The 57,671-nt window shown below is 44.4% G+C and carries 52 protein-coding genes and 1 tRNA gene (2 of these 53 cut by a window edge); 16 read left to right on the top strand and 37 right to left on the bottom strand.

Translation table 11 applies throughout. The features are described from left to right. Nucleotides 1-141 carry the final stretch of a YcgN family cysteine cluster protein gene (locus R7E78_RS00770; protein ID WP_005384948.1) on the top strand. The gene continues 300 nt to the left of window position 1, outside the view, so 141 of the gene's 441 nt are visible here — the last part of the coding sequence; the start codon falls outside the window, past its left edge; its stop codon occupies nucleotides 139-141. Between the two features lie 191 nt (nucleotides 142-332). Continuing rightward, nucleotides 333-2,012, top strand: coding sequence for a mechanosensitive ion channel family protein (locus R7E78_RS00765; protein WP_005380681.1), 1,680 nt, complete (start codon nucleotides 333-335; stop codon nucleotides 2,010-2,012). Between the two features lie 69 nt (nucleotides 2,013-2,081). Here R7E78_RS00765 and R7E78_RS00760 read toward each other — a convergent pair whose 3' ends face one another. The 10 genes from R7E78_RS00760 to gap form a co-directional block, all read right to left on the bottom strand. Beyond that, complete coding sequence (locus R7E78_RS00760; protein ID WP_258478072.1) at nucleotides 2,082-2,366, bottom strand: putative quinol monooxygenase; 285 nt, start codon at nucleotides 2,364-2,366, stop codon at nucleotides 2,082-2,084. 17 nt (nucleotides 2,367-2,383) lie between these two features. Then, entirely contained in the window at nucleotides 2,384-2,779 is a 396-nt protein-coding gene (locus R7E78_RS00755; protein WP_005380685.1) for a VOC family protein, read from the bottom strand. A 140-nt stretch (nucleotides 2,780-2,919) separates the two neighbouring features. Then, on the bottom strand, nucleotides 2,920-3,219 hold the full coding sequence (locus R7E78_RS00750; protein WP_005384938.1) for a ribbon-helix-helix domain-containing protein: 300 nt from the start codon (nucleotides 3,217-3,219) through the stop codon (nucleotides 2,920-2,922). A 136-nt stretch (nucleotides 3,220-3,355) separates the two neighbouring features. Then, nucleotides 3,356-4,933 carry an alkaline phosphatase gene (locus R7E78_RS00745; RefSeq protein WP_262640485.1) on the bottom strand — a complete coding sequence of 526 codons (1,578 nt, stop codon included), beginning with the start codon at nucleotides 4,931-4,933 and terminating at the stop codon, nucleotides 3,356-3,358. A 398-nt stretch (nucleotides 4,934-5,331) separates the two neighbouring features. Continuing rightward, nucleotides 5,332-5,691 (bottom strand): hypothetical protein, encoded by a 360-nt coding sequence (locus R7E78_RS00740; protein WP_005380688.1) that lies wholly within the window; start codon nucleotides 5,689-5,691, stop codon nucleotides 5,332-5,334. Nucleotides 5,692-5,942: 251 nt separating this feature from the next. After that, nucleotides 5,943-6,890, bottom strand: coding sequence for a ChaN family lipoprotein (locus R7E78_RS00735; RefSeq protein WP_047104404.1), 948 nt, complete (start codon nucleotides 6,888-6,890; stop codon nucleotides 5,943-5,945). Between the two features lie 98 nt (nucleotides 6,891-6,988). Beyond that, nucleotides 6,989-7,816, bottom strand: coding sequence for a 23S rRNA (guanine(745)-N(1))-methyltransferase (rlmA, locus tag R7E78_RS00730; protein ID WP_005380691.1), 828 nt, complete (start codon nucleotides 7,814-7,816; stop codon nucleotides 6,989-6,991). A 96-nt stretch (nucleotides 7,817-7,912) separates the two neighbouring features. Further along, nucleotides 7,913-9,949 (bottom strand): methyl-accepting chemotaxis protein, encoded by a 2,037-nt coding sequence (locus tag R7E78_RS00725; protein WP_086046942.1) that lies wholly within the window; start codon nucleotides 9,947-9,949, stop codon nucleotides 7,913-7,915. A gap of 197 nt (nucleotides 9,950-10,146) precedes the next feature. Beyond that, complete coding sequence (locus tag R7E78_RS00720) at nucleotides 10,147-11,031, bottom strand: D-hexose-6-phosphate mutarotase (RefSeq protein WP_005380695.1); 885 nt, start codon at nucleotides 11,029-11,031, stop codon at nucleotides 10,147-10,149. 155 nt (nucleotides 11,032-11,186) lie between these two features. Continuing rightward, nucleotides 11,187-12,182 (bottom strand): type I glyceraldehyde-3-phosphate dehydrogenase, encoded by a 996-nt coding sequence (gene gap, locus R7E78_RS00715; RefSeq protein ID WP_005380697.1) that lies wholly within the window; start codon nucleotides 12,180-12,182, stop codon nucleotides 11,187-11,189. A 338-nt stretch (nucleotides 12,183-12,520) separates the two neighbouring features. Here gap and msrB point away from each other — a divergent pair, with 338 nt between their 5' ends. Continuing rightward, on the top strand, nucleotides 12,521-12,928 hold the full coding sequence (gene msrB / locus R7E78_RS00710) for a peptide-methionine (R)-S-oxide reductase MsrB (protein ID WP_005380698.1): 408 nt from the start codon (nucleotides 12,521-12,523) through the stop codon (nucleotides 12,926-12,928). A 116-nt stretch (nucleotides 12,929-13,044) separates the two neighbouring features. Here msrB and R7E78_RS00705 read toward each other — a convergent pair whose 3' ends face one another. After that, nucleotides 13,045-13,866: a DUF2989 domain-containing protein gene (locus R7E78_RS00705; RefSeq protein WP_047104411.1), complete on the bottom strand. Its 822-nt coding sequence runs from the start codon at nucleotides 13,864-13,866 to the stop codon at nucleotides 13,045-13,047. Between the two features lie 101 nt (nucleotides 13,867-13,967). Here R7E78_RS00705 and R7E78_RS00700 point away from each other — a divergent pair, with 101 nt between their 5' ends. After that, nucleotides 13,968-14,252 carry a YeaC family protein gene (locus R7E78_RS00700; RefSeq protein WP_005380700.1) on the top strand — a complete coding sequence of 95 codons (285 nt, stop codon included), beginning with the start codon at nucleotides 13,968-13,970 and terminating at the stop codon, nucleotides 14,250-14,252. A 95-nt stretch (nucleotides 14,253-14,347) separates the two neighbouring features. On the opposite strand, the gene ansA is transcribed toward R7E78_RS00700, so the two are convergent. Together ansA and sppA are read right to left on the bottom strand one after the other, a co-directional pair. Further along, nucleotides 14,348-15,361 carry an asparaginase gene (gene ansA, locus R7E78_RS00695; RefSeq protein ID WP_054577621.1) on the bottom strand — a complete coding sequence of 338 codons (1,014 nt, stop codon included), beginning with the start codon at nucleotides 15,359-15,361 and terminating at the stop codon, nucleotides 14,348-14,350. A gap of 164 nt (nucleotides 15,362-15,525) precedes the next feature. Beyond that, a complete protein-coding gene (gene sppA, locus R7E78_RS00690) occupies nucleotides 15,526-17,376 on the bottom strand; it encodes a signal peptide peptidase SppA (protein WP_005380705.1) in 1,851 nt (616 codons plus the stop codon). Nucleotides 17,377-17,600: 224 nt separating this feature from the next. Here sppA and R7E78_RS00685 point away from each other — a divergent pair, with 224 nt between their 5' ends. Then, a complete protein-coding gene (locus tag R7E78_RS00685; protein ID WP_005380708.1) occupies nucleotides 17,601-19,613 on the top strand; it encodes an NADPH-dependent 2,4-dienoyl-CoA reductase in 2,013 nt (670 codons plus the stop codon). A 59-nt stretch (nucleotides 19,614-19,672) separates the two neighbouring features. Here the strand turns inward: R7E78_RS00685 and R7E78_RS00680 are convergent, their stop codons facing one another. Further along, nucleotides 19,673-20,989, bottom strand: a complete 1,317-nt coding sequence (locus R7E78_RS00680; protein WP_025767195.1) for an MFS transporter — start codon at nucleotides 20,987-20,989, stop codon at nucleotides 19,673-19,675. A 173-nt stretch (nucleotides 20,990-21,162) separates the two neighbouring features. Here R7E78_RS00680 and R7E78_RS00675 point away from each other — a divergent pair, with 173 nt between their 5' ends. Both R7E78_RS00675 and R7E78_RS00670 read left to right on the top strand, forming a co-directional pair. Further along, complete coding sequence (locus R7E78_RS00675; RefSeq protein ID WP_005380711.1) at nucleotides 21,163-21,711, top strand: NAD(P)H nitroreductase; 549 nt, start codon at nucleotides 21,163-21,165, stop codon at nucleotides 21,709-21,711. 103 nt (nucleotides 21,712-21,814) lie between these two features. Then, the gene (locus tag R7E78_RS00670; protein WP_158156755.1) at nucleotides 21,815-23,776 is read left to right on the top strand and encodes a DNA topoisomerase III; all 1,962 of its coding nucleotides are present in this window, start codon (nucleotides 21,815-21,817) and stop codon (nucleotides 23,774-23,776) included. A 50-nt stretch (nucleotides 23,777-23,826) separates the two neighbouring features. Here R7E78_RS00670 and R7E78_RS00665 read toward each other — a convergent pair whose 3' ends face one another. Together R7E78_RS00665 and R7E78_RS00660 are read right to left on the bottom strand one after the other, a co-directional pair. Further along, a complete protein-coding gene (locus tag R7E78_RS00665; protein WP_005380717.1) occupies nucleotides 23,827-24,033 on the bottom strand; it encodes a hypothetical protein in 207 nt (68 codons plus the stop codon). Between the two features lie 183 nt (nucleotides 24,034-24,216). Next, nucleotides 24,217-24,906, bottom strand: coding sequence for an SDR family oxidoreductase (locus tag R7E78_RS00660; RefSeq protein WP_206959630.1), 690 nt, complete (start codon nucleotides 24,904-24,906; stop codon nucleotides 24,217-24,219). Between the two features lie 271 nt (nucleotides 24,907-25,177). Between R7E78_RS00660 and R7E78_RS00655 the strand changes: the two genes are divergently transcribed. After that, a complete protein-coding gene (locus R7E78_RS00655; protein ID WP_025767197.1) occupies nucleotides 25,178-26,101 on the top strand; it encodes a histone deacetylase in 924 nt (307 codons plus the stop codon). Between the two features lie 193 nt (nucleotides 26,102-26,294). On the opposite strand, the gene R7E78_RS00650 is transcribed toward R7E78_RS00655, so the two are convergent. The 3 genes from R7E78_RS00650 to R7E78_RS00640 all read right to left on the bottom strand — a co-directional run bounded on the left by R7E78_RS00650 (nucleotide 26,295) and on the right by R7E78_RS00640 (nucleotide 28,598). After that, nucleotides 26,295-26,385, bottom strand: a tRNA-Ser gene (locus tag R7E78_RS00650). 154 nt (nucleotides 26,386-26,539) lie between these two features. Continuing rightward, on the bottom strand, nucleotides 26,540-28,348 hold the full coding sequence (locus R7E78_RS00645; protein WP_005380721.1) for a DUF3413 domain-containing protein: 1,809 nt from the start codon (nucleotides 28,346-28,348) through the stop codon (nucleotides 26,540-26,542). Nucleotides 28,349-28,370: 22 nt separating this feature from the next. Next, nucleotides 28,371-28,598 (bottom strand): YejL family protein, encoded by a 228-nt coding sequence (locus tag R7E78_RS00640; RefSeq protein ID WP_005380722.1) that lies wholly within the window; start codon nucleotides 28,596-28,598, stop codon nucleotides 28,371-28,373. A gap of 85 nt (nucleotides 28,599-28,683) precedes the next feature. Here R7E78_RS00640 and yejK point away from each other — a divergent pair, with 85 nt between their 5' ends. The 3 genes from yejK (at nucleotide 28,684) to R7E78_RS00625 (ending at nucleotide 32,361) form a co-directional block, all read left to right on the top strand. After that, nucleotides 28,684-29,682 (top strand): nucleoid-associated protein YejK, encoded by a 999-nt coding sequence (gene yejK, locus R7E78_RS00635; protein WP_206959633.1) that lies wholly within the window; start codon nucleotides 28,684-28,686, stop codon nucleotides 29,680-29,682. Nucleotides 29,683-29,764: 82 nt separating this feature from the next. Further along, complete coding sequence (locus R7E78_RS00630; protein ID WP_158156753.1) at nucleotides 29,765-31,093, top strand: Hpt domain-containing protein; 1,329 nt, start codon at nucleotides 29,765-29,767, stop codon at nucleotides 31,091-31,093. 104 nt (nucleotides 31,094-31,197) lie between these two features. Continuing rightward, nucleotides 31,198-32,361, top strand: coding sequence for a chemotaxis protein (locus R7E78_RS00625; protein WP_158156751.1), 1,164 nt, complete (start codon nucleotides 31,198-31,200; stop codon nucleotides 32,359-32,361). A gap of 90 nt (nucleotides 32,362-32,451) precedes the next feature. Here R7E78_RS00625 and nhaC read toward each other — a convergent pair whose 3' ends face one another. Then, the gene (gene nhaC, locus R7E78_RS00620) at nucleotides 32,452-33,885 is read right to left on the bottom strand and encodes a Na+/H+ antiporter NhaC (RefSeq protein WP_005380726.1); all 1,434 of its coding nucleotides are present in this window, start codon (nucleotides 33,883-33,885) and stop codon (nucleotides 32,452-32,454) included. 431 nt (nucleotides 33,886-34,316) lie between these two features. Here nhaC and asd point away from each other — a divergent pair, with 431 nt between their 5' ends. Next, nucleotides 34,317-35,432 carry an aspartate-semialdehyde dehydrogenase gene (gene asd, locus R7E78_RS00615; RefSeq protein WP_318057578.1) on the top strand — a complete coding sequence of 372 codons (1,116 nt, stop codon included), beginning with the start codon at nucleotides 34,317-34,319 and terminating at the stop codon, nucleotides 35,430-35,432. A gap of 57 nt (nucleotides 35,433-35,489) precedes the next feature. On the opposite strand, the gene R7E78_RS00610 is transcribed toward asd, so the two are convergent. Together R7E78_RS00610 and R7E78_RS00605 are read right to left on the bottom strand one after the other, a co-directional pair. Beyond that, complete coding sequence (locus R7E78_RS00610; RefSeq protein ID WP_005380728.1) at nucleotides 35,490-36,353, bottom strand: ion transporter; 864 nt, start codon at nucleotides 36,351-36,353, stop codon at nucleotides 35,490-35,492. 35 nt (nucleotides 36,354-36,388) lie between these two features. Then, nucleotides 36,389-37,027: a YchE family NAAT transporter gene (locus R7E78_RS00605; protein ID WP_104975506.1), complete on the bottom strand. Its 639-nt coding sequence runs from the start codon at nucleotides 37,025-37,027 to the stop codon at nucleotides 36,389-36,391. A 650-nt stretch (nucleotides 37,028-37,677) separates the two neighbouring features. Here R7E78_RS00605 and adhE point away from each other — a divergent pair. Beyond that, a complete protein-coding gene (gene adhE / locus R7E78_RS00600; protein WP_005380731.1) occupies nucleotides 37,678-40,380 on the top strand; it encodes a bifunctional acetaldehyde-CoA/alcohol dehydrogenase in 2,703 nt (900 codons plus the stop codon). A 143-nt stretch (nucleotides 40,381-40,523) separates the two neighbouring features. On the opposite strand, the gene R7E78_RS00595 is transcribed toward adhE, so the two are convergent. The 3 genes from R7E78_RS00595 to sodB all read right to left on the bottom strand — a co-directional run bounded on the left by R7E78_RS00595 (nucleotide 40,524) and on the right by sodB (nucleotide 42,644). Next, nucleotides 40,524-41,267: an SDR family oxidoreductase gene (locus tag R7E78_RS00595; RefSeq protein WP_005380732.1), complete on the bottom strand. Its 744-nt coding sequence runs from the start codon at nucleotides 41,265-41,267 to the stop codon at nucleotides 40,524-40,526. A gap of 134 nt (nucleotides 41,268-41,401) precedes the next feature. After that, a complete protein-coding gene (locus tag R7E78_RS00590) occupies nucleotides 41,402-41,905 on the bottom strand; it encodes a VC2046/SO_2500 family protein (protein WP_206959637.1) in 504 nt (167 codons plus the stop codon). A gap of 154 nt (nucleotides 41,906-42,059) precedes the next feature. Next, on the bottom strand, nucleotides 42,060-42,644 hold the full coding sequence (gene sodB / locus R7E78_RS00585) for a superoxide dismutase [Fe] (protein ID WP_005396533.1): 585 nt from the start codon (nucleotides 42,642-42,644) through the stop codon (nucleotides 42,060-42,062). Nucleotides 42,645-42,929: 285 nt separating this feature from the next. Between sodB and R7E78_RS00580 the strand changes: the two genes are divergently transcribed. After that, the gene (locus R7E78_RS00580; protein WP_017635833.1) at nucleotides 42,930-43,265 is read left to right on the top strand and encodes a Grx4 family monothiol glutaredoxin; all 336 of its coding nucleotides are present in this window, start codon (nucleotides 42,930-42,932) and stop codon (nucleotides 43,263-43,265) included. A 74-nt stretch (nucleotides 43,266-43,339) separates the two neighbouring features. Next, the gene (locus R7E78_RS00575; RefSeq protein ID WP_017635834.1) at nucleotides 43,340-43,969 is read left to right on the top strand and encodes a DsbA family protein; all 630 of its coding nucleotides are present in this window, start codon (nucleotides 43,340-43,342) and stop codon (nucleotides 43,967-43,969) included. Nucleotides 43,970-44,046: 77 nt separating this feature from the next. On the opposite strand, the gene R7E78_RS00570 is transcribed toward R7E78_RS00575, so the two are convergent. Next, complete coding sequence (locus R7E78_RS00570) at nucleotides 44,047-45,372, bottom strand: Na+/H+ antiporter family protein (RefSeq protein ID WP_017821192.1); 1,326 nt, start codon at nucleotides 45,370-45,372, stop codon at nucleotides 44,047-44,049. Nucleotides 45,373-45,400: 28 nt separating this feature from the next. After that, nucleotides 45,401-46,045: a ribonuclease T gene (rnt, locus tag R7E78_RS00565; RefSeq protein WP_005384888.1), complete on the bottom strand. Its 645-nt coding sequence runs from the start codon at nucleotides 46,043-46,045 to the stop codon at nucleotides 45,401-45,403. Nucleotides 46,046-46,386: 341 nt separating this feature from the next. Between rnt and motY the strand changes: the two genes are divergently transcribed. Further along, on the top strand, nucleotides 46,387-47,268 hold the full coding sequence (motY, locus tag R7E78_RS00560) for a flagellar protein MotY (protein WP_005384887.1): 882 nt from the start codon (nucleotides 46,387-46,389) through the stop codon (nucleotides 47,266-47,268). A gap of 120 nt (nucleotides 47,269-47,388) precedes the next feature. Here motY and R7E78_RS00555 read toward each other — a convergent pair whose 3' ends face one another. The 10 genes from R7E78_RS00555 to pflB form a co-directional block, all read right to left on the bottom strand. Beyond that, nucleotides 47,389-47,823: a DUF2753 domain-containing protein gene (locus tag R7E78_RS00555; RefSeq protein WP_005384886.1), complete on the bottom strand. Its 435-nt coding sequence runs from the start codon at nucleotides 47,821-47,823 to the stop codon at nucleotides 47,389-47,391. 150 nt (nucleotides 47,824-47,973) lie between these two features. Next, on the bottom strand, nucleotides 47,974-48,390 hold the full coding sequence (gloA, locus tag R7E78_RS00550; protein ID WP_017635317.1) for a lactoylglutathione lyase: 417 nt from the start codon (nucleotides 48,388-48,390) through the stop codon (nucleotides 47,974-47,976). 32 nt (nucleotides 48,391-48,422) lie between these two features. Next, nucleotides 48,423-49,064: an endonuclease III gene (nth, locus tag R7E78_RS00545; RefSeq protein ID WP_005380743.1), complete on the bottom strand. Its 642-nt coding sequence runs from the start codon at nucleotides 49,062-49,064 to the stop codon at nucleotides 48,423-48,425. A 64-nt stretch (nucleotides 49,065-49,128) separates the two neighbouring features. Continuing rightward, nucleotides 49,129-49,821, bottom strand: a complete 693-nt coding sequence (locus tag R7E78_RS00540) for an electron transport complex subunit E (protein ID WP_005380745.1) — start codon at nucleotides 49,819-49,821, stop codon at nucleotides 49,129-49,131. Beyond that, complete coding sequence (gene rsxG, locus R7E78_RS00535; RefSeq protein WP_047103464.1) at nucleotides 49,821-50,453, bottom strand: electron transport complex subunit RsxG; 633 nt, start codon at nucleotides 50,451-50,453, stop codon at nucleotides 49,821-49,823. Before rsxG ends, R7E78_RS00540 begins: the two co-directional genes overlap by 1 nt. A 7-nt stretch (nucleotides 50,454-50,460) precedes the next feature. After that, nucleotides 50,461-51,507: an electron transport complex subunit RsxD gene (rsxD, locus tag R7E78_RS00530; protein ID WP_033907336.1), complete on the bottom strand. Its 1,047-nt coding sequence runs from the start codon at nucleotides 51,505-51,507 to the stop codon at nucleotides 50,461-50,463. Beyond that, entirely contained in the window at nucleotides 51,507-54,143 is a 2,637-nt protein-coding gene (gene rsxC / locus R7E78_RS00525) for an electron transport complex subunit RsxC (protein WP_258484668.1), read from the bottom strand. Before rsxC ends, rsxD begins: the two co-directional genes overlap by 1 nt. An 8-nt stretch (nucleotides 54,144-54,151) precedes the next feature. Continuing rightward, a complete protein-coding gene (gene rsxB / locus R7E78_RS00520) occupies nucleotides 54,152-54,748 on the bottom strand; it encodes an electron transport complex subunit RsxB (RefSeq protein WP_005380760.1) in 597 nt (198 codons plus the stop codon). Nucleotides 54,749-54,751: 3 nt separating this feature from the next. Beyond that, nucleotides 54,752-55,330, bottom strand: a complete 579-nt coding sequence (rsxA, locus tag R7E78_RS00515) for an electron transport complex subunit RsxA (RefSeq protein WP_005380762.1) — start codon at nucleotides 55,328-55,330, stop codon at nucleotides 54,752-54,754. A 305-nt stretch (nucleotides 55,331-55,635) separates the two neighbouring features. Next, nucleotides 55,636-57,671, bottom strand: the 3' portion of a protein-coding gene (gene pflB, locus R7E78_RS00510) for a formate C-acetyltransferase (protein WP_065274718.1). Its footprint extends 262 nt past the window's final position; the window shows 2,036 of its 2,298 coding nt (coding positions 263-2,298); its start codon lies off the right edge, out of view; its stop codon occupies nucleotides 55,636-55,638.

Genomic DNA, 57,671 nt, shown 5'->3' with positions numbered 1-57,671 from the left:
TTACCAGAATGGCATCCGTTGATTACAGGCTCTAAGTCCGCAATGCATGCGGCAGGGGAAAGTGTCCGTAACAAAGTTGTTTACGAGATTGATGTGGTGGATTGGGAAGACCATATTTTAAATCATCCCAACCGTCCTTAGTCGAATACAAACAAGCCTTTCATTGATTAAATGAAAGGCTTGTTTGCTATTGGGGCTCCCAACTTTGACGTCTCGCTAACGAAATGCTGCTCAGTTTATTATTTAGTGTTGTAAACTTAGGAGTATGATTTCAACGCTTTACACTTCTATTCCTGATTGTTTTGATCAGGATTGTTCCCTATGAGGTAAACATGACGTTTCATTTCCCCCAGAAACTGCGCCTGACATCTTGGGTGACATTATTCGCACTTGCCGTCATTATGTTCTCCCCAATGGCTGTTCATGCGACTGCTACTGACGATATCCAAGAGCCTTCTGCTGCCGAAATCTCGATTGACAACTTGAACCGAGAGATTGTGGATTTATCCCAAAGCCTCTCGCAAGCGAGTGGCGACGAGCGTGATGCCCTTCAACTGCAACTATTCCAAAAGAATGAAGAATTAAGAAGCCAGTTAGCGTCAGCGATTGAACGTGAAACTATCTCTCGCGACAAGCTGATCTTGCTAGTTAAAAAACAAGAACAATACTCTGAGGATGCGACGAACTATCTATCGGAAAAAATAAAGAAAGTCGTCGAGGATTTAAATAAGGCTAAGGATGAAGAGAAGCTTGCTCTTGTTAATGATTATCGAGAGCTACAGCGTTATCTTGATGTTAGCTTCGATTCGAGCTGGCAAAATCTCGCTTGGTTGAAGGAGCTAGGGGCCCAAAACGAGCGCGCAGAAGCGGAACTAAAAGATAAAATTGATAAACGTATGCGCTTACTGTCTGCTTCAATTGAGTACTTGAGTCAGCAAAGTGAGATCATTGGCTCCCAACTTTCGTCTAGCCCAGAGTCGGAAAAAGCGTCGTTGCAACTTAGTCAGCTCATTACTAAACAAAGGCTAAATATTGCGACAGAAAGCTTACGCAACCTGATTTCAATTGGTGATAAAGTCGGTTTAGAAACGTCTGAATACAAACGCCAAATTTTTGAAGTGACGGGTAATATCACCCATGATTTACTGAATACCAAAGTTGTGTGGTCAATACTGAGTCACTGGTCCAACTCGGCACTGGATTGGTTTGCCGAGAATGCACCGCAGCATATCTTCCAGTTGTTTGTTTTTGCGCTGATTTTATTGATCGCTCGCGGACTGGCTAAGTTAACTCGCAAAGTCGTCCGTAAAGCAGTTGCATCGAAAAACTTAAAACTTTCCCACTTGATGCAGGACTTCTTTATCTCGATGTCCGGCAAATTCGTGTGGGTGATCGGTATCATGGTGGGCTTATCTCAGCTTGGTTTGAACCTAGCGCCAATCCTAACCGGTTTCGGTATTGCTGGTGTGATTATTGGTTTCGCGTTGCAAGACACGTTATCCAACTTCGCGGCGGGTATGATGCTGCTTATTTATCGCCCATTTGATGTTGGTGATTTTGTGTATGCTGGCGGTGTGGATGGCAAGGTAAGCCATATGAGTTTGGTGAACACCACAATCCGTACGTTTGATAACCAAATTATTATTGTTCCTAACAGCAAAATCTGGGGAGATGTTATTAAGAACGTCACGCATGAACGCATTCGCCGCGTGGATATGGTGTTTGGCATTGGCTATGCGGATGACCTCTTAAAAGCGGAGTCAGTATTGTCTGATATCATTACCTCTCACCCTTCGGTACTTCGCACTCCAGAGCCAATGATCAAAGTTCATACATTAAATACGTCTTCTGTAGATTTTATTGTGCGTCCTTGGGTAAAAACGGATGATTACTGGGATGTATACTGGGATGTGACAAAAGAAGTGAAACTACGCTTCGACCGAGAAGGTATTTCGATTCCTTTCCCACAACAAGATGTGCATTTGCATATGGTGGAGAAGCAAGACGCTTAATCACAGGTCCTAACAAGTGAAAGGCACTCTAGGTAGAGTGCCTTTTTTGATCTTCGGTTAGCGTTATTGTTACAGTTCGTCGAAGAACACCAGTTTCGGCTCGCATTCTAACAAGTTGTCGATCTGGCTAATCAAAAGAGCAAAGTGTTCTGTTTTACCATGAAGCTCAAATGCTTGTTGGTTTTTAAATTGCTCCTGAAAAACGAAGTGGCATGCATTGTCTTTATCTTGGAACAATTGATAACGAACGCAACCTTCTTCATTGCGAGTAGGTTCAAGCGCTTGGGTAAGTACCTCTTTCAACTCTTGTTCTTTTCCCGGTTGTGCATGAAAGGTAGCCGTCAAGTGCATCATAATGTTTACTCTTTTTGTTATAGGTAACGCCCTTGGCGTTGCAGGAACTCAATTTTGTAACCATCAGGGTCGGTTACAAAAAAGAACGTTGCTAAATGCTTTTGTTGATGGTCAAAGGCTTTGATGTCACCAGTTTCAATGCCGAGAGATTTAATGCGTTTGTGGGCTTGTTCAATGTCCTCCACGCTGACGGCAAGGTGGCCGTAGCCTGAGCCGTGAGTGTAGGGCTCACTTTGGTCGTGATTGTGCGTCAGTTCCAATTCAAAGCCAGTTTCTTGGTTGGCTAGATAGGTTAGAGAAAAGCCATCAAAGATGTATTGATCAGCGACTTCTAGTTCAAGTACGTCACAGTAAAATTGTAGAGAGCGGTCCAGATCACTTACTCGGATCATGGTGTGAATCATTTTTGTCATGGGTACTCCTTGATAGTCCGCATAGGTTAGCGATTTCAAAAGGAGTCTGGGTAGTACTCTAGTACGACAAATTAGAAGATGCTCAAGGGGTTATAATACGGATACATAGCTTAGGATGGTTATTGGTCGGTTGGTTGCTATTAACTGTTAAGTTGCGCAAGTGCTTGACGAGTGGTCTCTTGAGGTTGGCGAGCGTACGTGAGGCAGGCGCATCTGAGTAAGGAGGCAAAGTTGTTCACTTCACCATTGTATTCGAGTGCTTCTTGATAAACAGTGCTTATGAATTTAGGAACCGTCATGTTTTGAGCACTAGCGATTTCCTCAAGAATTGTCCAAAAGCTCGCTTCAAGTTTTACACTGGTCGCGTGACCATCAATACGGATAGAGCGGGTGATGAACTGATAGTTGTCTTGGGGTTGCTTAGCAAAGATTTCGCACATTTTCTTTATTCATATAATTAAAGACCCATAATTATTGTGGTGTACGATTTAAAACGTCAACTGTTTTCATGCATAAAAAAACGCTCCCTTGCGAGAGCGTTGAAACATCACGAGTTGTGAAGTAAGTGCAAGTTGATTATTTAATTTGTTGCTTCAAGTACTCGCCTAGTTGCGAGTGGTGCATGATTTTTGATACCGGAAGGATAGTTTCTGCAGGTCCCCAAGCAAATACGTTGACAGGAGTATGCGTATGAGTACCCGTCCCCCATACTGTGTTTTGTTTTGTTGCATGCTCACGCGCTAGCAAGTTGCCACGGTCGTTGTAAGGAAAGAAAGCATCAAAGTCATTGATTGTCGGTACGTTCTCTTCGCTTAAGTATTTGTGTCCAGCGAGTCGGTATGGATTTGGTTTACTTGCTAATACGCGTTCTGCTTGCTCAGGCGTAATCGAAAAATCGCTATTTGCGTTCACGACTTCCGCAAACTTCTCTGGAGTTTGCTCTTTCTTATCAAGCACTTGGAATTCACTGATCATGCCGTAGTAACTTTTCTTTTGGTTGTATAAACCATCGAGGATCTCGAACTGACCAAAGTTGAAGTTTGGCGCGTAATCCTGATTTTTGAATGCTTCGCCGTCGCGTTTTTGTGGTTTAGGCAAGTTTGCTGATGAGTAGCTAAAGCCAAAAGAGCCGGTTTCGTGGTCAGCAGTAACAATGATCAGGGTGTCATCACGGCCTTTTGCCCACTCATAAACTGAGTTTACCGCTTCATCGAATTTAAGCATTTCATGCAGCATCGTACCTGCATCGTTACTGTGGCCAGCCCAGTCAATTTGACCGCCTTCAACCATCAAGAAAAAACCGTCTTTGTCTTTTGAAAGAATGTCGATTGCTTTGGTGGTCATTTCTTTCAGCGATGGCTGCGTGCGTTTTGGATCGTTTTTGCTTTGACTGTAGGCAATACCATCGTTCATGCCCGAGTAAGCAAAAAGTCCAAGTAATTTGTCACCTTTAGCTTGTGTGAGCATATCGCGGCTGAAAGCTAAGCTATAGCCTTGGTCTTGCGCTTCGGCAAGCAAGTTGCGTTCGTCTTTGCGTTTCGATTTTAGGTAGACATTACCTTGAGTGAGCTTTTCAAGTTGCTCGTATGTCTCTCCCTTGTCGTTTGTCGACTTTGGAATCCAATGACGAAGTCCCCCAGACATCATCACGTCTACGCCTGTTTCGAGCATATCCGCCGCAATACTGTTTTCTAGGGAGCGATGTGGTTGATGAGCGGCAAATGCTGCTGGCGTTGCGTGGGTCATACGCGTATCAGAGACGAGCCCAGTTGCTTTACCTTTACTTTTGGCTTTTTCCAAAATAGTTTCGACATGGTTGCCTTGGCTATCAATGCCAATGACTTCAGAAGCGGTAGGGATTCCTGTCGCTAGCATCGTAGCTGAGCACGCAGAGTCGACGACAATTGCGTCTTCTGGATTGGTCAGTGATGATCCAATCACACCTTCTTGAGCGAGTTTGTATAACGCTGTGCTTTCGCCTTTGTAAACCGAGTTAGGTGCGTGTTTTGCGTAGGTCTCGAGTAAACCAACTTGTTGAGGACCCATGCCGTCGCCGATCATCAAAATGACGTTTTTGATTTCAGCTGAGAGTGCGTTGAAAGAGAGGGTAGATGCAGCCACTGCCGTAACGATTGGAGATACTAAGCGCTTCATTATATTTTCCTTGTTTATTGAAAGCGCAGGCATTAAAGCAATGATTTATGAAGGTTTTGTGTCGGTAATAAAAGTTTAACCAAATTGTCGTTTTTGTTTGGTTTTGCAGAAAAAATGAGTCGCTCTCTAACGTTCGTTAGTTTGGAAAGAAGAAAGCCCACAAACGTGGGCTTGGATTACGCTTAGGAGTTGAAAGCATGGACTAAAGTTATCCATTCAGTGCCTTCACAAGAAACCTAGTTTAGGGAGCAATAAACGAGCATGTATTATCGGGCCACAAGAGCGGTCGAATTCACTTACGTTTGCATCATATCGTTCTTTGGCTTATTAAATTATGGGCTGCAGTAAGTGTTTGGTTCAAATAGGATTTGTTGTCGTGACGATTATCAGACTGGTTATCAGACTAATGCCAGTATGATGCCACCAACGGTAAGTGCCGCAGAAAGGTATTGACCCGCAGAATATGAGCCATCCTCTTCTTTCTCGATTTTATCGGGGTGATCCATGCCAAGAGCACCATGCGTGAAAGATTCGACCTTTTCACCAACAGATTTATCTTCTGCTTCTATTTTCTTGCTGTCGTGCTCGATTTGTTGCAGAGCGGCAAGTAGCGCTTTGCCTTCGGTCGAAAGCGTCACCTTATTGTGTTCGACTTTCAGCGGCGAAGCACTAGTTTCTTCTTGTGCAATACTTGCTTGTTTAGAGGCGACAGATTGTTTGGCATAGCTATTAACAGAAGTGCTTCCTACTGGATTCATCGAATACTCCTTGGAACATCGACACTCGGTCACTGAGTGCGGGTAAAAAGCAGTTATATTTTTATCGGCGGCAAAGTTTATTTCTGAAGCTATTTGGATAAAAACAGGTCTGCTTTTGCCGCTTCTAGTTTCTATTGGTGATCTTTAGCAAAAAATAGACCAGCAGGAAGCAGACCGTTGTCACTCTATGAACTCGGAGCGGTGTGATGATGCAACGCAACGACAAGGTAGTAACTTAAATTGAAGACCAGCTACTTACATTGAAGATCGTTATTGCGTTTAGTTAGATGTTGATATGCCGCCATGCGGTGAGCATCTTGTACATACCGTACTGGTGGTGCGAGAACCTCTAACTGATAGTCTGTATTATCAGAAAGCACGTTATCTGTTGGGCTAATTACAACCACTTTTAAGCTCGGGTTGCGGCTTAAGATTGATGCTGCCGTACCCAACCCTTGCTCGGTGTGAAACTTGCCCGCAACATGGACAATCTGAGCGCCTGGGTTGTCGTCTAGGTAGCTAACGATAGATTCCGCCATAGTTTCATCCCAAGTAACTTGAGCTGCAAACTGTTTTTCCGTCTGCTCTGGCTTACCGTGATGCATGGATGCCATGAACTTTTCTTTGTACGGACTACTACCAGTGTTGATGGCTTGTGCAATGAACATTCGCTGATCATCATCGAGCTTGTTAATGTAATCTAGCCCTTGTCGACCAATGCATCGAACAATGCTCTTTGGTGCATTTGCTGCAATGACCGGGAGATTTTTCTGCTTAGCAAACTCCACGAGAGGGCGATAGTCGCTTTCATAATTGGGCCAAGCGTTGGCTTGTTTCATTAAGTACTGTTCGCCGATCTCCCCACGTAGGTAAGCGTCAACAACAGGTTGTTTGTCGCGGGTAAATTGTTCCATAGATAACGCGAGTGAGCGGTCGTAGGACGTAAGTTGTTTGAGCATATCGGTTTGAAAGCGATGAACGCCGGCGTGTGTGTGCCATTCACCAATAAGAATGACATCTGCTTGTTGCAGCTCAATTGGCAGTTTGCTTAGAGCGATATGCTCGCCAGAAGGGGTGTATAGTTGGTAGTCGTAAAAACTAGTGACTTCCGCTGAGGTTGCGTGAGAGTTGGTTTGCGTATATGAAGAGCAACCAGTAAGTAAGCCTGCAAAGAGCAAGCTCAAAGTAGAAAAGCGCATTGAAAAGCCTCCAAAAATGTCCGGATGATATTAATGGAGGCTGAGCAATGAATCAATATAAATGATAACTATTTGCGTTTGTTGTTTTTTTTGACTTATTAATTGAGTGTTTTTTTGCGATATACACGCAACATAAAATCAGCCTCACATTGGAAAAGTGTAGCGGATTTCAACTCTTCACGAAGAGCATCGGTTGCTTTCCATGCGAATGGCGTCATTTGCAATAAATCGATTGCGGCTCCGTTTTTCAAGTCCATAACATAGTTAAGATGCTGCTGGTGCTCTAATTCAAACCCTTCAATATGTTCTGGTTCTTCATTGTGAAGACGAACTTCTTGATAAATGCGCTCACGCAGTTGGTATAAGTGGCGGCTAGCAGGAGTAACCGTGACAACAACGCCGTCGTTTTTTACAACGCGCTGCAGCTCCTCAGCTTTACACGGGGCATAAATGCGCAAAATGGCATCTAAGGATTCATTTGCGAAGGGAAGTCGGTGACTAGAAGCCACACTAAAGTTGCAGTGCGTGTAACGCTTCGCCGCGTAACGAATGGCAACTTTGGAAATGTCTAAGCCATAAATCGTGGCATGGTTCGCTTGTGTTTCTATCGTCTTTTGTACTTGATCTGTGTAGTAACCTTCACCACAACCAATATCTAATAATTGATGGGTGCTCCCCTCAGTGTATGTTGCACACAGCTGCGCCACTTCTTGGCGCATTGGGTTGTAGTAATCTCCTTCGAGGAATCGACGACGAGCTTGCATCATCTCTTTGTTGTCACCAGGATCTTTAGAACGTTTGTGATGCGCTGGCATCAAGTTAACGTAGCCTTCTTTTGCTAAGTCAAACTGATGATTGTTTTCGCACTTAAACGTTTTTTCATTTAACGCTAGAGCTTGGTGGCATAGAGGGCATTGATAGTTCATGACGATCTCGAACAGAAAGTAGGGCGGCAAATTCTATCAAAAAGCATGGTCTCAAGTGAAACAAAAAGAGCCGACTGGGTCGGCTCTTATTAAGTATTAGTGGAAGAAGTCGACTTGCTCTTTCAAGTTTCGTGCTTGTTGTTGAAGTTCAATGGCACTTTGCGAGGTTTTTGCGCTCGTGTTGCGGCTTTCTCGGTTAAGTTCACTGATAGAATGGGCATTTGCTGCAATTTCTTGTGAAACTTGAGCTTGTTCTTCTGAAGTCGCTGCAATGGCGTCGGCTTGAGAGGCTATCGACTGCACTTGTACTGCGATGGCTTCTAATGCTGTGCCCGCGTCTTGTGCTTTGTCCAAGACCTGGTTTGCACTGCGTTGGCTGTCTGTCATCATATTAACTGCATTATGAGTCGACCCTTTTAGTTTCTCGATAATTTCCACGACATCCTGAACTGAGCTTTGGGTTCGGTGCGCAAGTGTGCGCACTTCATCTGCTACAACTGCGAAGCCACGGCCTTGCTCACCTGCTCGTGCTGCTTCAATGGCGGCATTCAAGGCAAGTAAATTGGTTTGCTCAGCAATTTCATCAATCATTTTAGTGACGGTTTGAATACTCTCGCTATCGCGATTTACTTGCTCGATAGCCGTTGCTGATTGATCCAATTGATCGTTAAGTTGAGCAACGTCGATACATACGCCTTCAACAATCGCGAGACCAGATTGACTATCAGTATTTGCTGAGCGTACGTTTTCCGCAATGCTTTCGACTTGTTGTGCGACAGATTGAGCGGAAGAGGCCATTTCTTCAATCGCTGTCACAACTTGCTCGACTTCTTGTTGTTGTCGGTCGGCTTGGGTCAAATTGCTATGTGCATCGTTGGCAACGCTGGTGGAGTTGCTCTCCACTAAGTCGCTTGTTGAACGGATCTTACCAACGAGTTCATTGAGCTGACTTGCCATACTGGCGACACCCGAGCTCAGGTTCGTAATTTCATTCTTTGATGCTTTACGAGACGCTGGAATGTTCAAGCTGACTTCGCCGCCCGCTAAGCGAGTCATGTATGAGTTTAGAGTCGTGAGAGGTTGTAAGCTGCGATTCAAGAAAAGCGTCAGTACAACAAAAGTAATGATTGCCGCTACCGAAGAAATGATGGCAATGAGTGTGAGAAGCGTGTCGCTACCTTTTGTAACTTCTTTGATAAACGTACCGCCTAGCAGTTTCCAATTCCAACCTGGAACCTCTGTGTAGACAAGATACTTTTCGCCTACGTTACCTTGGTACTCGAAAGGGTAGCGAATTAATCCACTAGATTGTTCGAAAATCTGACCAAAAGGCTTGTGACCATTGTAGTCGGCGACTTCTAGTATTGACGAATCTGAGCCGCTTTTTGCTGGATGAAGTAGGTATTTACCAAGATTGTTGTCGTCGTTATCAACGATAATGGTGTAACCAGTGTCGCCCCATTTTATCTCTTCGAGTGCATCGAATAAGGTTTGTGTCGCTTGGTCTACTGGTAAGCCAATAAACGATAGGCCTGCTACCTTTCCTGTCGCATCTTTGATTGGGGCATAGTAGGTAATGTAGCGCTCGCCATACAATTTAATTTGAGCGTAATACGGTTGTCCTGCTTTAAGTTGCTGATAACCAGGATGGTTGATGCCTAGCGTGGTTCCGACCGCTCGCTGACCTTGTGGATCTTTTAGGGAGGTGGACACCCGAATAAAGTCGTCACCCAATGGTGCGAATAGCGTTGCTATAGCGCCGGTATCACGTGTGAAACTGTCGACCAACTTGGTGTCATTAATTAAGCTTTCACTGTATTGAGTGATGTTTGGTACTTCATGTCCCATGAAGTCAACCGTGTAATTTTCGACATAGACACCGGCAAGGTAGCCATTGCGAAAAGTAGATTCGAGGACTTTAGCGGTGTGCAGGTAAGCATCGAATTGGCCAGCAATGGTTTTTGCCATTGATTCTACTTTAGATTGGTGTTCTTTCAGTGTGCTTTCCAATAGAACATCGGAAGCGTTGCGGTAAACAAGCGCTGCAATACTGCTGAAAGCAATGAATAGACACAAAGTGATCACCAGTTTCAACTGGAATCCGACACTTTGATTTCGGTATCTCTCTAACATAGACTAATTCCTGATATTTTTATTATTTATGAGTTTTGTATCGGTATGCTATCGGTTTATATGATCAATTTTTTTGATATTTATTAATGAAACCGTCAAAAGTGACCAGTAACCAATAAGTTAGTAAAGATAGGACCATCTAAGCAGAGCTTTTATTACAAAAAAAGCCGGGTATCCCGGCCTTTATATGGTGATTCTTACTGCGCTGAAATGACAGTGACAAGTTCATGTGTCTCACCTGGTTGGAGGGTTTGACCTTGCTCAATACTTGGTGCATGAACAGTAGACTCCACACACAACATGGTTTGATAACCATCGTCAGCCATGTCACCCATGCTTTGCGCACCTTCTGCCCAAGGGTTCCATAATACTGCTGAGTTGTGGCCTTGGTTGTGTACGCTTAGCGTACGATCCAATACCGGGTCTTTTACCAAAATTTTCGCTTCTGGTTGCGTGTAAACGCGGTCAATGGTGTCAGTTAGTTGTAGAACATTACCACCTTGGCATACCGCATCAGCTTTCAAGCTATCAATGTACTCGGCACCCATGCCTGTCGTTTGTGCTTGCTTAATGTCTCCAACGTTTAGGTAAGTATGTAATGCGCCAGAGAAGGTCCAAGCCTCGTCATCAATGTTCATGACTTTGAGCGTCACTTTTAGCTCATCGCCCACTTCAATCACCAAACGAGCGTCAAACATATGGGGCCAAATATCGTGGATTTCTTCTGTCGGGAACAGAGCAAGTTCAACAATCACACCGTTATGGTTCTCACGATGTTCAACCAACTCCCATTCTGCGGTGCGGGCAAAGCCGTGAGCTGGAGCAGCAATACGCCCAAACCAAGGCCAACAAACCGGAATACCACCGCGAAGAGCAGCTTTACCATCGAAGACAGCTTTTTCGCTCATCCAGATCAGATCTTCTTGACCTTTAGGCGTGAACGACACGACATGACCACCGTGTAGCGAGATGCCTGCCGTTGCTTTGTCATGAATCACGCGGACGATTTTTATCTGATCAACTTCAACGATAGTGACGTTATCAGATAGCACCGTTAGGGCTGGGAGAGTTTTTAAATCCATGTGTAGTTTCCTATCGCTGGGGAGAGCTTTTAGACGCGCTTCGCACATTAAATGCAACATCGAGCCTGTATTCTCTCAAATTCCAGATACAAAAAAGGCGACTCTAGAGCCGCCTTTTCTTTAACGAAGTTATTCGCTAATTACTAACTTTCTAATTACTTAGAGATGTGAGCGATTAGGTCTAGAACTTTGTTTGAGTAACCGATTTCGTTGTCGTACCAAGATACAACCTTAACGAATTTGTCAGTTAGCGCGATACCAGCTTTAGCATCGAATACTGAAGTGCAAACTTCGCCGATGAAGTCTTGAGATACAACTGCATCTTCAGTGTAGCCTAGAACGCCTTTTAGTTCGCCTTCAGAAGCTTCTTTCATCGCTTTACAGATGTCTTCGTAAGAAGCACCGTTAACTAGGTTAACAGTTAGGTCAACTACAGAAACGTTAGCAGTTGGTACGCGGAAAGCCATACCAGTTAGTTTGCCGTTTACTTCTGGAAGTACAACGCCTACAGCTTTAGCAGCACCAGTTGAAGATGGGATGATGTTTTGAGAAGCACCACGACCACCGCGCCAGTCTTTAGCAGAAGGACCATCTACAGTTTTTTGAGTTGCTGTAGTTGCGTGAACTGTAGTCATAAGACCAGATTCGATACCGAACTTGTCGTTAAGAACTTTAGCGATAGGCGCTAGACAGTTAGTAGTACAAGAAGCGTTAGAAACGATGTCTTGACCAGCGTAAGTGTCGAAGTTTACGCCGTTAACGAACATTGGAGTAGCGTCTTTAGAAGGACCAGTTAGTACAACTTTTTTCGCGCCAGCAGTGATGTGCTTACGTGCAGTCTCGTCAGTTAGGAAAAGACCAGTTGCTTCAGCTACAACGTCAACACCGATTTCGTCCCATTTTAGGTCTTCAGGGTTGCGCTCTGCAGTAACACGTACAGTTTTACCGTTAACGATTAGGTTACCGCCTTCAACTTCAACAGTACCGTTGAAACGGCCGTGAGTTGAGTCATACTTAAGCATGTATGCCATGTAATCTACATCGATAAGGTCGTTAATACCTACTACTTCGATGTCGTTGCGCTCTTGCGCTGCACGGAATACGAAACGACCGATACGGCCAAAACCGTTAATACCTACTTTGATAGTCATTATAGTTGCTCCACAACTTAATTTCTGATTAAAGATAACTGGTAGTAAAATTACAGAATCCAGTAAACATCTGCAAGTGATAATCGGACTTAACTTGTTTAAAGTCAAAAAAAAGCGACGCTTTTTTTTAACAATTCTTTGCAAATGTACGTTTTTTAAACTTTTAACTGATTCTTCTGTAGCCCAGTTGGCGTAATATAACTGGTGAGATAAGTGCTCTTATCAAATTAATTACGCATGGTGTCCTGGTGAGAAAGTATGTGCTACAACTGTTAAGAGAAGCAAGTTTTTTGCTAAAAAAGTCAATACCAAGAACAGTAAATAAGGAGCCGAAAGTCGTGGAACAAAGCGGGAAAAAAGTGACGAAGTCAGATGAACAGTGGCGTGAGCAACTGTCTGATGAAGAGTTCCGTGTTTGCCGAGAGCAAGGTACAGAGCCTCCTTTCAGCGGTAAGCTACTGCATAATAAGGAAACTGGTGTTTATGCTTGTACTTGTTGTAATGCCCCTCTCTTTGTCTCTGATAACAAGTATGACTCTGGCTGCGGATGGCCAAGTTTTGATGCGCCTATCAACGATCAAGCGGTGCGCTATTTAGAAGATCTAAGTCACGGAATGGTACGTACAGAGATTCGTTGTGCAACGTGTGATAGCCATCTAGGGCACGTTTTTGAAGATGGCCCACAGACCACAGGAGAGCGTTTTTGTGTTAATTCTGTGTCGTTAATTTTCAACAAATCAGAATAATAACGACAAAATTGTGCTCGAGATGTTTTATCCTTTCAGGATGATTCATGCTCAACGGTGATCTGAGTGTCGCTCGACTTAAATAAAAACTCCCGCTCATTGCGGGAGTTTTTCGTTTATATCTCACTGGGTATCATTGCTGGGGAATAGATACCTTTCTCTATGGCTTTCGCCACCGATTCGGCTAATTCATCCAACTGCTTATATCGCTCTGGATGACTGAAATTGAACATACGTTGGAGCTGCTTTTCATCAGCAAGCGGTACGTCGAATCTCTTCGCGACCATTGCCCATAGATACGCTTGCTCTTTGTCTCCAAGCCCCTGATGAATACTTGCCATTGACTTGAGAATGACCGGATTGATGTTGTCTTCATCAGATAAAGACAACGCGTTATTAAGAAGCTCCAGGGTTTTCTTGGTATCTCGGTTGGTATAAAAAGTGGCTAATGCATATTGCATCTCAGCATTATTTAATTGGGGAGACCCTTCCATTTGTAAAAATGCGCGCCGAGCTTGAGTATCTCCCGTTTGAGACCATAAGAAATACAAAGTAGCCGGGTCTTCTGAGCCTTTTAACTCGTTTACAATGCGCTCTAGCTCATCAATACTGTGTACCAATGCATTAAAGCGTTGTCTTTTGAGAGCACTTTGATCAATAGGGGTGATCTGGGAGGCGAGTTCTAAGCATTTCCTATATCCAGCGACCAGACCGTATTCGATGATTTGGTTGGCCTCTGATGGGTTTTTCAATTGCTCAAACCGATGCCAAACCAAATTTGTTCTTGGAATTCGACATTGGCCGTCATCCATATTGAGCTGCTCGCAACGCAGCTCTGGTGTTTTTTGGCACAACTCTTCGGTTGTCACGTTACCTTCAAAACAGCCCGATAGCGCAAAACATGCGAGGCTGAGAAGTAACCAGTTTGTTCTTTTCATGGCTTTGCTTGTGATCCGTTACACCAATTCATTTTCGTATTCTTGACTCAGTTTCTTAACCCGTTATGTTCTGTAAATAGAATGTAATAAGAAGGTACACTATGGACGCAGAACAACTATTACAAGCGATGACTCCAGAAGTTTATGATCGCTTAGTCTATGCAGTAGAAACGGGAAGATGGCCTGAGGGTACAACACTTTCTAAAGAGCAGCGAGATTCGTGTATGCAAGCTGTGATGTTGTATCAATCAAAACATAATACTGATGCGCAGCATATGACGGTTGCAGCCGGTGGTGAAATCAGTTTTAAATCAAAACAAGAGCTTAAAAAACAATTCAGCGGAGAAGAGAGCGATATTGTTCGTGTCAATCCGAACATTGATTAATCCTTACGCCTTATTTCTCAAAATTTTATTATTTTGATTTTGAAAGAAAAAAGCCCAAATTGTATTGGGCTTTTTAGATCGCAGAAAGCTTGAACTTACAGGCTCATTTCACCACGCAGTACTTGTTGCATTCTCGCTTTTACTTCTTCGTAAGAAAGGTTTTGGCTTAGAAGGTAGTGTAGTTTTGCCAGCGCCGCTTCGGGCGTCATGTCAAAGCCACTGATAACACCAGAGTCTGCGAGAGCACAACCTGTGGCATATCCGCCCATATTCACTTTACCTGCCAAACACTGAGTTAGGTTTACGACAATAACGCCGCGCTCAGAGGCTTCTTTCAGGTGACCAAGCAGCTCAGGGTTTTGAGGAGCATTGCCGACACCAAAAGTCAGAAGAATCATCGCATTCACGGGCTGACGAAGCGTGTTGCGGATAACTTCGTGTGAAATACCAGGGTACATGGTGATCACACCGATTGGTTGTGGCGTGATGTTGTGAACCTTAAACTCACCTTCTGGTTGTGCACCAACGGTTACGCTGTTGCTAACTTGAATATTGATCCCAGCTTCCAATAGTGGAGGAAGGTTTGGTGAAGTAAAGGCATTAAAACCGTCAGCATGAGATTTTGTGCTGCGGTTACCACGCATCAATTGATTATTGAAGAACAAAGTTACTTCGTTGATCGGGTAGTTTGCCGCAATATGTAGCGCGTTTAATAGGTTTGCTTGGCCGTCAGAACGCAGCTCTGCGAGAGGGATTTGTGAACCCGTTACAATCACTGGCTTACCAAGGTTTTCAAGCATGAAAGACAATGCGGACGCTGTGTACGCCATGGTGTCAGTACCATGTAGGATAACGAAACCATCGTATTTGTCATAGTTGTCACGAATATCATTCGCAATCTGCTGCCAGTCAGCAGGTGTCATATCTGATGAGTCAATCAGAGGGTCGTATTCGTGGATGGTGTAATCCGGCATTTCAGGACGATGGAATTCGGGCATGCTTGCTAATTGCTTTTCCATAAAGCCAGCAACAGGCACATAGCCGTGGTCGGATTTTTGCATTCCGATGGTACCACCGGTGTAAGCGATGTAGATGTGTTTTCTAGTCATCGTTTTTTCTTTCGTGTAGGGGAACAGAGGCGGGGATTATATACCTAAATAACCTTGAGATGCGAGGCTATACGCACAGCATCAGAAAGTCATCTGAGGAGATGCAAAGCCTAATAAAAAGGGCACTTCAAGTAGAAGTGCCCTTTGTAATATTGATGGAAAAACTACTGCACTTGGCAGTTCAAACAAAATGCGTATTGACCTTTAGGATCGTTGAAGCTTTGGAGCAAGCTTGCGTCTTGTTCGAATTGTTGAGCTACGGGTTGAAGACTTTTTGGTAGCAAGCTTGTAGCATCAATACCTAGAGAGACTTTCACCTGTTTCATAAACTCTTGTAGAAATAGTTCAGTAGGTGAAAGAGGCTCTTCTACCCAGTAAATGCCATAATCGGTCACGTTCGCTAGTTTCGCCGCTAGCTCTACAGCATCATCAAAGTCACCCATTTGATCGACAAGACCAAAGGATAGTGCATCTTGGCCAGTCCAAACTCGACCTTGAGCAACTTTGTCAACTTCCTCTAGAGACATATCGCGATTCTCGCCAACTAGAGAAATAAAGCGCTTGTAACCGTGTTCGATACCTAATTGGAACACTTGAGACGCGCCCTCAGAAAGGCCAGTGGTAATACCGTCACCTGAGAACGGCGATGTGCCAACGCCATCAGTATTAATACCTAACTTGCTAAAGCCTTTTTCAAACGTGGTGATGACACTAAATATACCAATGGAGCCCGTCAGGGTTGTTGGCTGAGCAACGATTTTGTCTGCGCTCATTGAAATCCAATAACCACCAGAAGCGGCCAAACTCGACATGGATACAACAACCGGCTTACCTGCTTGCTTCAGAGCTTCTACTTCGTTACGAATCACTTCAGAAGCAAAGGCACTGCCTCCTGGACTATCTACTCGTAATACGACCGCTTTCACTTTTTCATCATTGCGTGCTTGACGCAGCAAGCTTGCGACCGTGTCACCACCAACAGTTCCGCGAGGTTGTTGACCGTCCATAATCGCGCCACTGGCTAGAACAACGGCGATGTCGTGTTGAGGTAGTGTGTAATCAGGACGAATCGTTGCAAGGTAGTCGTAGTAACCAATCGCGTTGTAGCTGTCTTTGCCGTCGCTACCAAACTGTTTTGCAAATAGAGTGCGAATGTCTTGGCGTGTCGCGAGTTCATCCACTAGCCCCAATTTGACTGCGAGCTGAGCAATATCGCCATTTACAGACTTCATCTCGTTAATCAGCTCATCCATGGTTGGATTAAGCACTTTCGCATCAATGTTTCGGTTTGTTGTTACGTCATCAACAAAAGCACTCCATAATTGAGTAACCCAACGTGTTGCTGACTCTTTCGCCGCATCGGACATGTCATCACGAATAAACGGTTCGATAGCGGATTTATAAGTACCTACGCGAAAAACATGAGTAGAAACGTCAAGCTTTTCAAGTAACGTTTTGTAGTACATTGAGTAAGCGCTGTAACCTTTAATCAATACACCACCATCAGGTGCCAGATAAACTTTATCGGCGTAACTTGCCAAGTAATATTGGCTTTGGTTGTAGAAATCACCTACGGCGTAAACGGGTTTGCCTGACGCTTTAAATTCGTTCAACGCTTTCGCGATGTAACGTAGTTTCGTGAGATTTGTTTCTGGCATGTCTCGCAGTGCTAGCACTAATCCAGACACTTTAGGATCGTCTTTCGCGTAGCGAATAGTATCAACGATATCGAAAAGGACGTTTTCTTTCGGTAACTCATTACCCAAAAGGGAACCAGCAAAAGAGTCCATTGGGTTTACATAACGTCTTTGTTCGACAATTGGGCCTGAAAGGTTCATCACCAATGCCGATTCTTTTTCGACGACAGGTTGACCGTCTCCGGTATAAGTAAACGCAAAGTAGAAAACGGCAATCATCAGCAAGAAAATTAGGTTTGCCAGTGCGAGTCTGATGAAAGTGATACTTTTCCATATCCCTTTAAATATCAAACCAATAAATTTGAAGAGTTTTTTCATCTTGTCTCCATAACGAGATAGTTACGCCGAGTCTAACAAAGTATGGGTTCTTATCTCTAAGATCTCAAAAGATAACATTTTTTTAGCTTATCACGACCACTCAACAATTGGCATATTTTCACACGAGATTGATCGGTGTTACAAAAATGTAAACGCTTGTTTGATTTTTTGGTTGAGCAGGCTTAATCTGGTCAGACCATGATAATAACAATGGATGTTAAGTGATGTCTGCCATGTACCCAAACCTATTAAAGCCACTGGACCTCGGTTTCACACAATTACGAAACCGAGTTCTGATGGGATCAATGCACACGGGCTTAGAAGAGCACAAAGAAGGATTACAGAAGCTCGCTGCTTTTTATGAAGAACGCGCGAAAGGCGGTGTCGGACTGATTGTAACCGGAGGTTTTTCTCCTAACTTACGCGGTCGTTTACACCCGTTGAGTGCTGAATTCAGCAAGCCAAAACATGCTAAAGCCCATAAAGTTGTGACAGAAGCGGTGCACAAGCACGGTGGTAAAATTGCGTTGCAAATTCTCCATGCTGGGCGTTATGCAATGCATCCATTCTCGCAAAGTGCATCTGGCATTAAAGCGCCAATTGCAAAGTTTGCTCCGAGTGAAATGAGCGACCGCCAGATAAAGAAAACCATCGACGCGTTTGCTAATAGTGCGGAGTTAGCACAGCTTGCTGGTTATGATGGCGTCGAGTTAATGGGCTCGGAAGGTTACTTGATAAACCAATTCTTATGTAAACGTACTAATATGCGTTACGACGAATGGGGTGGCAGCTATAAAAAACGTATGCGTTTTCCGCTAGAAATTGTTAAAGCGGTACGCAAGGCGGTAGGTGACAAGTTCATCATCATCTTCCGTCTTTCTATGCTGGATCTTGTCGAGCAGGGCAGCACTTTTGAAGACGTTATCGAATTGGCGAAAGCACTTGAAGAGGCTGGCGTCACGATTATTAATACGGGTATCGGTTGGCATGAGGCTCGAATTCCGACTATTGCGACTCAAGTACCACGCGGTGCGTTTACATGGGTTACGGAAAAAGTTAAACCTCACGTTTCGGTTCCTATTATCACTTGCAACCGTATAAATACGCCAGATGAAGCAGAACGTATTTTATCTTCCGGTCATGCCGACATGGTTTCGATGGCGCGCCCATTCTTGGCCGATCCTTACTTTGTTGCTAAAGCCGAACAGGAAAAAGCGCAGCTTATTAATACGTGTATTGGTTGTAATCAGGCGTGTCTAGATAACGTGTTTAAAGGTAAGCGCGCCAGTTGCTTAGTGAACCCTCTAGCGTGCTATGAAACCGAAATTGTTGTTGAACCAGCCTTTAAAAAGAAAAACATTGCAGTTGTTGGTGCTGGACCTGCGGGCTTGGCTTGTGCGACCACACTGGCTGAACGTGGCCATAAGGTTGATTTGTTCGAAAAGAACGACCGCATCGGTGGTCAGTTCCGTCTTGCGATGCAGATCCCTGGTAAGGAAGAGTTTCGAGAGACGATACGATATTTCGCTAACCGTATTGATGAAACAGGCGTGAATCTGCACTTATCGACGGAAGCGAACTATGACTTACTCACAGAATACGATGAGATAGTGATGGCATCGGGTGTTGAGCCACGTAAAGTCAATATTGATGGAATTGATAACCCAGAGAAAGTCGTCGACTATCAAACTCTCATTCGAGACAAAACGCCAGTCGGTGAGAAAGTGGCTATCGTTGGTGCTGGTGGCATTGGCGTAGATGTCGCGACCATGCTCACAGAGCCAGTTGGACAAACGTTGGATGACTGGTTGCATGAATGGGGAATCGACAAGGAGATGTCTCAGCCGGGTGGTTTATATCCTTACCCTGATGCAGTCAGCGATAAAGAAGTCTGGGTACTTCAGCGTCGTAAAGGTCGTGTAGGTAAAGGTCCGGGTAAAACGACAGGTTGGATCCATAAACGTACCCTTGAAAAACGGGGCGTACATTTAGTCGGTGGCGTGTCTTACGATAAAATTGATGATCAAGGTTTGCACATTCATGTAGACGGAAGCGCGCAGGTACTTAATGCAGACAAAGTGATCATTTGTGCTGGACAAGAGTCTGTACGTCCGTTTGAAGATAAATGGTCTGAACTTGGAGAGAAGATTCATATCATTGGCGGAGCTGACCATGCGGGTGAACTTGATGCTGTGCGTGCGATTCGTCAAGGTGTTAAATTGGCGGTAAAACTCTAGCCTTTTAATGTGTATTTACCATAAAAGCTGCGCTTTGAGCGCAGCTTTTTTGTATAGAACTAGTCACTGATATCTGGCAGTTGTTTGGCCATTACCACGCCAGCAAAAGTAATAAAAGAGAACACTAACACCACAGCTGAAAGGCTCAAGAAGTTCGACATAACACCAAGAGAGCTCATTAGAAGCAGCATTATCCCAACCACTGTGTTACTCACGGCTACATAGCTCGTCCGTTTGTCACCTTCTGCGATATCAACTAAATAGGTTTTTCGTCCGACTCGTATTCCGTCGTGGGCAATACAAACACAAAAGTAAAGCAGAGGAATCACGAATAGGAAGCTTTGGCTAGCGGTGACCCATGTATCGTAAACAAATAACACAACACCAAGTAGCGCGCTCATCATTGCGCCTATGACCATCACACTGCGGCTGGAGCGATCGGACATTCTTCCCCAGAAAGGACCTGACACAAAGGAGGCTAAGCCACTCGCAAACATAAAGAGAGCTAGCACCCAGAGCTGTCCACCCAGAGATTGCTGTGCCAGCACAACGTAGTACGGTGCACTCAGCGCAGAACATAAAAATAGTGTCCGCGTGATAACGAATCGACGAAAGGTCACGTCTGTCTTAAGTAACGCGAGTTGTTTAAATGCTTCGAGGACGCCATTTCGACCACCATCTACCTCACCGGCATACTCATTAATTCGCGCATATACGAATGCCGCGATGAGCCATATGACGCCCGCTAAGCCTAAACTCAGACCGTAAAAGCGCTCTGTCGGCTCTACGTCCCATAACCAGGCTAGTGCCAGAAGGCTAGCGAAAAGCAGCGTAACCAGGCCAGCAGCGCTTGAAGACCAGCCGTTGACTTGACCTCGTTGGTTTTTAGGGATGGTTTTGCCCAATACATCTTTTGATGCGACGGAATTTAAACCGCGTGAGAGGCTGAAGATCACAAGACATGCAATCACACCATAACCCGCAGCTGCTCCTGTTAGAGTTAATGCGACCAATCCGATTGCAAATATGGAAAGAGCCTGCAAGATGCTGCCAATTACCCAGACCCATTTTCTTACTGGAATGCGTCGGATGTAGTGCGCGATGCTAAGTTGTGGGATAAGGGATCCTGACTCACGAATAGGAACCAGCCAACCAATTAAGTAAACCGGAGCCCCGAGACTTTGTAGTATCCACGGCAACGTGACTTTAGGATTGATTAACGCATCGCCGACTTTCGTTAAAAACTGAGCGAGAATGATTTTAAGAAAGTTGCCGGGAACTTGATGACAAGCTGATTCAGGAATCGCCTTACAGGCACGGGCATCTTCGTCATTAACGATCTTTTCGTAAATGCTGTTTTGTTTGTCCTTGTTCATCAACCTGCCTATGTTCAACTTATTCATTTCGCGAATAAATTAACATTAAACCCAGATTGATGTTAAGTGAAGCACGTTATCAAGCCCACAGAAAACCGGTTGTTATTCGCAGGAGCAGATTGTGCTAAAGTGGCGTAAACAAAATAACAACGATATTCAATAAGGATTCTTTCATGGACGCTCTCGATCTTTTGCTCAATCGCCGATCTATCGCGAAGTTATCCGCGCCTGCACCAGAAGGTAAAGCACTTGAGAACATCATTCGTGCTGGCCTTCGTGCGCCTGACCATGCGGGATTAACCCCTTGGCGTTTCGTTATCGCACAGGGCGATGGTTTGAAAAAACTGTCAGATATATTGGTAAAAGCGGCAGAAGCTGAAAATAGTGATGAAGCGGTGGTCGAAAAGGTAAAGAATGCCCCATTTCGCGCACCAATGGTGATCACGGTGATTGCTAAAGTAACAGAACATGAGAAAGTACCAGCACTAGAGCAACACTTATCTGCGGGATGCGCTGTACAAGCGATGCAAATGGCAGCTGTAGCGCAAGGCTTTCAAGGGTTTTGGCGCTCAGGTAAGTGGATGTTCCATCCAGAAGTTCATCAAGCATTTGGTTTAGAGGGTGACGATGAGATTGTTGGTTTCTTGTACTTAGGCACGCCTGGTTGTACACCGATGAAAGTTCCTGAGCGTGACCTTTCTCAGTTTGTTGAATTCCTGTAACTAAAAACTTAAATAAACTGACTGTTTATTTATACAGTTTTTCTTGATTTATTAGGGCTACATTCGATAATGTGGCCCTAATTATATTTATTTCCAAAACGTTATGTCTCGTCTGTTTATTGCTGAAAAACCAAGCTTAGGCCGTGCGATTGCCGCTGCACTGCCAAACCCTCAAAAGAAAGATCAAGGATTCATCCGCTGTGGGAACGGGGATATCGTTACTTGGTGTATCGGCCATTTGCTCGAACAAGTCGAACCTGACGCTTACGATGAGCGTTATAAGAAGTGGAATATGGCAGATTTACCAATTGTTCCGCAGCAATGGCAGCTCAGACCGAGGAAAAGCGCAAGTAAGCAATTAACAGTGATTCGTAAATTGCTCAAAGAAGCTAACGAAGTCATTCATGCAGGAGACCCAGATCGAGAGGGTCAGCTGTTAGTTGATGAAGTTCTGGACTATTGCAAGTTATCTAAAACCAAGAAGGAATCCACACAGCGTTTGCTGATTTCCGACTTGAACTTACCTGCGGTTAAACGCGCACTCAGTTCTATGCGCAGTAATCGCGAGTTTATCCCACTTTCAGTTTCTGCATTGGCCCGCTCTCGGGCTGATTGGCTGTATGGTATGAACATGTCTCGTGCTTATACCTTGCTTGGTCAAAAAGCAGGGTATCAAGGTGTTCTCTCGGTAGGGCGAGTGCAAACGCCAGTTCTTGGCTTAGTGGTGCGTCGTGATGAAGAAATCGAAAACTTTGTCCCGAAGGACTATTTTACCCTACATGCTCTGATCCCATATCAAGATGCCAATGGTACTTTTGATATTCGTGCTCGTTGGAAGCCAAGTGAGGCATGCAAGCCTTGGCAGGACGAAGAAGGTCGAGTATTAAACCGTAAGTTGGTAGAAAATGTTGCAAACCGTATTGCAAATCAACCCGCAAAAGTGACAGAGTCGGAACAAAAGCAAACCAAGCAATCAGCACCATTACCTTATTCGTTATCTGCTTTACAGATCGATGCCGCGAAGCGCTATGGTATGAGTGCGCAACAAGTACTAGATACTTGTCAGGCATTGTATGAAAAGCACAAGCTGATCACTTACCCGCGTTCAGATTGTCGCTATTTGCCGATGGAACACTACTCACAAGCAGGGACGGTGACAACTGCTATTGCGAATAACGCAAAAGAGTTGCAAGTTGCCGTTCAGGGAGCAGACTTAACATTAAAGTCCAAAGCCTGGAACGATAAAAAAGTGGATGCACACCATGCGATTATCCCTACACCGAAGCAAGCTAATGTGAATGCGCTTTCCGGCAATGAGATGAAAGTGTATCAATTGATTGCGCGCCAGTACCTCATGCAGTTCTATCCGGCGGCGGTTTACGCAGAAGCGAAATTGGTTTTCGATATCGCTAGTGGTACGTTTGTCGCGAAAGGTCGTCAGTTAGTTTCGCCGGGTTGGAAAGCGCTAATGGGCAAAACTGACAAGGAAGATGAAGGTATTGATGCCGTGCCACCGCTACCCGAAGGCACCGTGTTAACTTGTCGTGAAGGGGAAATAAAAGACCGAAAAACCGAGCCACCAAAGCATTTTACCGAGGCATCGCTGTTGCAAGCGATGACCGGGATCGCCCGTTATGTTGCGGATAAAGAACTGAAAAAAATCCTTCGTGACACTGATGGGCTAGGCACGGAAGCGACTCGCGCTGGTATTTTGGACACGCTGTTCAAACGCCAACTGCTTACGCGTCAAGGTAAGTCAATTCTCAGTTCTCCTGCGGGAAGAGGTCTCATTCATGCCTTGCCAGAAGATTCAACATACCCTGATATGACGGCTCATTGGGAGCACCAGTTACAAGGTATGGCAGAGAGAAATCAAGCATATCAGCCGTTCATGCAAGCACTGGAACAACGCATTGATAGCTTGATGGCACAAGTAAAAGCAGGGCCTATCCCTGATTCGTTACGTCATCTACCCAAGGTGGAACGTCCTGCGTTTAAACGTAAAAAGCGCAGTTATTCAAAGAATGGTGGCGCGACTAAATCTCGTTCAACCAAAGGTAAGTAGGCATAGGACAAGCGCGGCGTAATTAAACACCGCGCATGCTTGAAAATAGATTACTCGAACAGGTCACCGTGGTTTTGGATCGCGCCTCTTACTTCACCTTGAGTTAACACGCGTTTGTCCAGTACCTCTTTCACCTGGTTGCCCAAGTCAACTAATGTATCTCGATTCGCTTGAGTTTGGCGTTTACCAGCACTTCTCAAGCAGTAATTTAGTTCGTGCTCTTCGCTAAAATTAACCAAATCCCTATCTGCTGCCATCGAGCTTTCTCCTTATTTGTTCTACTTTTTCCTAAGTCTGGATTGGATGTAGATAAATTCAAGTTAGATTGCGCGAATTATGCTGGTGGATCACTGATGAACATTATGTTTGCCAACCAAGTCACGATTATGAAGCCTGGCTTTGATGGTATTTGGTTTAGTGATGGTTGTGTCTTAATGCTGCTACCAAGGTAACTCAGTACCATCGTAGTTAATAAATCGACCTGAAAGCTGCGGTGTGCTCAGCTCTATCACGTTCGCTAGGCCTTGCGCGGAGGTTTGCGTATCTATCAAAGCATTTGGCCCGCCCATCTCCGTTTTTACCCAACCAGGGTGAAGCGCTAAAACGGTAAATCCTTCAGGTGTTAAATCATTACTTAAGCTTTTCACAACCGAGTTAAGCGCCGCTTTCGATGAGCGATAAATATAACCGCCACCGGACGTATTTTCGGTCATGCTCCCCACTTTTGATGAGATACAAGCAATCTTTTTTATCTTGCCTTGTTGTAAGCGAGGGTAACAGTGCTCAACCAGTTTTAACGGTGCAATGGTGTTTACTTCGAAGGCTTTACGCCATTCTTCTACGTCAGTGTTTCCAAAGCCATATCCCTTGGGGCCGTAATATCCTGCATTATTGATGAGTAAGTCGATGGCAGGGAGTTTATCGGCAAGCTTAGCGACTTGTTCGTAGTGAGTGACATCCAGTTCGTGCAAAACCAGATTACTGAATTGTGAGGCTAGAGTTTGTAGTTCTGAACTGTTCTCTAAGGAACGGCTAGTAGCATGTACTTGGTGGCCTTGCTTCAGGTACAGCTCAGTTAAGCTAAGGCCAATGCCGCGATTTGCTCCGGTAATAAAGACGGTTTGACTCATACAAACACCTATGTTTTTTTGATTTCAGTTGAAAGTCATTGTGTTAGTTAAGCACAATAAAATCAACCAACCACCACGCACCAACAACAAGAGATGAAAATAGGGATAGGGCACAAAGAGAGCCAAACAGTGCGCCGAGAATAGCAAAGAAAGTAGAATTCATATGTATATTAAATTTAATTGATATTGAAAATCATTATCAATTAAATTGCGTTTTATTCAACCCTTTAAGTTGATACTATTTCGTTACCATTGTTATTAAGAATTTCTCATGCTGCCATTTATCTACCACCCGATTTATTCTCAACTTGAGTTGCCAGAGGGGCATCGTTACCCAATTATGAAATACCAGTACCTCTATGAATCGGTATTGGTGCATATGGAGAAAGATAACTGGAAAGAGCACACGCAGTTTTTCCAGCCCGAAGCATTAACTGTTGGGGAAGTAAAACGTGTTCATGACGAGGAATACGTCGAGTTACTTGTTAGTGGAAACATGCCAGCTGCGAAGATGCGCCGAATAGGTTTTCCTTGGAGTGAGTCTCTCATTACCAGAACGCTAACTTCAGCAGCGGGCACGGCTCTGACCGCAAAAAAGGCACTTGAGTACGGTGTGGCCATTCATTTGAGTGGTGGGTATCACCACGCACACAAAGAGTTTGGCAGTGGTTTTTGTTTATTTAATGACTTAGTGATCGCGGCCAGGCAAGCGCTCGAAGTCGAGCATGTCGATAAAGTATTGATCATTGATAGTGATGTTCACCATGGGGATGGAACAGCAACTTTATGTGACGATGAGCCAGATATCATCACGCTTTCTTTCCACTGTGATAAAAACTTCCCAGCGAGGAAGCCTCAGTCTGACCTCGATGTGCCTATGGTGCGAGGAACAGGTGATGAGGATTTTTTAATGGCGTTTAAAGAAGTGGTCGATATGGCACTTAATCTTCATCGCCCTGATTTGGTTATCTACGATGCTGGTGTCGATATACATCAAGACGATGAGCTTGGATATTTTGATGTGTCGACGCAAGGGATTTTAGAACGTGATAGATTTTTAATGCAAACAGTGAAATCTCGAGGTATCCCTGTCGCAGCTGTCGTTGGAGGTGGATATCGAACGAATCATGCTGACCTCGTCCCAATTCATTTGCAGCTTATCAATGCCGCTAAAGAAGTCTTTATTGATGAGTAGATACAACTAGATGTAAATATCAAATTGATTCAACACTGGAACGAAAGGAAAGGGCATTAATTTTTTGTGGGTTCTTTCGGAGTGTGGCGGAGTGCTTAGTTGCGTTCAAGAAGTGATAAGTGATTTGTACAAATCTTTTAAGTCTGGAGATGCGAAAAAGCCCGCTAATTTCTTAGCGGGCTTTTTCTAAAAGTGGCGGAGAGATAGGGATTTGAACCCTAGATACGCTATTAACGTATGCCGGTTTTCAAGACCGGTGCTTTCAACCACTCAGCCATCTCTCCGTTGTTGAGGCGCATAATATAAGGCTTTGAAAATGTTGTAAACCCCTAGTTGAACTGATTGGATGTTTACTGCGCAAATTTGTGGTTTGTGTTGTTTAAATAAACAAAAACTCCCCAAAAAGGGGAGTTTGAATAGTATATGGATTGCTAGGTATTAATCGTTTTTAGAATAAAAACGCTGTAACTCAGTTAAACCTTGCATCAAAACTGGCAACTTCGGTGCATCATCTCTAAGTCGTTTGTAGTTTTTGTCATACAGCTTGTAGTTGCCAAACTTATCGATCACTGTGGTTTGTGAGCTAGTAATTAAGGCAAGCTCGCGAGTATCGCCCGCCAAGATCCAGCGACGACGACTTTCATCGAATAGGTTGCGACCACTACTGTAATCATATGGGTTGGAAGATACGCCGAGCATATCTTGCAACAGTGTAACTGAGAGGTCCAAGTGACTTGTGCTGTGATTAAATTCGCCAGCCAGCATTCCAGGCCAATGGATCACCATCGGAACTTGTAATTGATAACGGCTGTAGTTGCTGTTTGCTCCCCAGCTGTTCGTATTGGTTTCGTTAAATTCACTACCGTGATTAGAAGTGATGATTACGATGGTGTTTGTCAGTTGTCCCGTCGTTTCTAGTTCATCAATAATACCGGCGATAGTTCTATCCGCCGACTTCACTGCATATTCATAAGCTTTTTTGAATCGCTCACTTGCGGGCATTTCTTCGTCATTATTTGAAGGAATCGATTCAAAATTATCAACGGTGGTGACTTCGATGTAACTAAACCATGGCTGACTTGCTTTCTCTGCTAACCATGTATTCCAGTTTGCGATAGATTGTTTATCGGTATGAGCTTGCGTGCCATCTAGGTCTTCCGCTAAGTTCAAGTCGCGGAAAATAATTTCTGAGTAGAGATCATCTTCAAACCCACTGCCACTGAATAAACCAAAGTTGTAGCCCTGATCTTTCAGTACATCGAGCAATACTGGGGAAGCACCTTGCGCCTTGATGCTTGATGCATAACTGGTCGGTAAGCCATAGAACAAACCAAAGGCCCCGTATGTATCATTACTTGAGCTGTAATGATTACGGAAGTTCTGATTGTTTTCAGCAAACTCATAGAGGTTAGGCATCTCTTCTTGGTTCAGCGCATCCGCTCGTAAATTGTTTATGCTGATCATCAACACATTGAGCTTATTAACTCGGCGGTTAAACTCAAGCTTTTCAAGAGGGTAGTTGACTAACTCTACGTTGCCTTCGTTTTCTGCTAAACGTTTTAGGTATTCCTCACGGTCAAGTAGACCATGTTTTTCCATAAAACTCTTCGCTGTCATCGGGTAAGACAACGGGAAGTTTGAACGCTGGCTAGTAATTGGGTTGTAAAAATACGCATCTGCCCAAATGTAAACCAAATGGCTGGTCATAAAGCTGAGGAAAAAGACGGCCGCGAGAGGGCGTCCTACGTGCTTATGAGATAGTTTGCGCTGTTTTCGCCATACCCATTCGGATAGTGCGAGTTGAATAAGGAAGATCAGCGGCATCACAACAAATAAATGTTGTAGGTCAGTGCTGAGTGCACTTTTGTCTTCGCTGAATAGTAACTCCCAGACAACGGGAGTTAAGTGCAAATTGATCGACTGATACGCTTGGGTATCAATTAATAATATGGTTTGCCCAACGGTTGCGAAAATCACTGCCACCAAACGGAACAATTTCCGCGATGGCAGGATAAACGTCAACGGGAATAGAACAAGCAAGTAAAGTGCGAAAACTAGAAAGCCAAAGTGACCAACCCAAGAAACCGCCAGATAAAACTGACCAAGTAACGTCTCGGGCCAAGGAGACTGAACAATGTAGCGTGTGCCTATCAACATCGATGCAACGATATTGAAGAATGCAAACCAGTGACCCCAACCAACTAGTCGAGATACACGTTCGCCGTATGAGTTTCCGCTGTCTACCATGTATGTGTTCTATTGTCCGTGATTAGTGTGTTTTTGGTGTTTCTAAAGAAGACATCAGCGCCTGAGCAAATTTTTCAGCAATCGCTTTGCGTTGTGAAGCAGCAACACGTTGATTTAAGACATTGGTTGCGATATTTCCGGCAATCATTAGCGTCAACTCAGGAGAAGCAGCGTGTTTTTCAAGAACTGTTGCTACTTCAGCAAGAATTTTTTCTACTTGCTCGTCAGTATATTTAGATGTAATCGGCATAAAGACTCTAATAATGATAGTAAAAGCGGCTTATGATAACCTACAATGCCCATCAACTAAAACCTTGTAGCAAGATAAAATCACTATGAGTCTTCATCTTTCAAACGTTATTCTGCATCAACTGTGCAAAAACGATCAGGACGAGCTGGTTGTAAACTTTCGTCTAGCATCATTAGAGAACGATGCATCTACAGAAAACTTAGTCGCGGAGCTTCACCGAGTATTCCATTCTAAAGCTGGTAAAGGTTTTGGCGCTTTCCAGTCAGACAGCGAATTTCAATTTTGGCTTCAAGAAATGCGCAAAGGAGAGCGAGATTTTTACGACTTCTCACAAATTAGTGCAAATCGCTTGAAAGAAGAGTTGATTAAGTACCCATTTGCGGATGAAGGTATCTTGGTTTTCGCTGAGTATCAGAGTTTAGCAACGGACTACTTGTTCATCGGTATCTTACCAATGAATCAAAGTTTAAAAGTGACCGAAGGTTTGGACATCAGTGCGACAGATTACTTAGATATCACCAAAATGGATATTGCCGCACGCATCGACCTGTCGAGCTACGAGACCGACAAGGAATCCAATCGTTATCTGCAATACATTAAAGGACGCGTTGGCCGTAAAGTGGCGGACTTCTTCCTAGATTTTCTGCAAGCGGATATTGGCTTAGATACTAAACAACAAAACTTAGTGTTGATGCAGGCGGTGGATGATTTTTGTGCTGACTCGAAGCTAGAAAAGCAAGAAGTGAACGAGTACAAGAAACAAGTTTACGACTACTGCAATGAGCAAATTAAATCCGGTGATGAAGTTCAAATCTCAGAACTTTCCGGAGAGCTTCCTCAAAGCCAAGATGGCACGAGCTTTATGGATTTCACCAAAGAGCAAGGGTACGAACTTGAAGAGTCTTTCCCAGGTGATCGTGCGACGGTTCGCAAACTGACTAAATTTGTTGGAGCTGGTGGTGGTTTGAATATTAGCTTCGATAGTCTCTTACTTGGCGAGCGTATTTTTTATGATCCAGAGACGGATACCTTAACGATTAAAGGGACGCCTCCAAATCTAAAAGATCAGTTAAGTCGCAATTAAAATCATATCGTTAAATAAAGAGAGCAAACGGCTCTCTTTTTTTATGTGAATAAGAAACATCCATAGTATATGCTTGTAATTAATGGAGATATGCGAGGGGCAAGTGTTGCTGAAGCCAAAAGAAGGAATACGGCGGTTTGTTTGGTTCTGGTTCGTTTTGTGGTGTGTTTTAGCACTTGGCATTTGGCTGCAAGCCAAACAAACGATTCAAACGATTTCGACTGTAAATGAGTTAGGAAGTAAAGTTGAAGAAGTCAGGCACTTTTTTAACTTCGATCTGCCTTACCGTGTTAAACACGTCGACCAAATTTCACTGAAACTTCAGTTGGCTTATGCAGTTCGCTTACAGCTTGAAAGTGAGTTTTCTGAAGGGAAAATCACACCAGACATCACTCAATTACTTTATACGACCGACCGATTTTTAGAAAGTGCTCGAGCTTTTGTAAGAAGTGACAGTGAATTGGTTTCGTTAGCAGAACAGTTACGAAGCAGCCGTGCTCGAACAGAAAACTCTGAGCAAATTCAGGCAATGTACTATCGCTTAGGTGCGCTTGTTTTTGAGTCTGTCTTTAGTGACTCTGCAACGAATAGCGATACTTACCGTGACTTAGACCGACTTTTTATTGAATCAGAGACGCTCTCTCCCGAAGAGCGAAGTGCTCTTCAGCGCCAGCTTGCTCAAACCTCAAGCGCACTATCTGCTCAGGCACAGGGCAGTTATTTATCCAATCACCTGCTTAATCCAGATTTCCCGAACCAGTTAACTTCGATAAATGATCAGTTGGAACAGAAGCTAATGACTTTTATTGTTTGGTTGTCTGTAATCAGTGGTTTGCTCCTTTTCCTCATTTCATGGGGAGCCTTCTCCCCAAAAACGATTCAACCGATACCACTACCCAGAACCGATGATAAAAAGTCAGAGCAAGTTGGCGATGATGAAAATGGAGCTAACGCTGTTCCCTCAGCTCAGTCAGAAAATTTTCAAAACGTCCAAATGAACGAAGAAAGTTGTAATGAGGTGAATTCATCACAAGTGGAAGTAGTGGAACGTGAGCCGTACATAGATATCAATAAAATGTTAGATTCTCTATCTGGTGACGAGGGCGCTGTGCGGATGTTACTGGAGGTCTTTATTCAGGATCACTCTGGCGATGGCACTAAAATGTATCAGCTGTTAGAAGAGGATAAAGAGCAAGCGCAAAGAGCCGCACACAGTCTTAAAGGGGTCTCAGGGAGTTTAGGTGCAATGCCATTGCACTGTATTTCGGGTGATATTGAACTGTTGATTAAACAAGGGCAAAAAGTGCCGGAAGAGAAGTTGGCATGTTTAGATGATGTCCTAAAACAAACCATACTTTTTGCTAATAATGTTCTCAATAGTGAAAAGATAACAGAAGCGCTAACAGATTGATATTGCTCTGACTTAATGTCATAAAAGTTGAGGTAATAAAGGCTCGAACTATATGACTTAGTTCGCTTTATTCCTGTTCTATACAATTTGTTAAAGGTGTTTTCATGTCCGTTCGCCGAATGTCTTCAATGATGTTGATAGGGCTGGTTATGATGCTTTCAGGGTGCTCCCTGCTCGAAGTCAAGATCGAGAGTCAAACCGTCCCCCTTACCAAACAAGAGCTCAATATGCGTCTTTTGACTCGTGAGTATGCGCAGCAGTTTTTTGCTCAGGTTGAGCAAGCAGCAGACGCACTACACGAACAATATGAGCCTCATGATAAAGTTCATCAATCTTATATTTTACTTTGGAAGATAAATGCTGAAGAAGGCATCCAAGCTTCTGCATACCAAGTGTCCCCAATGGCTGCACTGATTGATACATGGACTTTCACGCTACAAATGGAACAGTTCTTTACTACCGCTTCTGGTAATGAGCTCTTTGCGTCTGATGAGGCTAAGTTAGTTTCCGTTTATTTAGCGAAAGAGGTAGATAAACTGGCTCAATCTTTATTGAAGAAAGAAGCATACATCAAGACAAAAACGTTTGTTGCAGAGTTCGCCAAGCAGCATCCATTCGCTGATCTAAGCATGATTAGGACTCCGGCTTACCGTAGGTGGTTAGATGCAAACCAAATTAGCGAAGAGGAAGCCGTTACAACGCTAGGCACGATGCCAGAAGCACTCGGGGATGTCTCTGATCGTCTAAGTCTGGTATCAGAGCAGACACCAAAAATTATGACGTGGAAAGCGCAGTTGTTGGCCTTGAATAGCTCTGCCAGTATCGAAAAAGTCAATGCGGCGCTCAATAGTTTGCAAGTTACCGCTGATTCGATGAGGGATTTTATCGATAACAACCCAGAGTACATGCGTTATTTGGCAGAACAAATGGCGCTGGAGTTACAACCTTTGGTTGACGATATCGATCAAAGGACGGAGGCGCGTTTATCTCAGTTGGGTGAAGAACGCCAAGCTATAGAGCTGATGGTTGCCAGAGAGCGCCAAGAAATCGCACAGATCATTACCCATGAGCGCGAGAAGTTTGCTCAAGATATGGATCGAGTGTCGCAAGAGGTTGTGAATCTCGCCATGACTAAGCTGATTGAACTTGTCAAAAGTACCATCATCTACTTTATTCTGTTCATTGCCGTTATATTCTTTGCACCGCTTGGATTGGGCTATTGGTTTGGGAAGCGTGCAGCCGTGAAAGCGCCAGTCAAACAAAGCTAACGATTTGTTTTGGAAATAAAAAAAGAGCGCTTTAAAGCGCTCTTTTTTAGTATTGAATTCGGAAGGGAGGTTCTTCCTATCTCTGCGAAGTTAAGCGGTTTGCTGCTTTAATTCGCCTTCAGCTTCTTCAACTGCTTCTGCTGTTGGTTCGCACTTATCAACAAACCAACCCATGTAAGAAGTGAAGATCGTTACGATGATACATACAAAACTCAGCCACATGAACGGGGCATAAGACAGTGTAGCAACACCCAAAATACTGGCCATGTAGATACCGTTGTCACTCCAAGGGACCATACCTGAGGTTAGCGTGCCGCCAAATTCTGCGTTACGAGACAAATTCTTACGTTTGTAGCCTAGACGGTCATAGTTCTTCGCACAGATTTTTGGGGTCAGAATAAGTGAAACGTACATCGCTGAACCAAATACGTTGCCCATAAAGGCCGTACCAATTGTGCTTGTTGCCAATGAACCTGCACTTTGAACGCGTTTTTCAAACAGCTTCGCGATAGTCTCTAGCACGCCTACTTTATCTAGTAGACCGCCAAAACCAAGGCCGAATACGATAACCGCTACCGACCCAAGCATTGAAGACATGCCGCCACGGTTAAGGATTGAGTCAATGAAATCTACGCCAGATGAGATTGCAAACGGAGCCCAAGCCGTGTTGAACGCAGTTAGGAAATCGACATCTTGGATCATCACTGCCCAAATAATACCTAGCAGAGAACCAAAACTGATCACTGGGAATGAAGGCATACGCATCGCTAGAAGTGACAATACGATGATCACAGGAACAAATGAGTAAGGGGTGATGTAGAACTGCTGTTCCATCGCTTTAATGACAGAGTCTACCTGGCTCATGTCAACTTGACCTGCGTAGTGGAAGCCAAATGCAGTAAACATAATGCCTGTAATAATGTAGCTAATGAGTGCTATCGGCAACATGCCTTTAATATGTTCCATCACTTCAACGTTAGACATAGATGAAGCAAGGATTACTGAATCCGATAGAGGCGACATTTTGTCACCAAAGTAACAGCCTGAAAGTACGGCACCTGCAGTGATTGGCGCAGGAACACCAAGACCTTGACCGATACCCATCATTGCAATACCTGCCGTGCCAGCCGCACCCCAAGATGTGCCAGTCGCTAGCGCAGTCAATGAACAGATGATCATGGTCGCGAGCAAAAAGATGGAAGGGTGGATTGCTTTAAGGCCGTAGTAAATAATGGTTGGAACAATACCACCAGAGATCCAAGTACCTACAAGCGCGCCAACGGCCAAAAGGATTAAAACGGCTCCAAGTCCATTGGAAATGCCATTTAGTGCTGCTTTTTCCAGATCTTTATACTGATGGCCAAGCTTTATGCCCAATATCATGACAATGAACCAACCGATGTATAGCGCTAGCTGAATCGGTAGGTCTAGCTTGGCTGTGAACGAAAATGCCAGCAGGAGAAATAAACCGAGCGAGATAAATACCTGTATCAAGCTTGGTAGGCGTGGTGTAACTTGCTTCATATGTGCCTCTGTCAATCTTGGAGCAATAGAGGAAGGCGCTCCTTGTTGTAATCGCGCATAACATACATTAACAAAAATTATATTTCGAACATTTGGTGTTTTATCTTGATGTTCGTCGGTAAAAACGTTTGCTTGTGAAATTAACTGTTAGTTTGTTTTAACTTTTTTGGTTTTAAATGTTGTGTAATGTGAAATTATTGTGCTTCATGTGTTATTTTCTCATTGAGTGGTAAGACCAATTAGGGGACTAAAGTGCTTTCCCTACTTGAAAAATGGTTAAAACCGCAAACCAAACACTAAAAAATCTCGTGTAACCCGGTTTTTCAGAGGAAAAGGTTAAAAAACGCGCTTATTTACAAAATAGGGGTTGAGATTTTGCTGTGAAAAATTAACTATGGGGTAGGTTTTTTAATACATGGAGAGTTAATACGATGAGAGTTGGTTTAGTTGGTTGGCGCGGTATGGTTGGTTCAGTCCTTATGCAGCGTATGGTTGAAGAGAAAGACTTCGACCTAATCGAACCAGTATTCTACAGTACTTCTCAAGTTGGTATTCCTGCTCCTAACTTAGGAAAAGACGCAGGCTTACTGCAAGACGCGTATGATATTGAAAGCTTAAAACAGCTTGATGCGGTAATCACCTGTCAAGGTGGTAGCTACACAGAAAAAGTTTTCCCTGCACTTCGTCAGGCTGGTTGGAAAGGCTACTGGATTGACGCGGCCTCTACGCTACGTATGGCTGAAGATTCGATCATCACACTTGATCCAGTGAACTTAAAGCAAATCCAACAAGGCATCCACGGTGGCACGAACACATTTGTCGGTGGTAACTGTACGGTTAGTTTAATGCTAATGGGGCTAGGTGGTCTATTTGAGAAAGGCCTTGTTGAGTGGACAAGCGCAATGACTTATCAAGCCGCATCTGGTGCTGGTGCGCAAAATATGCGTGAGTTGATCTCGCAAATGGGCGTTATCAATGACTCTGTGAGCTCTGAACTTGCAAACCCATCAAGCTCTATCCTAGATATTGATAAGAAAGTTGCGGATACAATGCGCAGCGGCTCTTTCCCTACAGATAAATTCGGTGTGCCACTAGCTGGTTCGTTGATCCCATGGATCGATGTGAAGCGCGATAATGGTCAGAGTAAAGAAGAGTGGAAAGCGGGCGCTGAGGCGAATAAAATTTTGGGTTCTCAAAGTTCACCTGTTCCAATTGACGGTACTTGTGTGCGTATTGGCGCGATGCGTTGTCACTCTCAAGCACTTACTATCAAGCTTAAACAAAATGTACCAATGGACGAAATCGAAGAAATCATCGCCACTCATAACGATTGGGTGAAAGTGATTCCTAACGACCGTGACATCACTGCTCAAGAGCTAACGCCGGCAAAAGTTACGGGCACAATGTCTGTACCAGTGGGTCGTCTACGTAAGATGGCAATGGGTGATGATTTCCTAAATGCTTTCACTGTTGGTGACCAACTGCTTTGGGGTGCTGCGGAGCCATTGCGTCGTACTCTGCGATTTATTTTGTCTGAGAAAGCATAATCACATCAATCCTTTATTTGATGACAAAATAAAAGAGCTCCTTAGGGAGCTCTTTTTTCATGCGTCGTCTTCCGTTCGAACGACTCTTTTGTCTGGATCGGCCAGTTCACTACCACAATGTTTACAGTAAATTGCGTCAGAGTCGTGCCCTGCGTGGGAGCAGTTTGGGCATTTCACCAATACTTTGTGCGATTGCATCTCTTGGTGCAGTTCGGCAGTGAAAATACCTGTAGGTACCGCCAAAATGGAATAACCCAGTAACATGGTGAGTGATGCAAGCCCTTTACCTAGGTCTGTTTGAGGGACCAAGTCACCATAACCAACCGTTGTGATGGTCACGATCGCCCAATAAATACTTTTAGGAATGCTAGTAAATCCGTTTTCAGGTCCTTCAATGATAAAAATCAATGAGCCGAAAATCGTTACCATAATGGCGACGGAACTAAAGAAGATAAAAATCTTTCTGCGCGCCATAAGCAGTGAACGTAAGAGGATATTGGACTCTTGGAGGTATCGGACTAACTTGAGTATGCGGAATATTCGCATCACTCGCAGCGCCCTGATCACACCCATAAACGAAGCGGATGGGAAGAAGAGTGCTAAATAGGTGGGCAAAATCGCAAGTAAATCGACGACACCATAAAAACTCTTTGCGTAGGCGGCAGGTTTAGGAGAGCAATAAAGCCTTAGAAGGTATTCAATCGTGAATAGGCCAGTAAATGTGTATTCAATAAACTTCAGCTCTTTTTCCCACTCGGCCCGAACGGAGGGTATCGAATCTAACACCAGTACGATTAACGAACTGATGATCGCGATAATGAGAGCAATATCGAACGTTTTACCAGCTTTGGTATGAGTACCAAAAATGGTGACATATAGAGTATGTTTAAGAGAGTCAGTCGTCATGACAAAGCGATCCATTGTTGAATCGCTCTATCATACAATTTTATAGAAACTCAGGCTAATCCTGGAAATAAGTTGCGTAAGCCATTCGCAATGAACTCTATGCCAAGCGCGCCCAATATCAAACCCATGATACGAGTAATGACGTTGATTCCAGTTTGACCTAAAAATCGTACGATCAATGGGGCAGAACGGAATAATAGCCATGAACAAAGGCAGAACAAACCAATCGTAATACTAATGCCCACGGTATCGAACATGCTTGGGTAGCGTGCACCATAAACAATAGTCGAACTGATTGCACCAGGACCTGCCATTAAAGGCATTGCAAGAGGGACCACACCAATCTGTTCACGACTGACGTATTCCGTTTTCTCTTGTTTGTTCTGCTTATCTTCCCCCAGTTTACCGCTCATCATCGAGAATGCGATGCTAAGTAATAGCAACCCGCCAGCGACACGAAACGAATCCAGAGAAATACTGAACATGTCTAACAGTAACTGACCAGCAAAAAGCGAAATGATCAGGATGACCGCAACAGCCACATTTGCTGTTGTTGCCGTATTGCGCTTTTCGTCTGGTGTCATATGCCCGGTTAGTGACACAAACACAGGCATGATACCAACAGGGTTTACTGCGGCGACCAAACCGAGAAAAAACTGCAAGAAGATAGCAAGTTCAAAAGTTTGCATGTTGCGTACTCATCAAAGTTCACATTAGTGAAAAGGAGAAGGGGTAATTTGGGCGTAATGTAAGGCAAAAGTTAGGTTGTAAGAAATGAAAAAAACTAACGCATTCCCTGCCATTTAAGTGAGAAAAACTAATTCTTTAATAAACTGTATCTAATCTGGAAAGGAAATGTTACGTATAAAGTTGCTGATAAATCGCACTGTTTTACATAAACGTTAACATTCGCACATTTTTGATAAAAACCAAGGTGGTTTGTAGAGAGATGTATTCGGTTCGATATACTCTCAGTAGCACAAAGAATTGGGCCTACATGTAATTTTGTTGGTCAAAAATGAAACTTTTTTACAGGTTGTTGTAGTTTCTTTTATTTATTTGTCCATTTGCTTCTTTTTTACTCAATAAAAAATGAGAGTTAATTTATTTGTTTATCAGTGATTTATGTCATTTTGGTGTGATGAGGCACCACTTTGGTAGTATTTAGGTGGTGAGAACTGATCCAAGTCAATTTTTTTCACACTCTGAAATATTATACTCAGTCCTGAAAGCAATTTACTAAGACGTTTGTTTTCTAAGTGACTGATAAACAGTAAAAACGATAAGTAATAGCCTTAGTAAAAAGTTTTTAATATTTGTTAATTTTAGGAGATTCCCTATGCCTGTAACTAATATGGCTGAACTAGATGCAATGGTTGCTCGCGTTAAGAAAGCGCAAGAAGAGTTCGCTACTTACTCTCAAGAGCAAGTAGATAAAATCTTTCGTGCAGCATCGCTTGCAGCTAACCAGGCCCGTATCCCGCTAGCTCAACAAGCGGTAGAAGAATCTGGTATGGGTATTGTTGAAGATAAAGTAATCAAGAACCACTTTGCTTCTGAGTTTATCTACAACAAATACAAAGACGAACAAACGTGTGGCATCTTAGAAGAGGATGACAACCTAGGTACTATGACTATCGCTGAGCCTGTAGGCATCATCTGCGGTATCGTACCAACGACTAACCCAACTTCTACAGCGATCTTCAAATCTCTAATCTCTTTGAAGACTCGTAACGGTATCATCTTCTCACCACACCCACGTGCGAAAAACTCAACTAACGATGCAGCTAAACTCGTTCTAGATGCAGCAGTAGCAGCAGGCGCACCAAAAGACATCATCGGTTGGATCGACCAGCCTTCTGTTGAGCTTTCAAACGCTCTAATGAAACACGATGACATCGCTCTTATCCTTGCAACTGGTGGTCCAGGCATGGTTAAAGCCGCTTACTCTTCTGGTAAGCCAGCAATCGGTGTAGGTGCAGGTAACGTTCCTGTTGTTATCGATGAAACAGCAGACATCAAACGTGCTGTTGCTTCTATCCTTATGTCTAAGACTTTCGACAACGGTGTAGTATGTGCTTCTGAGCAGGCTGCAATCGTAGTTGACGAAGTATACGACGAAGTGAAAGAGCGTTTTGCTTCTCACAAAGCGTATGTCCTAAGCAAAGCAGAAGCTGATAAAGTTCGTAAAGTTCTTCTTATCGATGGCGCGCTAAACGCGAAAATCGTAGGTCAGCCAGCAGCAGCAATCGCTGAAATGGCAGGCGTTAAAGTTCCAGCAGACACTAAAGTTCTTGTTGGTGAAGGTCTGGGTAAAGTATCTCACGATGACGCATTCGCTCACGAGAAACTATCTCCAACTCTAGGTCTATTCCGTGCTGACAACTTCGAAGACGCGGTTGCTCAAGCGGTAACTATGGTTGAGATTGGTGGTATCGGCCACACATCTGGTCTTTACACTAACCAAGATACTAACGCTGATCGTATCCGTTACTTCGGTGACAAGATGAAGACAGCTCGTATCCTAATCAACATCCCGACTACTCACGGTGGTATCGGTGACTTGTACAACTTCAACGTTGCGCCATCTCTAACGCTAGGTTGTGGTTCTTGGGGTGGTAACTCTATCTCTGAGAACGTAGGTCCTAAACACCTAATCAACAAGAAAACTGTAGCGAAGCGAGCTGAAAACATGTTGTGGCATAAACTACCTAAGTCAATCTACTTCCGTCGTGGTAGCCTTCCAATCGCGCTGGGCGACCTAGAAGGTAAGAAACGTGCATTCCTAGTAACTGACCGTTTCCTATTCAACAACGGTTACGCAGATGACGTAGTAAGCCTACTAAAAGCTCAAGGCATGGAAGTTCAAACATTCTTCGATGTTGAAGCTGACCCAACACTGTCTGTAGTAGAAAAAGGTGCGGCTCAAATGGCTAGCTACCAACCTGACGTTATCCTAGCGCTAGGCGGTGGTTCACCAATGGATGCAGCGAAAATCATGTGGGTAATGTACGAACACCCAGAAACTCACTTTGAAGAACTAGCAATGCGCTTTATGGACATCCGTAAACGTATCTACAAGTTCCCTAAAATGGGTAAAAAAGCTGAGCTTGTATGTATCACTACAACTTCAGGTACTGGCTCAGAAGTTACTCCATTCGCGGTTGTTACTGACGACAAGACTGGTGCGAAATACCCACTAGCTGACTACGAAATCACGCCAAACATGGCAATCGTTGATGCGAACCTAGTAATGAACATGCCTAAGTCTCTGACAGCATTTGGTGGTTACGATGCAGTAACTCACGCTCTAGAAGCTTACGTATCAGTTCTTGCTAACGAATACTCAGATGGCCAAGCTCTTCAAGCACTTAAGATGCTAAAAGAGTACCTACCATCAAGCTATGCGAACGGTGCAAATGACCCAATCGCTCGTGAGAAAGTACACAACGCAGCTACTATCGCTGGTGTTGCATTTGCGAACGCATTCCTAGGTGTTTGTCACTCAATGGCTCACAAACTGGGTGCTGAGTTCCACTTGCCACACGGCCTAGCTAACGCACTACTTATCTCTAACGTGGTACGTTACAACGCGAACGACAATCCAACTAAACAAACTGCGTTCTCTCAATACGACCGTCCACAAGCACGTCGTCGTTACGCTGAAGTTGCTGACCACCTAGGCCTAAGCCAAGAAGGTGACCGTACTGCTCAGAAGATTGAACGTCTACTAGCATGGTTGGATGAACTAAAAGTTAACCTAGACATCCCAATGTCTATCCAAGCGGCAGGTGTTGCTGAATCAGATTTCGTAGCGAAACTGGATGAGCTAGCGGTAGAAGCGTTCGATGACCAATGTACTGGTGCGAACCCACGTTACCCTCTAATCAGCGAACTTAAAGATGTGTTGATGGCTTCTTACTACGGTAAAGCATTTGTTGAAGGCGAAACTTTCGAAGGTACAACTGTTATCAAGAAGAAAGCAGACCAAGAAGCAGCAAAAGCAGCACCTAAAGCAAAGAAAGAAAAAGCTGACGCGTAATTAAAAAATCGAGTGAGCAAGGTTTTCGCTAGCACGGAACCTTAATCGGGAAAAGGTTAAAGCCCCAGTCAAATGACTGGGGCTTTTTTTATTTTGGTGCAGGAGTTACATCTGGCTTGGGAAAACAGAGTTGCTGTGTATGCTTACACTTCGGTCGCAACTACTCGGCCACTGAAGTATTCATTCGCGACGATGTATGCTGTGTTGCGGACTAGTTCGTCTTGGATCTCAGCCCAGTGTCTCTCGTTGAGCTCTTCTTTTGTATGATTTACCGAGGGAATAACGCCGCCCACTCGAATGTTGAATGGTGTGAGTTCTTTTGCCCAGCTGTGAGTAAAACCTGACACCAACGCCGCCATGCTTTCAACTCCCGTAAAGTCTTCATGGTTGTCATGAGAAATGACGTTAACAATGACGCCTTTCTTGTTTCTGGCTCGAAAGCGCTCTGCTCCTACTTGGCCGTAGGTATAAAGGAAGCGTGCCGCAGACGACAAGTGATCAATGTAAGTACTCATTGGTTCTGGCGCCATTAAGCCAGGCATAGGAGAGCTGGTCCAGCAATTAACAATCACATCTGGTGTCGCACGTAGCTGTGATTCTATCTGGTCAAACAATAAGTTAATGGACGTTGTGTTATCACTACACACATTCATCGCATACACTTTGTCAGTGAAAGCGCTGATTTGCTCATAGCTCGCTCTCAAAGCGCTAGAATTTTGGTCACAAAGAATCAACGTTGCTCCAAGGTGAGCAAAGTGATTTGCACAGGTTCTTCCTATAACCGAACCTGCAGACGTGACGAGAATAATTGATTCTTTGATATCCATAGCACCTTCACTGTATCCATATGTGAAAAACAATACACCAGTGGTTTGTGCTAATAGCATGGTTGAAATTCGTTGGGTTCAGTGTGAAAGGCTTCAAACTAACGCTTTCGAGTGAGGACTATTGTGCGGTAATTTGTAAGATGTCACATTTCTGACGTGTAGGTATTGCAAGCTATTGGATAAAAAGCGGATCTCTATGCTTTAGCTTGAATTTGATGCTGACGTTGAGCCGTCACTAGCTGATTATATAGCCCAGCATCTGGGATCAGTTGTTTGTTGCGTTCGCCCAATCTGCGTCGCTCATGACCAGATAGGTTGTGATAAACCTCCTCTGGTAGGTTGAATGTGTCTTCAGGCAGGTAAGTCAGCGCATCTGGTTTTAGGTAATGGCTCAGCTTTGCGGAAGGCAATCCTGCATCGTGAAACTGTTTCGCTTGTTCAGCTGCGAGTTCATAGCTGCTGCTATCAGAACGAAGAGCTTGAGGTTGCGATAAACCCAATTGTTGGCGAAGAATACTGTCACTGGTGATGACTTCCTGGACCTCTTCAACCGGGACTACATCGCGAACATCATTAGAGAACATAGACAGAATCAGCGAGAAATCCGCACGACGACCTTCGTGTACGGCATGGTTAATACCATTACCGAACTGAAGTTCGTTGATAATTGCAGCTTGGTCTAACGTATGAATTTGCATGATGTTCCTCGCTCGATGCTCTTTTAACGGCGTGGATAAGAAGAACTTTAGTAAAAGAGGGAATTATTTAAAGGTGCTAGGGAAGGCGAAACAAAAAAGCCCGCTAAATAGCGAGCTTTTGAATAAGACTAAATTGAACTTAGGGGGAAGTATATTACTTCGCTAGGTTCTCAGCTACGAAGTCCCAGTTTACTAGAGCCCAGAAGCCGTTCATGTAATCAGGACGTACGTTGCGGTAATCGATGTAGTACGCGTGTTCCCATAGGTCAACAGTTAGAAGTGGTGTTGTACCTTCTTCTGTTAGAGGAGTAGCAGCGTTAGAAGTGTTAACGATCTCTAGAGAACCGTCAGCTTTCTTAACAAGCCAAGTCCATGAAGAACCGAAGTTGTTGATTGCTGAATCAGTAAACTTCGCTTTGAATTCTTCAAAAGAACCGAATGCTGCGTTGATAGCGTCTGCAACTGCGCCAGTTGGCTCGCCGCCCGCATTTGGAGCAAGACAGTGCCAGTAGAACGTGTGGTTCCAGATTTGCGCTGCGTTGTTGAATACGCCACCAGTAGAAGTCTTGATGATCTCTTCTAGAGTTTTGCCTTCGAACTCAGTACCAGGGATAAGACCGTTAAGCTTAACAACGTAAGTGTTGTGGTGCTTACCGTGGTGGTAGTCTAGAGTCTCTGCTGAGATGTGTGGTTCTAGTGCGTCTTTCGCGTAAGGAAGAGCTGGTAGTTCAAATGCCATTACTCGATTCTCCATTGATTTGAAAGGATGACCTTTCGATTGCTTCCAGTGTTTTTTTATAGCTATGTCGCCTTTAAGGCTGACTTGCTAAGTATTTTAGCAAGTTTTTACTTTATTAAAACCCCGATATGAAAATATTTTAAGAGGTTAGCAGTGGTGAAGTGCTGCATTGCTCGCCAATGAGCAATCTAAAATTAAGCCTTATTAATTATATGGTTTTTATTCTGTCGTTATTGAGTAGAATGTGGCAAATAAATAAAGTTCAAACCCATGAATGAGGAAGCGATGGAAACTATCGACAAAATCAAACAGCAGATCTCTGAAAACTCAATCCTGCTGTACATGAAAGGATCACCGAAACTACCTAGCTGTGGTTTCTCTTCTCAAGCGTCACAGGCACTAATGGCATGTGGTGAGAAGTTCGCTTACGTAGACATTCTGCAAAACCCAGATATCCGTGCTGAGTTACCAAAGTACGCGCAATGGCCAACTTTCCCTCAACTATGGGTTGAAGGCGAGCTTATCGGCGGTTGTGACATTATTCTAGAAATGTTCCAAAAAGGTGAACTGCAGCCTCTAATCAAAGAAGCAGCAGCGCGCGCTGAAGATCAAGCTGAGTAATTCGTAAATACTCACGTTTAGCGATAGAATACGAAGGAGCCGTACTGGCTCCTTTTTCTTTTTAGGTTAGTGGAATGAACATAAAGCTTTACTACGTGCATGACCCAATGTGCAGTTGGTGTTGGGGTTACAAACCAACGCTGGATAAACTAAAACAGCAACTGCCAGGTGTGATTCAGTTTGAGTATGTGGTTGGTGGTCTTGCGCCAGATACTAATTTACCGATGCCGCCCGAGATGCAACAAAAACTCGAAGGTATTTGGAAGCAGATTGAGCGCCAGTTAGGCACTAAGTTTAACTACGATTTCTGGAAGCTTTGTACACCAGTAAGAAGCACTTACCAATCTTGTCGTGCGGTTATTGCAGCGGGCTTTCAAGATTCTTATGAGCAGATGCTAGAAGCGATTCAGCATGCGTATTACTTACGTGCGATGCCTCCTCATGAAGAAGCCACTCACTTGCAATTAGCGAGAGAAATTGGCTTGAATGTTCAGCAATTCAAGAATGACATGGATGGCTCTTTCTTAGAAGGTGTGTTCGAAGATCAATTGAGCCTTGCAAAGAGCCTAGGTGTGAACTCTTACCCTAGCTTGGTTCTAAAAATTAACGACGCTTATTTTCCGATTGCCGTCGATTACCTGTCGACAGAACCAACCTTGAAGCTGATTCGTGAGCGTATTATTGACAATATGCCAGCGCAATAACCACAGTTATGAATAACAAAAAGCCGCTCATTGAGCGGCTTTTTCGTAACTAATGTATATCCATCCAAACAATAGTATTAAAGCACCATTGCTGCAATCCAACCAAAGATGATTAGAGGGATATTGTAATGGATAAAGGTTGGAACGACTGTTTCCCAAATGTGCTCATGTTGACCGTCGGCATTTAGACCAGATGTAGGGCCTAATGTAGAGTCAGAAGCTGGAGAGCCTGCATCACCTAACGCCGCCGCAGTACCTACCAGTGCAATCGTTGCCATCGGCGAGAAGCCAAATGCTAGCGCAAGAGGCACATAGATAGTTGCAAGAATTGGAATCGTAGAGAACGATGAACCAATGCCCATTGTTACCAACAGACCAACGATCAGCATCAGTAGTGCAGCTAAAGGCTTATTGTCACCGATGCTGGTTGATAGCGATTGTACTAGTGTTTCAACACCGCCAGTTTGCTTCATTACTGCTGCAAAACCTGCCGCTGCAATCATGATGAAGCCAATCATTGCCATCATGTGTACACCTTTAGTGAACACGTCGTGCGTCTCTTTCCATGCAATAACGCCGCCGAAAGTAAACACCATAAAGCCAGCTAGAGCACCGATAATCATTGAACCCGTGTAAAGCTGAACACCCAATGCAGCGACAATACCAAGTGCCGCAACCAAGATGTGCTTTTTATTGATGACATGATCGGTTTCGTCAACGACAGTCAACTCAGTTTCTTTGTAGACACGCGGTTTACGATAGCTAACAAAGATAGCCAGTAATAGACCAAACAGCATACCTGCACCAGGCAGTAACATGGCGGTTGGGACTTGGCTTGCAACCACATTCTCCAAACCGTTGTCATGTAGGTTCTTTAACAGAATGTTGTTTAAGAAAATACCGCCGAAACCAACAGGCAAGATCATGTAAGGTGTGATCAAACCGAAGGTAAGAACACACGCGACCAAACGTCGATCGAGCTTAAGTTTCGCAAATACGCCCAAAAGAGGTGGAATCAAAATTGGAATAAAGGCGATATGGACCGGAATTACGTTCTGAGATGACATAGTGACAAGAACGAGCGCGACTAACACCGCGTACTTTAACCCGGTAGTTGACGCCGAGTTTTCTTTACCATTTAAGCGCTTGATAACACTTTTGGCCAGTAGATCCGTGATGCCTGATTTCGAGATGGCAACAGCGAAAGTACCTAACATGGCGTAGCTTAGCGCAATAGTTGCACCGCCACCTAGACCACTTTCAAATGCGGCAACCGTATCCCCAAGGCTCATGCCTGCGACTAGGCCGCCTACGATGGCACTAAACGTGAGGGCAACCACCACGTTTACGCGCATCAATGCTAACACGAGCATGACGCACACTGATATAACGACAGGATTCATACTTTTCCTAATATGTTGTGTTTACTTATTATTCTTCGTCGACAAGCGGCCAACCGCCGAGGGCCTTCCATTTGTTGACAATACCGCAGAATAATTCTGCTGTTTTTTGTGTATCGTAAAGCGCAGAGTGTGCTTCACGGTTATCAAATTCCATCCCGGCTGTTTTGCATGCTTTAGCGAGAACTGTTTGGCCATAAGCAAGGCCACTTAATGTAGCCGTATCAAAAGTAGCAAAGGGATGAAAAGGGACTCTTTTTAGTTTACAGCGTTCATTTGCTGCATTTACAAAACCCAAGTCGAATGCTGCGTTATGAGCAACCATAATTGCACGTGAGCAATCTGCGGCTTTTTGTTCTTTGCGAATAAGCTTATAAATTTCCTTTAGCGCCTCTTGCTCAGAAACAGCACCACGAAGAGGGCTGAAAGGGTCACGAATACCATTGAATTCAAGCGCTTCTTTTTCTAAGTTAGCGCCTTCAAATGGTTCCACATGAAAATGAATGGTGGAGGCCGGATGCAACACGCCATGTTCGTCCATTTTCAACGTAACGGCACAGATTTCTAAAAGTGCATCAGTTTGAGCATTGAAACCAGCGGTCTCAACGTCTACTACCACAGGGAAATAACCACGAAAGCGTTTTTTCAAGGTTAGAGCTTCATTTTCTAGTGTCATGTTGGCTTATTTTTGTGTGACGAAGGCTGCATTATTGCAGATTATACCGATGAGAAAAACCGCAATTTAAGAGAAAACCGGAATTCTATTTTGCATCCAATCAATAAGTTTGTATTGCATATTATGTAGACGTTTATTCGCCATACTTTGCATCATGTAAACCGATAAAACATGAGGAAGTAAAACGCTAAGTGGCGGTTAAGGTGATTGTAACACGGTGGCTCACATTAATGGCAGTGTGACAGGTAATCCTATATTGGCGAGATTTTTGCATGCCGGTTGAAGTGGTTTTATTGATGCAAATTGACGGCAACAGACTGCCGTTTAAGAGACAGTATTAGATGAAGAAATGGCTGATTACCAGTGGTGTTGTATTTTCGTTGTTTAGCACAAGCAGCTTCGCTTTGATGGGCAAACGTTATGCTGCGACTCCACAGCAATCTCAATGGGAAATGGTGGTCAATACACCATTAGAATGTCAGCTTGTACACCCCATTCCAAGCTTTGGAGATGCGGTATTTTCATCTCGTGCGAATAAAAAAATCAATTTAGACTTTGAGTTAAAAATGCGTCGCCCGATGGGAGAAACACGTAACGTCAGTCTCATTTCTATGCCGCCACCTTGGCGACCAGGTGAACACGCCGATCGAATTACAAACCTAAAGTTTTTTAAACAGTTTGATGGTTATGTCGGAGGGCAAACAGCATGGGGCATTTTGTCTGAGCTGGAAAAAGGCCGTTATCCGACTTTTAGCTACCAAGATTGGCAGAGCCGAGATCAGAGAATTGAAGTCGCATTGTCATCAGTACTATTTCAAAACAAGTACAACGCGTTTAGCGACTGTATTTCCAACTTATTGAAATACAGTTTCGAGGACATTGCTTTTACGATTTTGCACTACGAAAGACAAGGTGATCAGTTAACCAAGGCTTCTAAAAAGCGTTTATCACAAATTGCAGATTATATCCGACATAATCAAGATATCGATCTCGTGCTGGTGGCGACGTACACAGATTCAACCGATGGTAAAAGTGCGAGTCAAAGTTTATCAGAGCGACGTGCAGAGTCACTTCGTGATTACTTTCAGTCTCTAGGGCTACCGGAAGATCGAATTCAAGTGCAAGGGTACGGCAAGCGTCGTCCTATTGCAGATAACGGTTCGCCAATAGGAAAAGACAAAAACCGCCGAGTCGTGATATCTCTAGGGCGAACCCAAGTGTGATGCTTATAAAAACGCCGAAGCTGAAAGCTTCGGCGTTTTTGATTTACTGACGTTGTTAATAATATTTTAGTGGTATTTTGCCAAGCACCTTTCGGTGATTCCTACTGTATAATTTGAATGTTAGTTTAAGCGGAATTTGGCAATGACTTCGCAATTGGTTGCGGTATCTATTTTTTCAACCTGTTTGGCAATAGCCGGATTAGGGTGACGCTTCATAAAGTCTATCAACGCCTTAGTACAGCATCCTATCGAGTCGATAAAGCTTGCACACTCTTTATTTGGGCATTGTGGGATAAGTGTTAAGACTTTCTCAGAGGCCAGTTGAAGGTATTTGAGTTCATAGTCAGTATCTCCAGCCCAACGCCAGAACTGAGCTAAGTTATGACAAGAAATCACAGAAATTAATAATCGCTCGTCCGCCTCAATTTCCACACATTCGCTGATATCTTCACTCAGGCTTAGGGCTTGCTGGTAATGAAGAATGCTGCGAACAGGGTCATCTAGTTGAAGTGCCGTATCGGCTAGAAGTGTGTGTTTTTCCCATTCACTGATCATTATCGTAATCCCGCATATCGAAGTTGCGGATAAATCTAAACGATAACTATTATCAAGTAAAGGGTTTTGTTTATAAAAGGACAGGCAGATCGCAGACCTGCCTGTAATCGGAGTTCAACTTGCAGTACAAGTGATTATTAGAAGTGCCGCTTAGCCTTCAAGACCTGATGAAGCTTGCTTGTTTTGAATAAGCTCAATCATATAACCATCTGGGTCTTTTACGAATGCAATGTGCGTGCTTCCGCCTTTTACTGGACCTGGCTCACGCGTCACATTACCGCCCGCCGCTTTGATAGCGTCGCAAGTTGTGTAGATATCATCAACACCAATGGCGATATGACCAAAAGCAGTACCTAGGTCATACTCAGTTTTACCCCAGTTGTAAGTCAGTTCGATCACTGCACCTTGGGATTCGTCACCATAACCAAGAAACGCTAGCGTGTATTCGTACTCTTTATTTTCGTTAGTACGAAGCAGCTGCATGCCCATAACTTCAGTGTAAAACTTGATGGATTTGTCTAGATCACCTACGCGAAGCATAGTGTGGAGAATTCGACCGTTTGACATTTTTTGCTCCTAGCTTTGATTTACAAATAGCATTAGCTATCTGGGTATACTTTCTCTTTATATTCGCACAAATCTTCGATAATACAGCTACCGCAGCGAGGCTTTCTTGCTACGCACGTATAACGACCATGAAGAATGAGCCAGTGGTGCACATCGAGTTTGAACTCTTTTGGCACAACTTTTAATAGCTTCTGCTCGACATCATCAACCGTTTTTCCCATCGCAAATTTAGTGCGATTCGACACGCGATAAATGTGCGTATCGACGGCAATAGTTGGCCAACCAAAAGCGGTGTTGAGCACGACGTTTGCGGTCTTGCGACCTACGCCTGGTAGCGCTTCTAACGCGGCACGATCTTCAGGAACTTCACCATTGTGTTTTTCCAACAAGATCTTACAAGTCTTGATTGTGTTTTCTGCCTTTGAGTTAAACAAACCGATGGTCTTTATGTATTCTTTTAAGCCATCGACTCCCAAATCAAGAATGCTTTGAGGTGTATTCGCTACAGGGAAAAGCTTGTCGGTGGCTTTATTGACGCTTACATCGGTTGCTTGAGCTGATAGTAATACAGCGATTAGCAGCTCAAAAGGGGAGCTCCAGTTAAGCTCAGTTTGAGGATTCGGATTGTTTTCTCGTAATCGCTCAAGAATCTCGATTCTTTTTATTTTGTTCATTGCTGACTTCCAATACCGTCTCTGCGGTTTATGAAAAAGGCTCCTATGACAGAGCCTTATCTTGTTATGCGTTAGTGACGCGAGCACGTTCTATGGTTGGTTTTTCTTCTTTTGGTTGACGTGCCTGAATTGAATTATCTATGACATTTTTGAGCGCTATCAACAGCCCAACACCGATAAATGCACCAGGTGGGAGAAGCGCTAACAGGAAGCTATTGTCAAATTGGAAAACTTGAATCCGTAGAGCTGAAGCCCAGTCTCCTAGGAGAAGGTCTGCTCCGTCGAATAGTGTGCCATTACCAATCAATTCGCGCATGGCACCTAAAACAACCAAGACGCTCGTCATACCAAGGCCCATCCACAAACCATCTAGCGCAGCGGGTGCAACATCATTTTTTGACGCGTAAGCTTCTGCTCGGCCAATAATAATGCAGTTCGTTACAATCAGAGGAATAAAGATACCTAGAGACAGGTACAAACCGTACGCATAGGCATTCATTAACAACTGAACGCAGGTAACGAGTGAGGCAATGATCATAACGAATACAGGTATACGGATCTCTTTTGGCACATAGTTACGAATAAGAGAAACTGTTACGTTGGATCCAACTAGCACGAGTAAGGTTGCAATACCAAGACCTAATGCATTGGTTATCGTGGAAGAAACCGCTAGCAGTGGACATAAGCCCAGCAGTTGTACGAGAGCGGGGTTGTTACTCCACATACCGTTTTTCATCAGTAATTTATTCTCATTCATTACTGCTCTCCTTCACAGCCTAACGGCTGGTTAAGAATGTCTTCACGAGATTGGTTTACGTAGTTAACGGTATTTCGCACCACTTTTACGACGGCTCTTGGCGTGATCGTTGCACCAGTAAATTGATCGAAATCGCCGCCATCTTTACGAACTTTCCACGAATTCCAATTGTTTTCCGTGACTTGTTTTCCTGTAAAGCTCAGGATCCAGTCGGTGACACGAAGATCGATTTTATCGCCCAGACCAGGGGTTTCTTGGTGGTTTAGGACGCGTGTCCCCAAAATATTGCCCTGATTATCAATCCCAGTAATCACTTTTATCTCACCATTGTAGCCATCTGGCGCGATAGATTCTATTGCGATTGCTGTTGGTTCACCATTCTTCGTGGCGAGGTAGGCTGGCATCGCACGTAATGTCCCCAGATCTGGAGACGTGACCATTGTACAAGCTTGCGTGAGTGCGTTGTCATGCATGTTTTCTGGAATGACTTGATTCAAAACAGAAAGTAATTGTTTTTGCTCTTGTACCTTGATTTGGTCTTTTGTTAGGTACTGAGTAAGGGCGACTAATCCGGTTGTTGCACATGCAAATATCGCGAGTGTCAGACCATTTTTTCTAATAGCGGTTAACATGTTTACCTCAGTGACCGTAAGTTCTAGGTTTGGTGTAGTAATCGATCAGTGGCACACACATATTTGCAAGCAACACTGCAAATGCAACACCATCTGGGAAACCGCCCCAACTGCGAATGATAAAAACCAAAGCACCAATAAGCGCACCGAAGATTAAACGTCCTTTGACGGTGGTAGACGCCGAAACGGGATCGGTTGCAATAAAGAATGCGCCAAGCATGGTTGCACCAGATAACAAGTGTAAAATTGGCGACGCAGTTTCCCCTGGCGTCAGCAACGTGAACACTAGGCTAAACAGAGTCAGACTCGCAAGGAAACCTGCTGGAATATACCATTGGATGATACGCTTTTTGATCATGACTATGCCGCCAAGAAGGTAAGCAAGGTTTACCCATTGCCAACCAATACCACCTAAGCCATCAAATATCGGCTGCGACATTACTTCGCTTGGAGTGGCACCTGTAAGAATGCCAGTCTTAAATGCATCAAGTGGTGTCGCCATTGTCACACCGTCAACACCTGAGCGAACTTGCTGAAGTGATAAGCCGTCGTAATCATAGCCCGTAAAAATTAAAGAGAGTGTATCTGCAAAATTTACATGATCAGGTATGAGTGATGTCGGTGCACTCCAACTCGTCATTTGTACTGGGAAAGAGATCAACAAGACCACATAAGCGACCATTGCAGGGTTGAATAAGTTTTGTCCAAGGCCACCATAGAGGTGTTTAGCGATTACTATCGCAAAAATAAGCCCGATCACCATAATCCACCACGGAGACCATGGTGGTATAGCAACGGCTAACAACCAAGCGGTAACTATTGCACTGTTATCACGTAGCGCTCTCATTGGTGAGCGTTTACGACAGATCATGACTAAGGCTTCAAGGGATACAGCGACTGCAATGGCAAAAATCAGCTGAATCAGCGTACCCCAGCCAAAGAAGTAGGTTTGAGCTACTAAACCTGGAAGTGCGCAAAGTGCCACCCATTTCATTAAGTCTGGCGTATTACGACGACTGTGGGTATGCGGTGAACTGGCAATAAAAAACGACACTACTCGTTCTCCTCAGTATTATTTTTATTAGCTTCTTGTTGCGCTTTGCGTGCCTTCGCGCGCGCAATTGCTGCGGCAACCGCGGCTTTCTTCGGATCCACTTCTGGTTCTTCAGAAGTTGCGTCTTCAACAGGCTCAGTTTGCGTTTCTTGCTTCGCTTTACGTGCTTTGGCACGTGCAATGGCAGCTGCCACGGCGGCTTTTTTCGGATCTTCGGTTTGCTCGGCAGGTGCTTCAGCTTCTTCCGCTTCAGCTGAGTCTGCTTGCTTCGCTTTACGAGCCTTCGCGCGCGCAATTGCTGCGGCAACCGCGGCTTTTTTCGGATCCACTTCTGGTTCTTCAGAAGTTGCGTCTTCAACAGGCTCAGTTTGCGTTTCTTGCTTCGCTTTACGTGCTTTGGCACGTGCAATCGCAGCAGCCACGGCGGCTTTTTTCGGATCGTCGGTTTGCTCAGTAGGTGCTTCAGCTTCTTCCGCTTCAGTTGAGTCTGCTTGCTTCGCTTTACGTGCTTTGGCACGTGCAATCGCAGCAGCCACGGCGGCTTTTTTCGGATCTTCGGTTTGCTCGGCAGGTGCGTCAGCTTCTTCCACTTCAGTTGAGTCTGCTTGCTTCGCTTTTCGCGCTTTGGCACGTGCAATCGCAGCAGCCACGGCGGCTTTTTTCGGATCGTCGGTTTGCTCAGCAGGTGCGTCAGCTTCTTCCGCTTCAGTTGAGTCTGCTTGCTTCGCTTTACGTGCTTTGGCACGTGCAATGGCAGCAGCAACCGCGGCTTTCTTCGGATCGCTGTCTTGCTGTGCAGACGTTTCCGATTCTACAGATTCAGTTGAATCTTCTTGTTGTGCTTTTTTCGCTTTAGCTCGGGCGATGGCGGCCGCAACTGCCGACTTTTTATCATCAGCGTTATTGTCTGGCGTTTCGCCTTGTTCTTTTTGCGCTTTCCGTTCGCGAGCAAGACGTTTGCGCTCTTCGCGCAGTTTTGCCATTTCTGAGTTATCAGGTTCACTAGAGCCTGCTTTAGCTGCTGCCGCTTGTTTCGCCTTCGCTTTGGCAATGGCTGCCGCTACGGCTGGTTTTACTGCTGGCTCTGTTTTTTCTGTGGTTTCTGTCTTTTGAGCTTTCACTCGTGCGATTGCTGCTGCTATCGCATCATCGCCGCCAGAAGACTTCATCTCTTTACGGCGCTGATCGGCAGCTTTCTTGAAGCGATTTTCACGTTCTGCTTTTTCGCGTTCCATACGCGCTTTTTTCTCTTCAAAACGCAGTTTTGCTCGCTCTGCAGCTTCCGCTTCTTGTGTTCTAGTTCTAATTTCTGCTTTCGCTTGGCGGTAGTACTGTACGAGCGGAATTTCACTTGGACATACAAACGCACAAGCGCCGCACTCGATACAATCCTTTAAGTTTAATTCTTCGAGTTTGTCATACTCTTCAGCTTTTGCATGCCATTGCAGTTGTTGAGGCAGCAGCGAAGCAGGGCACGCTTCTGCACATTGGCTACAGCGAATACATTCCATCTCATACTGGTGCGGAGAGATCTCACGACGAGTCGGAGCAAGGATACAGTTTGCTGTCTTGGTAATCGGCACTTGGGAGTGAGGAAGGGTAAAGCCCATCATTGGCCCACCCATAATTAAACGCTGTAACTTCTTATCTGCTTTATAGCCAAACTCATCCAACAGTGCTTGTACTGGTGTCCCTAACAATGCCCAAACGTTGCGTGGTTGTTTGAAGGTTTTACCAGTGAGAGTCACGATGCGCTTTATCATCGGTTCACCGTCGATGACTGCGCGTTTTATAGCGTAAAGAGAACCAACATTCTGAACCAAAATACCAATATCGGCTGGAATCGCGCCACTTGGTACTTCTTTATTGGTTAAAATTTTGATCAGCTGTTTTTCACCGCCAGAAGGGTATTTAGTCGGGATAACGCGAATAACGATATCTTTGTTTATAGCCGCAGCTTCTAGCGCTTTGATTGCTTCTGGCTTGTTGTCTTCAATGCCAATAATCGTGAGCTTTGGTGTCAGGATATGTTCGACAATTTCGATACCTTGAATAAGCTCTTCGGCATGTTCTTGCATGAGCTTGTCATCAGACGTGATGTATGGCTCGCACTCTGCTGCATTAACGATAAGAATCTCGGTACGAGCAAAACCTGATTGGATTTTTTTTGCAGTAGGGAAGCCTGCGCCACCCATACCAGAAATACCAGCGAGACGAATAATATCAATCAGTGCGTCAGGGGTTTCTTGTTGGTAATCTGCGACGGGGTTTCTTTCACACCATGCATCTTTCCCATCAGGCGTGATGACTGCGCACAACTCACTTAACCCAGAAGGGTGCGCGACAGTTCGTGGCTCAATCGCGGTGAGCGTACCTGATGTTGGAGCATGCACTGGAACCGTAAAGCCGGTCTCCGATTGCGTTAATGGCTGACCTTTTAATACGTAGTCACCTTCGGCAACCAGTAGGTTACCCGCTTTACCAATGTGCTGTTTTAGCGGCAATACAATTTCTGACGGGATAGCCGCATGAGCGAGTTCAGTTTTGTTGGACTGCTTTTTATTTTCTGCCGGATGCACACCACCTGGGAAATCCCAAAGCGCGCCTGTACGAATTTGTTCAATCAAAGACAACATGTGAAACCTTACTTAATTGAATCTTTCACGTTCGCTGCATTGTCGGCAGCATCCGTAATGTTAAGTACCGGAATGGAGTGAAGTTGCCACTTCCAGCTTTCTGTGGTCGTTGCCACAGGAATCATTTCAATACAATCAGTCGGACATGGGGCAACACACAAGTCACAGCCCGTACATTCATCTTTGATTACGGTATGGACCGCCTTTGTTCCGCCTACAATTGCATCCACCGGACACGCCTGAATACACTTAGTGCAGCCAATACACATGTCTTCATGAATAAACGCAACGGTTGGAATTTTGCTGTCGAGATCGTGCGCAGATTCTTCTGGCTCAACACCCATTAAGTCGGCGAGCTTTTCGATTGTTGCCTGACCACCAGGGGGACATTTGTTTATGTGGTCGCCATTTGCAATTGCTTCAGCATAAGGGCGGCAACCAGGGTAGCCACATTGACCGCATTGAGTTTGCGGTAAAATGGCGTCGATTTGATCCACAATAGGGTCCGCTTCAACTTTAAAGCGAATAGAAGCAAAACCAAGTATCGCGCCGAAAATCGCAGCCAGAACCGCTAACGCGATAATCGCAATTAAAATCGTACTCATCGCTTACTTCACCAAACCTGTAAAGCCCATAAAGGCGAGTGACATTAAACCTGCTGTAATCATTGCTATTGATGCACCTTTAAAAGGTACAGGAACGTCGGCGGCGGCTATGCGCTCTCGCATGGATGCAAAAAGTATCAACACCAATGAGAAACCAACAGCGGCGCCGAAGCCGTAGATGATCGATTCAATAAAGTTATGGTTTTCATTAATGTTAAGAAGTGCCACGCCCAATACTGCGCAGTTTGTTGTGATCAGCGGTAAGAAAATGCCAAGCAAGCGATAAAGCGTCGGGCTGGTTTTGTGCACAACCATTTCGGTGAACTGCACCACAACGGCTATCACCAAAATAAAACTCATGGTTCGAAGGTACTCAATACCTAGTGGACGAAGGATGTAGCTTTCCACTAAATACGCACACACTGACGCGAGTGTTAGCACAAAAGTTGTCGCTAAGCCCATACCTATTGCTGTTTCCAGTTTTTTGGACACACCCATGAAAGGACATAGGCCCAAAAACTTCACCAGTACAAAGTTGTTCACCAGCACAGTGCCGACCAACAACAAAACATATTCGGTCATAGTTATTACGTTCTTAAAATCCGATCTTGATATTATCGTGTTTTGTGACACCAATAACAACCAGTGAACGATGTGGTTTTACATACACGATGGAAAAATAGTCGTCTATTTGATCTATTTTGATGAATCAATAAGAAATTGAATCGTTTGCTGAATGTATTGTTAGCGAGAGGATACTACCTATTAATTTTCATCTAATGTGTGATTTTAAAAAAAGCCCGCCTCTCCCAGGTAGAAAAGAGAGGCGGGCAATGTATATTTACAAGCTAATTATTTAAACTTTCTGAGTGCTTGATGGACTGTGTTTATATCTTACTCGTGAAGGTACGAGTGATGACGTCTTGCTGTTGCTCTGTCGTTAGAGAGTTAAAACGTACCGCATAACCAGACACTCGAATCGTCAACTGAGGGTATTTCTCTGGATGTTCAACCGCATCCAATAACATCTCTCGGTCTAGAACGTTGACGTTAAGGTGTTGACCACCTTCAATCGCAATGCCCTCGTTGCTTGCTTCGTGATGGAAGTAACCATCCATTAGCGCAGCTAGGTTCTTCTTCTGACTCAAGTCATCTTTACCCAATGCGTTAGGCACAATTGAGAAAGTGTAAGAAATACCATCTTTAGCGTAAGCGAACGGTAATTTAGAAACCGATGCCAGAGACGCAACCGCCCCTTTTTCATCACGACCGTGCATTGGGTTTGCACCCGGTCCAAAAGGCATACCTGCGCGACGGCCATCTGGTGTATTACCCGTTTTTTTACCGTAAACCACGTTAGATGTGATTGTTAAAATCGATTGAGTTGGCACTGCTTCGCGGTAGGTGTGCATCTTCTGAATTTTCTTCATGAAGCGCTCAACTAGATCACAAGCGATGTCATCAACACGGGCATCGTTGTTACCAAATTTTGGATAATCACCTTCGATTTTAAAATCAACGGCGATGCCATCTTCATCACGAACGGGTTTCACGGTTGCGTATTTAATTGCTGCTAAAGAGTCTGCAACAACAGACAGACCTGCAATACCACACGCCATCGTGCGGTGCACGTCGCGATCCATCAATGCCATCAGTGATGCTTCGTAGCTGTAACGGTCATGCGAATAATGGATGATGTTCAACGCTGTGACGTATTGCGTTGCTAGCCACTCCAACATATTGTCGAAACGAGGCATCAAAGCGTCAAAGTCGAGAATTTCATCTTGAACTTTGTCCACTACCGGACCCACTTGCGCTTTCGATTTTTCATCGATACCACCATTGATGGTGTAAAGCAGTGCTTTTGCAAGGTTGGCACGTGCACCAAAGAATTGCATGTGCTGACCAACAACCTGCGGGCTCACACAACAGGCAATCGCGTAGTCGTCATTGTCGAAATCAGGACGCATTAGATCGTCGTTTTCGTATTGAACCGAAGAGGTATCAATCGACACTTTTGCAGCATATTGTTTGAACGCTTCAGGCAATTGCTCTGACCAAAGAATCGTCATATTTGGTTCAGGAGCAGGGCCCATAGTATGTAGCGTATGTAAGTATCGGAATGTCGTTTTAGATACTAGTGTACGGCCATCAACACCCATACCTGCCATGGCTTCGGTTGCCCAGATTGGGTCGCCAGAAAACAATGAATCGTATTCTGGTGTGCGTAGGAAGCGAACCATGCGTAGCTTCATGATGAAGTGGTCAATCATTTCTTGCGCTTGTGATTCATCAATCAAATCGTTTGCGATATCGCGCTCTAGATAGACGTCTAGGAAAGTCGAAGTACGGCCCAGTGACATTGCTGCGCCGTTTTGCGATTTAACCGCCGCTAGGTAGCCAAAGTAGGTAAATTGGATCGCTTCTTGTGCTGTTTTTGCAGGTAGCGACATATCAATGCCGTATTTCAGACCCATTTGACGAATGTCTTCAAGTGCTTGAACTTGATCGGCTATTTCTTCGCGAAGACGAAGTGTTTTCTCAAGATCGTTGCCTTGTTCTAAGAACGTTTGTGTTGAATTGTATTGTTCTTTTTTGTCTGCTTTTAAGAAGTCGATACCGTATAGGGCGAGACGGCGATAGTCACCAATGATACGACCACGGCCATAAGCATCAGGAAGGCCCGTGATGATGCCGGATTTACGACAGGCTAGAATTTCTTTGGTGTAAAGGTCGAAACACGCTTTGTTGTGAGTTTTACGGTATTCAGTGAAGATTTTTTCAACCGTTGGATCCAATTCGCGGCCATAAACTTCGCACGAGTTTTTTACCATGCGAATCCCGCCATTGGCGATGATTGCACGTTTTAGCGGTTGATCAGTTTGTAAGCCAACGATCTTTTCCAGATCTTTGTTGATGTAGC

It is taken from the genome of Vibrio sp. YT-19(2023) (assembly GCF_033337395.1).
The sequence above is the reverse complement of the archived record's forward strand: the minus strand, read 5'-3'. Positions and strand labels throughout refer to the sequence as shown.

Coding starts and splice junctions, on each gene's coding strand:
- R7E78_RS00765 (WP_005380681.1), top strand. CDS start 333: ATGACGTTTCATTTCCCCCAGAAACTGCGCCTGACATCTTGGGTGACA.
- R7E78_RS00760 (WP_258478072.1), bottom strand. CDS start 2,366: ATGATGCACTTGACGGCTACCTTTCATGCACAACCGGGAAAAGAACAA.
- R7E78_RS00755 (WP_005380685.1), bottom strand. CDS start 2,779: ATGACAAAAATGATTCACACCATGATCCGAGTAAGTGATCTGGACCGC.
- R7E78_RS00750 (WP_005384938.1), bottom strand. CDS start 3,219: ATGTGCGAAATCTTTGCTAAGCAACCCCAAGACAACTATCAGTTCATC.
- R7E78_RS00745 (WP_262640485.1), bottom strand. CDS start 4,933: ATGAAGCGCTTAGTATCTCCAATCGTTACGGCAGTGGCTGCATCTACC.
- R7E78_RS00740 (WP_005380688.1), bottom strand. CDS start 5,691: ATGAATCCAGTAGGAAGCACTTCTGTTAATAGCTATGCCAAACAATCT.
- R7E78_RS00735 (WP_047104404.1), bottom strand. CDS start 6,890: ATGCGCTTTTCTACTTTGAGCTTGCTCTTTGCAGGCTTACTTACTGGT.
- rlmA (WP_005380691.1), bottom strand. CDS start 7,816: ATGAACTATCAATGCCCTCTATGCCACCAAGCTCTAGCGTTAAATGAA.
- R7E78_RS00725 (WP_086046942.1), bottom strand. CDS start 9,949: ATGTTAGAGAGATACCGAAATCAAAGTGTCGGATTCCAGTTGAAACTG.
- R7E78_RS00720 (WP_005380695.1), bottom strand. CDS start 11,031: ATGGATTTAAAAACTCTCCCAGCCCTAACGGTGCTATCTGATAACGTC.
- gap (WP_005380697.1), bottom strand. CDS start 12,182: ATGACTATCAAAGTAGGTATTAACGGTTTTGGCCGTATCGGTCGTTTC.
- R7E78_RS00705 (WP_047104411.1), bottom strand. CDS start 13,866: ATGAAAAGAACAAACTGGTTACTTCTCAGCCTCGCATGTTTTGCGCTA.
- R7E78_RS00700 (WP_005380700.1), top strand. CDS start 13,968: ATGGACGCAGAACAACTATTACAAGCGATGACTCCAGAAGTTTATGAT.
- ansA (WP_054577621.1), bottom strand. CDS start 15,361: ATGACTAGAAAACACATCTACATCGCTTACACCGGTGGTACCATCGGA.
- sppA (WP_005380705.1), bottom strand. CDS start 17,376: ATGAAAAAACTCTTCAAATTTATTGGTTTGATATTTAAAGGGATATGG.
- R7E78_RS00685 (WP_005380708.1), top strand. CDS start 17,601: ATGTCTGCCATGTACCCAAACCTATTAAAGCCACTGGACCTCGGTTTC.
- R7E78_RS00680 (WP_025767195.1), bottom strand. CDS start 20,989: ATGAACAAGGACAAACAAAACAGCATTTACGAAAAGATCGTTAATGAC.
- R7E78_RS00675 (WP_005380711.1), top strand. CDS start 21,163: ATGGACGCTCTCGATCTTTTGCTCAATCGCCGATCTATCGCGAAGTTA.
- R7E78_RS00670 (WP_158156755.1), top strand. CDS start 21,815: ATGTCTCGTCTGTTTATTGCTGAAAAACCAAGCTTAGGCCGTGCGATT.
- R7E78_RS00665 (WP_005380717.1), bottom strand. CDS start 24,033: ATGGCAGCAGATAGGGATTTGGTTAATTTTAGCGAAGAGCACGAACTA.
- R7E78_RS00660 (WP_206959630.1), bottom strand. CDS start 24,906: ATGAGTCAAACCGTCTTTATTACCGGAGCAAATCGCGGCATTGGCCTT.
- R7E78_RS00655 (WP_025767197.1), top strand. CDS start 25,178: ATGCTGCCATTTATCTACCACCCGATTTATTCTCAACTTGAGTTGCCA.
- R7E78_RS00645 (WP_005380721.1), bottom strand. CDS start 28,348: ATGGTAGACAGCGGAAACTCATACGGCGAACGTGTATCTCGACTAGTT.
- R7E78_RS00640 (WP_005380722.1), bottom strand. CDS start 28,598: ATGCCGATTACATCTAAATATACTGACGAGCAAGTAGAAAAAATTCTT.
- yejK (WP_206959633.1), top strand. CDS start 28,684: ATGAGTCTTCATCTTTCAAACGTTATTCTGCATCAACTGTGCAAAAAC.
- R7E78_RS00630 (WP_158156753.1), top strand. CDS start 29,765: ATGGAGATATGCGAGGGGCAAGTGTTGCTGAAGCCAAAAGAAGGAATA.
- R7E78_RS00625 (WP_158156751.1), top strand. CDS start 31,198: ATGTCCGTTCGCCGAATGTCTTCAATGATGTTGATAGGGCTGGTTATG.
- nhaC (WP_005380726.1), bottom strand. CDS start 33,885: ATGAAGCAAGTTACACCACGCCTACCAAGCTTGATACAGGTATTTATC.
- asd (WP_318057578.1), top strand. CDS start 34,317: ATGAGAGTTGGTTTAGTTGGTTGGCGCGGTATGGTTGGTTCAGTCCTT.
- R7E78_RS00610 (WP_005380728.1), bottom strand. CDS start 36,353: ATGGATCGCTTTGTCATGACGACTGACTCTCTTAAACATACTCTATAT.
- R7E78_RS00605 (WP_104975506.1), bottom strand. CDS start 37,027: ATGCAAACTTTTGAACTTGCTATCTTCTTGCAGTTTTTTCTCGGTTTG.
- adhE (WP_005380731.1), top strand. CDS start 37,678: ATGCCTGTAACTAATATGGCTGAACTAGATGCAATGGTTGCTCGCGTT.
- R7E78_RS00595 (WP_005380732.1), bottom strand. CDS start 41,267: ATGCTATTAGCACAAACCACTGGTGTATTGTTTTTCACATATGGATAC.
- R7E78_RS00590 (WP_206959637.1), bottom strand. CDS start 41,905: ATGCAAATTCATACGTTAGACCAAGCTGCAATTATCAACGAACTTCAG.
- sodB (WP_005396533.1), bottom strand. CDS start 42,644: ATGGCATTTGAACTACCAGCTCTTCCTTACGCGAAAGACGCACTAGAA.
- R7E78_RS00580 (WP_017635833.1), top strand. CDS start 42,930: ATGGAAACTATCGACAAAATCAAACAGCAGATCTCTGAAAACTCAATC.
- R7E78_RS00575 (WP_017635834.1), top strand. CDS start 43,340: ATGAACATAAAGCTTTACTACGTGCATGACCCAATGTGCAGTTGGTGT.
- R7E78_RS00570 (WP_017821192.1), bottom strand. CDS start 45,372: ATGAATCCTGTCGTTATATCAGTGTGCGTCATGCTCGTGTTAGCATTG.
- rnt (WP_005384888.1), bottom strand. CDS start 46,045: ATGACACTAGAAAATGAAGCTCTAACCTTGAAAAAACGCTTTCGTGGT.
- motY (WP_005384887.1), top strand. CDS start 46,387: ATGAAGAAATGGCTGATTACCAGTGGTGTTGTATTTTCGTTGTTTAGC.
- R7E78_RS00555 (WP_005384886.1), bottom strand. CDS start 47,823: ATGATCAGTGAATGGGAAAAACACACACTTCTAGCCGATACGGCACTT.
- gloA (WP_017635317.1), bottom strand. CDS start 48,390: ATGTCAAACGGTCGAATTCTCCACACTATGCTTCGCGTAGGTGATCTA.
- nth (WP_005380743.1), bottom strand. CDS start 49,064: ATGAACAAAATAAAAAGAATCGAGATTCTTGAGCGATTACGAGAAAAC.
- R7E78_RS00540 (WP_005380745.1), bottom strand. CDS start 49,821: ATGAATGAGAATAAATTACTGATGAAAAACGGTATGTGGAGTAACAAC.
- rsxG (WP_047103464.1), bottom strand. CDS start 50,453: ATGTTAACCGCTATTAGAAAAAATGGTCTGACACTCGCGATATTTGCA.
- rsxC (WP_258484668.1), bottom strand. CDS start 54,143: ATGTTGTCTTTGATTGAACAAATTCGTACAGGCGCGCTTTGGGATTTC.
- rsxB (WP_005380760.1), bottom strand. CDS start 54,748: ATGAGTACGATTTTAATTGCGATTATCGCGTTAGCGGTTCTGGCTGCG.
- rsxA (WP_005380762.1), bottom strand. CDS start 55,330: ATGACCGAATATGTTTTGTTGTTGGTCGGCACTGTGCTGGTGAACAAC.